Below are 57,671 nucleotides of genomic sequence, written 5' to 3' on the forward strand. Positions count from 1 at the left end.
AAAACTAAAAGGATTGTCCCCTGTGCAATACAGAGTTCAATCCTTAGTAGCTGCTTAATATATTTGTCTAATTTTTTGGGTTCAGTTCAGTGTGAGTAGGCTTTTTTTAGGTTGTTGTAATGTGCACAGTATAACTTATTTATTTTCATTTTCATTTTCAATTACGATGCGAAAGGAACTGAATGCTTGTTGACTGATATAATCTTCTTCGCTAACTTTAAAAGGAAATGGAAAAGCGACGAGTTGAAAATTACTTTCCTGATCCACTAAAGGCAATGTGAAATTAAAGATTTGTCTCGTTTCAGGTGCAAGCTTAGTATAAACAACTTTTCTATTGTTAAATATTTCAACTTGTTTCCAATCTTTAAAAGCCACGATTGCGTAAGTCATTTCATCATTTGTTTCATTACCGTTTGATAGAATTAATTGCTTGCCTTCCTTTTCAAAGAAGACAGTTTGTAAATTCTCTTCACGGTTCGTAACAAATAATGGTTCGTAAAGACCATCTTTTAAAATAGCATCTGGATCTATAAGGGAGAGTTTTATTTTTTCGCTTTCTTTCTGAAGAGGATGCATTGAATATCGCATACTTAGAATATCTTCTAAAATAGCTGCTTTATTTAAGTTATTATCTTTTAATTTGTATTCAGGTTTTTTTATTATTAAAAAGGTTAATTCACTTGCATTAGGAGAAGTGTGTAAAGAGATTTTCGTAGTAATTGAACTGTTTGGTTTCATATCAAAAAAATAGTGTAATATTTCATTAGTAGTATCTTCTATTTTAAAAGGTTTTTGTTCGTAATCTTCTAGAACAATTAATCCATATTTTCGGTTTTCATTAATAGTATGTACGAATGATAATGTTACATTAATTTTATTATCCTCACTAGTAATTGTACTACCATTGTTAATATGTTGGCCTTGATTATCCTTCAATCCGTAAGAAATAGTATTGGTTTGTTGCTCTCGTTTATTTTCTATGGAAGGTGGATGAGGTTGTATGATTGAAGTATTGAACAAAATATAAATTGTAAGTAATGAAATAAGTAAAACACCGCTAATAATATATATTTGTTTCATAAATAGCACCTCAATATATGTAAAATATTAGAGAAAAAAGATACGCAAGATGCATATCTTTTTTCTCTTTCTTACCAGAAAGCTTTTGTTTCGTGATTCACATCATTATAACCACTTAATTTATAGGTATGGTTACCGATAGCGTAATCATCTCCATAATAAATGCTTGTGTTGGCCGCTGTAGCACTTACAAAGGATGATTTTTTTGCACTATTACTTTTCGTATTTACTAATGAGCCATCGCCATTGAAAGTTCTTGCTTTTGCATAAACATAGTCTTCGGTCGTAGTTGATTTCGATTTAGCAACTGCATATGGGTTACCAAAAAAGGGAGTATATACGCTAATGTTAGAGTCATTCTTAGGTGCAGCTGCAACAGTCAAACTAGGAACACTAGATGTTTTTGTTGATTGAATTGTATCAAAGTCAACTAAAACGGGCTGCTTGTCTACAGCATCGACCTCTGAAGCACTTGCGTTATTAGTAAAACCAAAACCTAAAACCGCTAACCCTAAAGTTGTCACCGATAAAGATTTTTTCATATTCACTAATTTTCCCACCTTTTTAAATTTTTGAGTTCGAACTCAATTCATACAATATATGAAAATTTCGAAACTCTCAATGGTTTATCCCATACTTAACTTTTCTTTTACTTTCGATTCAACATGTCTTCATTTGCAAAAAAGCGAATATATCTTCTAATGCTTAGCCAGCAAGGGATACAGGTTTAACTTTATGAAATTCGTGTAAATTTAAATCTATTCATGTCAGAATCTCTGTTATTTTTAAGTTCATATGGGAACCTTATTAAGAAAAGGATGGTAACAAAAATGACAATCGATCGAATTTGTACAATTGGACCCGCAAGTAATAATAAAGAAACGTTAGCGCAGTTAATAAAGAATGGTATGAAAATTGTTCGACTGAATTTATCGCATGGCACGCATGAAAGTCATAAAGACATCATTCGTTTAGTGAAATCATTAGATGACTCTATTAAATTTTTGGGTGATGTACAAGGACCTAAAATAAGATTAGGTGAAGTGAAGGGAGGGCAAATTACACTTCAGGCAGGAGATTCTTTTATTTTACATACAGAACCAGTTACAGGGAGTAATACAGAAGCGAGTGTTGATTATGAAGGAATACCGAATGATGTGAAAGTAGGCAGTAGAATTTTAATTAATGATGGAGAAGTTGAATTAATTGTTGAAAAGATAAGTACGGACAAAATAGAAACGAAGGTAAAAACAGGTGGCAATATCTCATCTCATAAAGGAGTTAATTTACCAGATGCGGCTGTTCGTTTACCAGCTATTACAGAGAAAGATAAAAAAGATATTCAGTTTCTTTTAGAGGAGAATGTTGATTTTATCGCGTGTTCTTTCGTAAGAAAACCTAGTCATATAAAAGAAATACGAGAATTTATACAACAGTATAAAGAAACGTCACCTAATGTAATTGCAAAAATAGAAACGATGGAAGCAATCGAGAATTTTCAAGATATATGTAAAGAAGCAGATGGAATTATGATTGCAAGGGGCGATTTAGGAGTAGAGTTACCGTATCAATGCATTCCGCTTTTACAGAAAATGATGATTCAGGAATGTAATCGAACGAATACATATGTCATTACAGCAACACAAATGCTTCAATCTATGGTAGATCATTCTATTCCAACAAGGGCAGAGGTGACTGATGTGTTTCAAGCTGTACTGGACGGGACGAATGCAGTTATGCTTTCAGCTGAAAGTGCATCAGGAGAACATCCAATCGAAAGTGTGAGAACATTACGTCTCGTTTCAGAATTTGCGGAGCATGTTAAAAAAGATGGACCTTTTGCGATGAAAGATGTACTGGAGTTACTGCATAAATCACTGAATGAGTGATGAATAAAAACACGAGGGCGGATATGCATCCGCCCTCATGTTTTTCATTCATACTATTCTTGCTCTTGCTCATCCAAAATCTTTTCAAACGCAGCAGATACTTTATCAAACTCTTCATCATTTTCAATGTATGAAAACTCATTATCTTCTTCTACTTTTAAAAAGAAAATATCAATGTCTTCCTCAGTTTCTGTTTGGATATCTTCAACAAAGGCAACTGCAATATATTCTGCACCTTCGACATCCATCGCTCCAAGTACTTCTACTTCTTGCTCTTCGTTATTCTCATCACTAAGAGTAAACACTTCGCCAACTTCAATATCAGACATATTCATTCTCCTCCTGTTCGACTCTAAAAATAGAGCACTCAAACTGTATACATACTAACATATCTTTCCATGAAAAACCAAATTCATACATAAGAAAAACGACTAATAGTTCTTTAGTATAAGTATCCAGCTATTAGGAGCATTATTTGTGTGTGCTATATTACTTAATCCATTCAACAATTGTATCCATAGTCTGTCTTGTTTTATCACGTTTTGGATCTTCTTTACGGTAACCAAAGGCAACCATAACTGATACTTCAAGATTATCGCCTTGTATAATGCCTTCTTGACGAAGTAAGGAGTCTACTTTCTCTTTATCGAATCCTTCTATCGGACAAGAATCAATGCCGATTTGAGCTGCGCTCGTCATCATATTACCTAAAGCAATATAAGTTTGTTTAGATGCCCAATCAAATACAGTACGATCGGATTGTAATAAGTTAAAATCTGTTTCCTGGAACTTTTTGAAGAATTCATATCTAATTTTTTGAGTGTCTTCAGGCAATCCAATAATATCGTTCATCATATATTTAATATACTCTGCATCATAATGCATATCTTTAATGTTTCTTGAAAGAACAATGACGAAATGGCTTGCTGTTGCAAGTTGCCCACCAGCGCCCCATGAATACGGTTGTAGTTTTTCTCTTAATTCTTTATTTTGTACGACAATAAATTTCCAAGGTTCATATCCAAAAGAAGAAGGAGATAATCTGCCTGTTTCTAAAATGAATTTAAAATCCTCTTCTGAAATTTTGTGCATAGGATCGAACTCTTTACATGCATGTCTGAAATGAAAAGCCTCCATAATTTTCTCTTTTGTAATTTCGTTTGTATTTGTCATAAAAGTTCCTCTTTTCGTTAATTTATTTTGTAAGTAAATTATATTTTTAAAGTAACATAGATACAAGTACGCACATTTATGTGGTATAGTATCAAAAAAGATACTAATGTTAAGGGAAGGGATTTATTATGGATTGTCCAAACGAAAATAATATAAATTACCCATTTTTAAATAAATATTCTTGTCCAGTTGAAGCGATGGTAGAGGTGATTGGTGGAAAATGGAAAGGTGTTATTTTGTATCATTTATTAGATGGGAAAAAGAGGTTTAATGAATTAAAAAGATTAAAACCTAATATCACACAAAGAATGTTAACACTTCAGCTGAGAGAACTTGAAGCTGATGGCATTATACATCGTGAAGTATACCGTGAAGTGCCACCTAAAGTTGAATATTCGTTAACTGAGCTTGGTGAATCACTACGTCCAGTGATTCTATTAATGATGGAATGGGCAACTCATAATATGGAGAAAGTTTTGGAGAGTAGGAACACGAAAAATAATAGTTAAGAGTTGAAATTGTTATAGAAGAAATAATTGTAGAAATAAAAGGTGTTTTCATACGTGAAAACACCTTTTATTTTTAAATTTTTTTACTTTTTAACTTCAACTGCTGAAGTTGGAAAATTATTTAAGTTTGCAATTTGACCATACCAATCAGCGTGTTTAAAAACAACACCTTTTCCATATCCGTCCGTTGAAGTACGTTCCCATAGCGTTGTTGAATAGCTAGCAGTGGGGGATGCTGTACGTACAGAAACAATTTGATTTTGCCAACTAGCAGACAAGTTTTTATAACCGCTACTTAGAGAAAAATACTCGCTACCTTGATTTGTGTGTTTATAGAAGTCTGTACTACCAGGTCCGCTTCCACCAACACCAAGGGGAGTGATTGAATTATTCAACCTTTGTTTATCTTTTTCAATAAAAGACTCTAAACTTTCTTTGCTCGAAAATCCATAAGATAACCAGTCTCCATTTTGATTTTGTTTCGGTAGAACTAATGTTATTTTTATGTCTTCCTTTGATGGAGCACTCAATTTGTTAAACGAATCAACAGTCTTTTCATCTACAGTTACATATTCGAAAGAGGAAATCGAATAATCCTTTTCGGTACTAGCTGATACTAATCCCACTCCTCCAGTTAACGACGAAACAGTTAATAATGCACCTGCTATCAACTTTTTAAGCATGGATTCATCTCCTTAAAACTTAGATTTTTTACATAACTAAAATGTATGTTAATTTGAATGTTTTATAAATATTTAGAAATTTATAAAAATTAAACAGAATATTCTTTTATTATTCTGGAGTAAGGAAAGTAATTAAAAATGAAAAAAGGTTTACTTAAAAAGTAAATCCTTTTTGCTGACCTATTTCAAAACTCTATGGATTAAAGTTTCATTTCATCCATCTATGAATCATAAAATTCTTTTGCATTCATAGAAGCAGCATCTAATAAAAGGAAAATGGCTGCTATAATATGTAGAAGAATTTCTATATAAGGAAAGAAGGCAACTAGAGTAATGATAATACCTATATAATTAGCGTACGTATTCATGGCTCCCTTTTTAGCTAATAAAAAAGTAGTGATATGTAAAGCAATCAATAGTAGTAAAGGTATCTCATATAGGTTAACAAGTCCCCGAAATAAATAATAACAAGGAAGTAATAAAAGGTGAGAGGCCCCTGTGGGCCACTTTAGTTCTTGTATGTAGACTTTCAAAATAAATCCTCTTAAAATAATTAATATCTATATATCACCAAAAATAATAGGTAATTGGATATTATATATTTTTAGTTTTAAGTAGCTTGTAATTATTTTATGTAAACTAATTATTGATTATCTATAAAATAGAAAAACCACCCAAACGAGGGTGGTTCGTATTATAAATAACTACTTAAAGAAGAAAGGGTGACATTCACCTCACTACCTTCCTTCATATTTCTTAGCATAACGGTTTCTGTACTAAGTTCTTCTTCACCAATAATAAGCACATAAGGGATATTCTCTTTATTGGCATAATTAAGGGCGCGTTTTAATTTGCGTCCTGCTAGTTCAAGTTCGACTTTTAAGGAAGTGGTGGAACGTAATTGCTGGGCAATTTGGAAGCATTGTAATTCTGTCCCGAGCGGGATGATAAATAGATCCACTGTAGATGAGATTGTTTCTTTCTGCGATAGTGCTGTATAAATAACGTCTAAACCGAATGAAATACCGACTGTTGGATAGTTCATATTATCACCACGGAATGCTCCGATAATGTTATCGTAACGACCGCCGCTACCGATGCTGGATGTAATCGATCCATCTTTTAAAAAGATTTCATATACGGTGCCAGTATACATTGTGAGTCCTCTTGCTAAAAACGGATTGAATATCGTATTTTCATTTATTCCGAGAGCGATTAAATATTGCTGTAATTGTTGTAATTCGTTTACGCCATCGGCAACGAGTTGGTTATTGAAAGTTTCTTTAAAGTCAGCAATTGTAAGCTTTAGACAAGATAATACAGTATTACATATCGTATCAGCCATTTCTTCAGAAATTCCGCGCTCTAATACATCTTTTCGTACACCATCAATCCCAATCTTTTCAATTTTGTCTAATGATAAAATTACGTCACTTGTTAACTCAGTAGGGATGTTAATGGCCTGAAGAATACCATTTAACAATTTTCGGTTATTATATTGGATCGTTATCTCTAAGTTTAACGTTCGGAACAGCTCAAACGCCATGCTCATGAGTTCCGCTTCAGCCATGACTGATTCTACACCGACAATATCAACGTCGCATTGTATAAATTCACGAAATCTTCCTTGTTTAATTGGCCCATCTCGAAATACTTTCCCAATTTCATAACGTTTAAAAGGGAGGCGGATGTTCTGGTTCATTGCCACGACTTTTGCGAATGGAATAGTTAAATCGTATCGTAAGGCGAGCTCACGTTTTCCTTGATCCTCAAGTGTATATATTTCTTTTAATATTTCATCACCACCGCCGTACTTGTAAGACATAACCTCATACATATTTAACGTCGGCGTTTCTAAAGATTTGCATCCGTATCGTTCAAACGTATCTTCACAAGCTCTTTTAATTTTATTTCGCAGCACTTGCTCCTCTGGTAAATAGTCTTTCGTTCCTTTTACATTTCTCATTTCCATCATAATCACTCCTTTTTCAAATTAAAAAAAGCTATGCAGGTATAAAAATACCCACATAGCTTTATGAACGCTTCGTGGGTCAACAGGAAAAGCCCTGTACCCACGAAGAAAAATTTTTCTTCGGATACACGGCGTTACGTATGATGATGAAGTTGGAAAGAAGTATTAAAATTTCGCATTACAAATCTCTCCTTAACATAAGTTTTTCCAAATTATATCAGATGATTTTTGAATTATCAATATTTTTAGTTTTGAAAAATACGTGAAGTTATGTAGGAGAAATGGAAAAGGGTGTATAATAAAGGAAAACTTAATGATATGAAATAAAGTTTTAAGGAGAACGTTATGAAAAAAGATAAAACAAATGCGATGCGAATATTAGATAAAGAAAAAATTGAATATTCGATGATGTCATATGATCCAGACGATGGGAAAATTGATGGCGTATCAGTAGCCGAGAAAATTGGACGAGAAGTGAGAGAAGTATATAAAACGTTAATCGCTCAAGGGAATAGTAAAAATTATCATGTGTTTATTATTCCGGTAGATGAGGAACTAAATTTAAAAGCTGCCGCAAAAGCAGTAAGTGAAAAGAAAATTGAAATGATTCCCGTTAAAGATATTACGAAAGTGTCAGGATATATTCGCGGTGGGTGTTCGCCAGTCGGAATGAAAAAGCTATTTTCTACATGTATTGATGAAAGTGCTCAATCACTTAATACGATTATTGTAAGTGGAGGGAAAATCGGTATACAAATTGAGCTTAAAGTAGATGACTTGGCGAAAGTGACGAGAGCGCAGTTTGGTGAAATTACGAAATAATGATACATAGGAAAAGAAGTTCTAGTTTTATCCCGCTATTTGCCGGGCAGTAAGACCCTCACCTCAAAATTCAGCGGAAGCAAAGAAATTAGGTGGGGATCAACTGCCCGTAAAAGCCCGATTGGTGAGGGCTGATTAAAGTTTCACTTTATTGAATTTAGATAATAATTTATAGGATAGTTAGTCCATTATGGGGCTGATTGTCCTTTTTTATTTACAAACTGGATAAAGATTGAATGTTTAGTTTGATATAGGCATGTAATCTGAATTGTTTGTTTGGCTTTGGGAGAAGGTAAATCCTCGATGTAAGAACTTGAAATAAACAAGCAGAGTTTATTTCTTAAAGATAGACAAAAAAACGGAGAGTGTTTTAATAAGGGGTCAAGAAATATCCATAAGAAAGCACAAATTGGGGGATGCCAGTATTTTTGAAAAAACACGCTAATAGTATGCAAGATTTTATACAGTTTTTTGGCTAATCCAGTAACAAACAAGAGCACTAAAACCGCGTTAGGATAGGAATGTATAGATTCATAGAACTAAAAAAGAAGTTTCACTTGTGAAAGCAGGGTTCTCCTTTTTCATTGCTACTGATAATGAGACGTTATGTTAACTAATTTTGAATATCGTATACAGACTAAAAACAGAGAAAACTTCCTGTTGTGTAGGGTATTTTTTCTGTTTTTTTGATGATAGTTGTTAACTAATGTCTCACATTTCAAAAAAACAACTTTTTTGTTTGCTTGTCCACACCATTTCACCTCTTTGTGAATTTTATAGTGTTAAAGGAGGTGAAAAGAATGAATGAAGATATTATTTCAATTGGAGCAAATTGTATAGTGAGAATTAGAAACAGATTCTTTCTTTTAGTAGAAATTGAAGTGGAAGTTGGAAATGTAGCCATAGAGGAATTTGTTTTTATTCGAATATCTGAGCAAGAAGCTAGAACATTGTTAGCAGGGGGTATTCAACGTTGTACTATTTCCAATTGTATTCCTAGGTCTAATGATGATTTAGAAGTAGAATTCATTTGTGTTTTAATCGTAGGTGGGGAAGCATTTGCGGTTTTTGATGTAGAAGACGATGTTGATGAAGCTGTACTTGTTCCAATTTCATTAAGAGAAGCCGAGCGTTTAATCTGTAGAGGAGCAAGACGATGTACAGTTATTAATAGATAAGAGTAAGCCTTTTGGGTACTAAAGAGGTTTCATTTTGTGTGGCTTCTTGTAAGAATATGATTATGGAAATATGTATATCCTCCAGAGTACTTAACTGGAGGATGTTTTTTAGACTTCTAGATGTATTAACTACTGATAATAAGACGTTATATTAATTTGGTTTGGATATTGTATACATCGTCTTTTCTTCAACTAAGAGTGCAGATTCATACAGTAAAAATTACTTTTTTAACTATAAAATAAGAAGAAATGAACCTATATTACTACTGATAGAGCTATGTTATAATGAAAATAAGGGTTTTATCCTTATTTTCATTATATAGGAGAGTGTTTAACATGATTATCAAGTGCATTCGTTTACGTTAATTTTAAACACAATTCGTTATGCCTGACTATTTTTTTCAAAATGTGTGGGTTTATTTGGTTGTGTCTTTTTTTATTAACTAAATACGAATGAAATGAGGAGTTAATCATGACTGAACAGATTATTAAAATTAATAAAATTGATATATGTACAGAGAGCTTTGGTAATTCAGCAGATCCAGCAGTCTTACTAATTATGGGAGCCATGTGTTCAATGGTTTATTGGGATGAAGAATTTTGTCAACAATTAGCTGATACGGGCCGATATGTTATTCGTTATGATAATAGAGATGTCGGACGGTCAACTACTTATGAACCGGGGAGTTCCCACTATACTGTGGTAGATATGGCTGATGATGCGATTGGGGTACTCGATGCATATCATATTGACGAAGCACATATTGTTGGAATGTCATTAGGTGGAATGATTGCTCAAATTGTAGCCTTAAGGAACCCTGAGAGAGTTATAAGTATAACTTTGATTGCATCAGGTATTTTTGGTTCTGAAGATAACGACCGAAATTTGCCTCCGATCGATGAAAAGATACTCGCTTACCATACTAATGCGGCCAAACTAAATTGGTCGGATGAAGAATCTGTTGCAAATTACTTGGTTGCAGGATCAGCATTACTTTGTGGTTCAAAGCATAAATTCGATAAGAAGAGGGCGTATAAGCAGGTAGAAAACGAAATAAAACGGGCAAATAATCTACTCAGTATGTTTAATCATTCCCTTCTTAAAGGTGAGGATTCTTATGAGGGGAGATTAAAAGAAATCAATATACCTACTTTGGTTATCCATGGTACAGAAGATACAGTGCTTTCATACGAGCATGGTCTTGCTCTTGTTAATGAAATTCCGCATGCTGTGTTATTACCCTTAGAAGGATCGGGTCACGAGATTCACTGTGACGATTGGAATCATATAATCAATGCTATTTTGAATCATACTTCAGTCCTGTAATCATTATAGAAATCGTATAAAACAAAAAATATTTGGAAAAAGGGTTACAATCGAATCTGTAACCCTTTTTCTCTATTAAAAATCAATTTTAGAACTGTTACTCATTTAAAGAATAGTAATACGCTTATTTATTGGTGTTTACTTCCAATAACGAAAATTATGTAAATAAGCTGTTCACTGGATTCTCGTAGAAAACTGTGGTGATATAAAATTTTTGATTTTGTAGCACTTCAAAATCTTAGCTAGATGCCTTTTTATTAAGTTTAATATCTATGACCTAAATATAATAGAATTTGAAGCTTCTTTTTATTTTAAATAAATTGAGTAATTAGATTATAACGTTAATACGTATGAATGAATATCATAACAATATAATGGAGGTGATGTTATATGGCTCTTACTACAGGACCAATTGAAAACGTAGGAAATCAACCTGCTAACGCAAATAAAGTTAGGGTGAAGATCCTTAACCGTACTGCGGGCCCACTTACTGGAGTAGCTAGAGTTTTTAGACTTGACGGTTCATTAGTATTAATTGAACAGGTAAACTTCAATGTGAATTCTAATGCTTCTACTTTTGCAACTCTAAGTTTAGTTCATCCTACTTTTGGACAAGCATTTGAATATGAAGTTCAAATTGTTCCTAATCAACCTGGTGGACTATATAGTGTTTATGGACTAACAGCTGAAAATGTTATTATTACTGCACAACGTGTTGTGAACGCAGAATTGACACAGTTTCTTTAATTAAAATAGATTGGTGCCTACATGGTATCCAATCTATTTTTGTGCGTATTATTCAGAGAAAGAAAGGTTTTACACAAAAATAAAGACAGTTATGGAAAAGGGAAAAGTCGAGCTATCATCTTGATTTTTATTATTTCTGTCTTAGATTGTATCTGTTTTGTGGCACGGTTTTCTTTGAATGCATTTTATTCAAACTGTTTTTTAAAGTATTTATCAAATATGCATTATTGCATAAATAAATTTAAATTTATAAGTTAATATTAAACTACTTTTAAATTGTAAAGAATATTTTAATAATCTTTATAGGAGAAGGATATTTCTTGTTAAAAGTGAAATTGTTTGGAATGTGAATAAATAAAAAGTTTAGAAGTGATACAGACTGGATAGAGTCTTGTATTAAATAAACAGAAAAGGGGTATGGGTTTCTAAAAGGTTTCGGGAGTTAGAAAGCATTTTTTAGTGAATAGCTTCAAATTATATTTTAAAGGGGAAATGGGTATATGAAGTTTCGAAATACAAAGATTGCTATGATTACACTGTCTTCATTTTTTATTTTAGGTTCTGCATCTCTATCATTCACAGATACTATACACGGTGAAGTAGCTTCTGCATCAGCACAAGAGATTATTGTGAAAAATTATGACGATACATATTATAATAACGCAATAGGAAAAACGGGGTTAGAATTAAAGAAGGAACTGCATAATATTATTGATAATCATACAAAGTTATCATACAGTGCGGTTTGGGAAGCACTAAGAGATACTGATGAAGATCCAAATAATAAAAATAATGTGATACTCTTATATACTGGTCGTTCGCAAGGGAAACTTACGAATGGATCAGGAGTAAATAACTGGAACCGAGAGCATGTTTGGGCAAAATCTCACGGTGACTTTGGAACGACTGCAGGACCTGGAACAGATCTACATCATTTAAGAGCGACGGATGTATCTGTAAATAGTTCACGTGGAAATCTAGATTTTGATAATGGTGGTGTGAATCATTCTGAAGCGACAGAGTGTAAATATGATAGTGATTCTTGGGAACCTCGTGATAGTGTAAAAGGAGATATTGCTAGAATGCTGTTTTATATGGCTGTTCGTTACGAGGGAGACAACGGCGAAATAGATTTAGAACTGAATGAAAAAGTAAATAACAATAAAGATCCATACATGGGGAAACTATCTGTCTTATTAAAATGGAATGAACAAGACCCGGTCGATGATTTAGAGCGAAAGCGTAATGAAGTGATTTTTACAAAATATCAACATAACCGCAATCCTTTTATTGATCATCCTGAATGGGTAAATAAAATCTGGAACTAAGATCTTTAAAGGTATTATATTTTGATAAAAGGGATTGATCATTATGATCAATCCCTTCTTATATTTTTACTAGAATAAATGATTTTTATAGGACTAGTGAGGGAAATAGAATAGATATTTATATGGAACGATAGTACTTATTTATCAAGTTAAGTATTTAGTAAGGTCCCCACTCAATATTCACCCCAACAATAAGAAAAACAAGTCCTATGATAAACCAAATGAGTGCAAGTGGAGCCATGAAACGAATCCATTTTCCATAAGAAATCCCGCTTGCTGCGAGAACGCCCATTAAAACACCGGAAGTTGGATTAAGGCAGTTTACTACACCCTCGCCGAGCATAACAGCCTGTACTGTAACTTGGCGTGTAATGTGCATGAAATCAGCTAATGGAGCTAATATCGGAATAAAAATAACCGATTCTCCTGTCCCGGATGAAATAAGGAAATGTAATGCAGCACTACTTACGTACATACCGATAACGCCAAATACAGGGCTTTGTCCTTCAAGAGACTGTGCGAGCTGGTTAACGATTGTATCAAGTAATTTTCCTTGTTCTAAAATGACTGAAATACAGCGAGCCATTCCGACGATTAAAGCACCATATATGAGATTTTGGCAGCCCGCTAGAAAAGTAGAAGCGATATCGTTTGCTTTCATGCCACCTATTATTCCGGCTGTAATTGCTATGAAAATAAAAGTAGCGGTCATTTCTGCGTCCGTCCAATGTAGACGAAAAGCGCCTATTAAAAATGCAATTAATGATAAAGCTGAAACGAGTAAAATTAATTTATGACGTATCGTCCAAGGAACTTCTTTTTTCTCTGCTTCTTTTTCGCTTGAAAGAGCGTTACTTGGAAACCAGTTGTCGCCAAGAATGCTTCCTTTATTCGATTTTTTCAAGCGCTTTACATACCAATTAATATAAAGGATAGTGGCAAGTAAAAAAGATATATAGATAGCTGTGCGTAAACCAATTCCCGAAAACATCGGAAGTTCTGCGATCTTTTGTGAAATGCCTAAAGGTGAGGGGGATAAAATAGTAGCGTTAAAACCAGCATAAGTGCCTAAATAAATAATTGCTACACCGACGATAGCGTCCCATTTTAATGTGCGTGCAACGATGATACCAATGGGGATAAAACCGATAACTGAATTAACGATAATGCCAGTCGTTCCAAGAATAGAAAAAAGTGCGGCGACAATACATATGAAAAGTAATTGCTGATTACGAAATTTGTTAATAACATGATAGATTAAACCGTCAAGAGCACCTGTCTTTTCAAGAATTGCAATGGCTCCACCTGTAAATAAAATTAGAAAGATAATAGGAGCAGCAAGTGTCATTCCTTTTTCAATAGCGGTAAAAAAAGAAACAAATCCTACAGGTGATTGTGGAACAGAATGATAGTTTCCCGGTATTGTCGTTGTAACGGTCCCATTTGTAACTCTTTTAAATTCTCCAGCGGGAACGAAATAAATAGCAATGGCGCAAAGTAAGGCAATAAAAAATAGTAGTACGTACGCATCAGGCATTTTAAACTTTTGTTTACTAGGTTGTTTTTTTGCCTCAGTTTGTATTTGCATAAAATTCCTCCTTCTTCACCTCATTAATTTTAATATTCTGAATTTAATCCGTGAAATAGATTATAATAAAGGTAGCTTCTTAAGGCAATAGTTTTTGTATCCTTTTCCCGTACATACAAATTATTGCAATATTAGACAGGGAAACGATAATAAGCCAAGAATATGTTATGTAGAAAGAAAAAGGAAAAGAGGGAACAAGATGTGGAAAACTACAGATCTATGTGATGAATTTGAAAAGGAATTACAAATATGTCGCCAGTCTTTTCGGTCTTTTGGGAAGAAAGAACAATTCCACGGGAAAATTGCAACTGTAAAAGTGAAAGATGATAATGTACTAGTGAAGGAAGGATTGCAAACATTACCAGAAGGAACAGTATTAGTTGTTGATGGCGGGGCGTCTAGGAATTGTGCGTTACTTGGTGATAATTTGGCAGCTATTGCGGAAGAAAGAAAGCTAGCAGGAATTATTGTGAATGGGTATGTTCGTGATTCTAGTGAACTAAAGAATATTAATATTGGTATTTTAGCGTTAGGGACAATGCCAAATAGAAGTGTGAAAGAAGGAAAAGGAGAACGAAATATTTCATTGCATTTTGGACAAGTGGATTGGAATCCAAATGAATATGTTTATGCGGATGAAGATGGCGTCATTATTAGTGAAAAGAGTTTACATAGTTAAGAGTTAATAAGTTATTATTCTTAGAAAATAAATCCGATAAAGCATGGACAAAATTCTTTGTCAATAGTAAAATAATACAGAAATTTAAAATTTACAGAATGTATAGGTTTATCGTTTTACGATAACTTAAATGGAAGTAAGTTGTGCCAAGAAAAGTGAATGTTATCACAATGATACGTTCATAAACAAAATTATTTTTCCTATACAAATATAGCCGCGAATAATGCGGGTAGGAGGTGTTGTACATTTTTGTTCGACACTTACAAAAAGAGAGTGTCAATCGCACGCCCTTGAAGGGCCTTTTTTTGTGTAAATGGTAGTAAGGGAGGAAATTTTGGGATGGCAATGTTGAAAAAGTGGCTGCTTACGTCGTTAATGGCAGTGACACTTGTATTTGTTTCTTTTGCGAATACAGTACATATTACGTTTGCTGAAGAAAATACAGCAAAACTTGCAATTATTGGGGAATCACAAAAAGGCATTATGTTATGCCCGAAAGAAGAGCAAATTAAAGATGGGGAAACAGCTTTAAGTTTGCTGCAAAAGGTCATGGGGGACAAGGTAGAATCTGAAACGATGTCGTTTGGAACATATGTAAAAGGAATTGACGGTTTAATGGCCGGGGCTACAAGTGCTTGGCTGTATGATGTAAATGATAAGTCTGCAGAAGTCGGAGCAGATAGTTATAAATTAAAATCTGGAGATGTTGTTGTCTTTCGCTTTGTTTCAGACTGGAGCAATATAAGCCAGGAAACATTGAAAGAAACGTTAGATAAGTTCGGGACGTGTAAAACAGAAGAACCTAACGGTGGCAAAACAGAAGAACCAGAACCAGAAGGTAAAAATGGTAAACCGACAGTCGATCCAAAACCGGAAGATGAAAATGGTAAACCGACAGTCGATCCAAAACCAGAAGGTGAAAATGGTAAACCGACAGTTGATCCAAAACCGGAAGGTGAAAATGGTAAACCGACAGTTGATCCAAAACCAGAAGGTCAAGATGATAAAAAAACAGAACAACCACAGCAAGAGAACATTCAAGTTCCAAGTGCACAATTAAATGAAGCCATTTCTAAAACATCAGACAAGATGTTACAAGATGGAATTGAAAGTGATTGGGTAGCTGTAGCGCTTTCTCGTTCTGGAAAGAATGTGCCAATTGAGGCAAAATTAAATTATGTTAAGTCAGTAACTGAAAAAGTAGAAAAGCGTATTAACCGTTTTTCAGCGACAGATTTAGCTAGAACAATTATTATGATGAATGCAATGAGTGCAGACCCTAAAAATGTAGGTGGACATAATTTAGTTCAAAAATTGTATGAGTCAGATAAAGTGAATTCTGTTACAGGTTATGCATTTGCTTTACTTGCATTTGATACGAAGAAGTATGAGATTCCAGTTGAATCAAAATGGAACAGAGTTGCTCTAGTGGAAGCACTGTTAAATAATCAGCATACAGACGGTGGATGGACTTATAATAGTTCAGGTAGTAAAGATAGTGCTAGTAGCGTTGATGTAACAGGTATGGTTTTATCAGCATTAGCTCCTTATCAAGAGCGATCAGATGTGAAACCAGCTATACAAAAAGCTGTTGCGTATTTATATAACGAACAGCTGCAAAATGGCGGTTTTTCAGCTGATGGACAAGAAAATTCAAATAGTACTGCGCAAGCAATTATTGGATTATCGCTTGTTAAAGATGTAGATCAAAACCGTCTTCATAAGGCAATGCAAAACCTATTATCATATCAACTTTCAAATGGTGAATTTAAATGGTTACCAAGTGATCAAAATGGTAACGGAATGGCTACAGAACAGGCTCTTTTAGCATTACTTCAATTTAAGGAAATGGGAAAATCTATTTATGATTGGTCTAATGTAGACGCTGGTGATGTAATTAAGCCAAAACCGATTGAAGAGCCAGAAAAGGTCGTTGAACCAGAAAATAATGTAGTAGAAAAAGAAGTTACTGAAGAACCGAAAGAACAAAAACAAGTACAACAAGAAACAAAAGATGAAAATCTAAAAGTAGTTGTAGATAACGAACCGGTTAAGAATAAAAAAATCGGAAACGGTAACAGTCTACCAAAAACAGGAGCATCATCTCATAGTGCAGCAACAGAAGTAGGTATGGGGGTATTATGTATTGCTTCTGCATATGTATTATGGAGACGTAAAGCAGCTTAACAAAAAATTAGGAGCAATTATTTGCTCCTAATTTTCGTATGAAAGGTGAGAGATAGGATGAGTAAGGTGAAATGGTTCATTTCTTTACTGCTTTCGCTCGGGCTACTTGCCGGATGTGAAGAGGCAGCTGTAAAGCCTGAAAAGAAGGTAGAACCGAAGCAAGAAGAGGTAGCGAAACAAGAAGAACAAAAAGATGAAGCGAAGCCAGAAGAAAAAGCAGAAGAAAAGCAAGCTGAATCAGAGCAAAAGCAGCAAGAAGAACAGAAAGAGAAACAAGAACAAAAAGTAGAAGAGAAGCCGAAAGAGGAAAAGCCGCAGGCACAACCAGAGGTAAAGAAAGAAGAGAAACAACAGGAACAACCGAAAGAGCAACCTGCTGTAAATAAGCAACCAGAGCAGCAACAAGTACAAGAAGAGAAACAACAACCGAAAGCACCAGAAGTAAAAGAAGAAGCAAAGGTTGTGAATCAGCCGAAAGAAACACCGAAGCAGGAGCAAAAGAAAAAGCCAGAAGAGAACAATAGTGTACCAGCTCCACCAACACCGGTACCACCACCAAACCCAGTGCCACCACCAGTACCACCAGTACCTAAAGCAAAACAAGTAACAATCTCGGTAAAAGGAAATAACGGATATATAATGGGTGCGAAAAAGATGGATGTACAAGAAGGCGATACAGTGTATAAAGTATTGCAACGTACAGGATTAGATGTTGATGCAAGCGGATCTAGAGATAGTATTTATGTAAAAGGTATTAATGATTTATATGAAAAAGATATTGCGGATACTAGTGGATGGAAATATCGTGTGAACGGTGCTTTTCCAAACCATAGTGCTGGTGTAGCTACGGTAAAACCAGGAGATACAATTGAGTGGGTATACGTATTACAATAAGAAAGGCATTCGGTAAAGGGCTATGAAAATAAGTTTTTCTTCTTTACATCCTTTTGTGAATTTTTTCTATTATATCGGGGTGATGATACTATGTATGATGGGTCTTCATCCTCTTTTTTTAATTGGAGCAATAGTATTAATTATTATGTTAAATGTGATGCAAGGAAATAGCGAAAAGATAAGAAAGATGCTACCGAGCACAATTGTTTTCTTTTTTATGGTAATTTTATTTAATTCGTTATTAACGCATAGAGGTCGAACTACGTTATTTTGGTTAGGTGATGACCGTATTAAGCTTGAGGCGATTATGTTTGGAATAGTAATGGGGTTATTACTAGTTGCAGTTATGTTTACGTTTGCGTCATACAATGATATTATTTCCAGTCATAAATTTTTATATTTGTTTTCAAGAATTTCACCGAAAGTTGCATTGTTAACGATGATTACAGTGAGATTTGTTCCTTTGTTTATAAGGCGATTAAAGAAAATCACACTCGTTCAAAAGACGAAAGGTGTGCAGGTAGATTCAGGTTCGATAATTGAACGCGTCAAAAATGGTATGCAATTGCTGCAAGTATTATTAATTTGTTCATTAGAAGATGCACTGCAAACGGCAGATTCTATGCAAGCTCGTGGATTTGGTGTAACGAAGCGTACGACGTATATTCGCTATAGAATGGAAAGGCGCGATTGGTATACGCTCAGTTATTTAATCATTTTATTTATAGCGGCTATTATATGTAGTAATTATGGCGGGGGGAAATTGATTATTTATCCGAAAGTCGAATCGATTCTATTTCAGCAATACGATGGGATGATGTTTGTCGTATTTACGATGTTTATTAGTTTACCAATCATAATGGAAGGGAGAGAATGGATATGGTGGCGCATGCAGAAATAAACAATTTATCATTTGTATATGCTGATGAAAATGAAAAAGCGTTACAGCATATTTCTCTTTCTGTTCAAAAAGGTGAGTTTATTGCACTTGCTGGAGGATCGGGATCTGGGAAGACGACTTTATTAAAACATTTTAAAAAGGAGTTACTTCCAATTGGTACGCGTTCTGGAGAGATATTTTATGAGGGTGTTTTAATAGAGGAAGTAGCTGATTTGTTATCTGCCCAAGAAATTGGGATGGTATTTCAAAACCCAGAAAATCAGATCGTTATGGATACAGTGATTCAAGAATTAGCATTTTCTTTAGAAAATATCGGATTACCATCACATATTATTCAAAAAAGAATAGCAGAGCTTATTAGCTTTTTAGGATTTCAAGATTTATTGCATCAATCTGTTCACACGTTATCTGGTGGGCAAAAGCAACTTGTTAATTTAGCTGCGGTATTAGTTATGCAGCCGAAATTGCTATTATTAGATGAACCGACAGCGCAGTTAGATCCAATCGCTGCAAAAGAGTTTTTAGGATTATTAAAACGGATTAATGAAGAACTTGGAATTACGATTATTTTAAGTGAACATCGTTTAGATGAAGTTATCCCGCTTGCAACACGCGTTGTTTGTATGGATAATGGCCGTATTATGTATGATGGTAGTCCTAAAATTGTTATTACGGATATGTGGGGAGTAGAAACATTCCGTCCATTTATTCCGCAAATTCCAAGGCTATTTTTAGAGTGGAATGTGAGAGATATTCCGTTTACAGTGCGAGAGGCGCAAATGAAAATGAATGATTTTGCAGCGATATCATATGTAAATGAGCCAATAGCACAAAGTGAAAAGCAAGAGGTAATTTTAAGCGCAGAGCATATTTCGTTCCAATATGAAAAAAATAGTCCGCTTATTTTACGTGATTTATCAGTTTCGATTGAAAAAGGAAAATGGGTAGCACTCGTTGGGAAGAATGGTACAGGTAAGTCTACAATGTTAACGATTTTAGCAGGATTACAAAAAGCGAGAAGAGGGAAAGTAAAGTGGAACGGAAAAGTAATACATAAAATTGATTCGAAAGAACGTTTTAAAAGTATTGGGTATGTATCGCAGCATCCGTATTACCATTTTACATTTGATACAGTATGGGACGAGGTTTATGAACGTGCGCGTGAATTATATGGAGAACAAGGAAGAAAAATTGCAGAAGAGATGTTGAAAAAGTTTTGGTTACATGCGCTTAAAGAACGCCATCCGCATGATTGTAGCGGAGGAGAGCAACAATTACTTGCGCTATGTACAACGTTATTATCAAAGCCAACGCTATTATTACTGGATGAACCGACAAAGGGGTTAGATCCATGGAAGAAAGAAAGAGTAGGAGAGCTATTTAGGAAGCTACAAAAAGAAGGAACAACAATTGTAATGGCGACGCATGACATTGAATTTGCAGCGAAATACGTTGATCAATGTATGATGTTATTTGATGGAACAGTCATTATGAATGATGCACCGAAAGAATTTTTTAGCGGCAACTTCTTTTATACAACATCTATTAATCGATTCATTCGAAAAGAATTGCCATATGCATTAACGTGGGAGGATGTGTACGAAGCGTGTCCAAAAGATATGTTGCATTCATAATATGTATCTTTGCAGTAATAATCGGCACATTACTCTTTACGACACTTGTCATGGACGGTTATTACATGTTAAGTAGTTTGTTTATATTAGCGGTTATTATGTTACCTTTCTATATCCGTTTTGAAAGAAAGGCGTTTGTTTCACGTGAAATTGTTCTCGTTGCTGTATTAGCGGCAATTGCAGCAGTAAGCCGGGTGCCATTTTCTATTTTACCAAGTGTACAACCAACTTCTTTTGTCATTATCGTTTCTGCAATTGTCTTTGGAAGTGAAACTGGTTTTATGATTGGTGCTACAGCAGCAATCGTATCTAATATTTTTTTAGGACAAGGTCCGTGGACACCGTGGCAAATGTTTTCGTGGGGCATGATTGGTTTTATAGCAGGTCTACTTCGTAATACATTTTTTATGAAAAAGCTATGGGGAAGACTTCTTTACGGAGTAATTGTTGGTTTTTTATTTGGCTGGATTATGAATTTCTGGGGCCTTCTCGGTTTTATACGAGAAGCAACGTGGGAAACTGTCATTTCGTATTATATCGCAAGTTTTTACTTTGATTTGAGCCATGCGATTTCGAATGTTATTTTCTTATTACTATTTAGTACTTCATGGATTACGATTCTTACAAGATTTAAAAAGAAATACGGTATATTAGATGAGCATAACGTGACATAGAAAAGCATACTCATATAAGGTAGGGTCGCGACTTACATATTCGTTTGCCTCTTTCATGCTTCTTACATATTGTAAGGAGCATTTTTTTGTCAAAAAATCGATTTAATATACATCCGTTATTATATAAAATTATTTGTATAATGGTAGGTGAGAACTTTTTTCAAAAGGGAGGTGTATAGTTAATGAAGTTAGTTATTCCGAAGCAACATGGTGCATGGGCCATGCTTGTTATTCCTTTTTTATTAAGTGTCATACTTGGGAAACCTACTATTTATCATATTCCATTGTTTTTAGCGTGGTTTTTTATCTATTTAGCCACGTATCCATTTCTTACGTACATAAAGCAAAGACGAAAAAAAGAGTTTTTACAAGCTGCTATTGTTTATTTCAGCATTGCGTTCCTATTTGGGATGATTTCTTTATTATATGAGTGGCGAATTCTTTTATTCGTAATAGTAATGATTCCATTATTTATAGTGAATATGTATTACGCCCGTCAAAAAAATGAAAGAGCATTGCTAAATGATATTTGTGCAATCATTGTGTTTTGTATCGGTGGGTTAATTAGTTATTACTTTTCAATGAAGCAAATCGATCATACAGCTATATTCATTGCACTTATTTCATTTTTATACTTTTTAGGTAGTACGTTCTATGTGAAAACGATGATTCGTGAAAAAAATAACCCGAAGTATCGTCTTATATCTTGGGGATATCATATCGTATTAACGATAATCATATTTGTGATTAATCCGTGGTGTTCTCTTATTTTTATACCAAGTGTCATTCGAGCGATTATGTTGTATGGCAAAAAAATTTCTATTATAAAAGTAGGAATTTTAGAAATTGCTAATTCTGTATATTTTTTAATCATAACGGCAATAATTATGAAGTATGCCATTTGAAAAAACTTCCCATCAATTGATGGGAAGTTTTTAATCTTTTTCTAAAATATGAACGGTGTACTCGCAACGTTGAATAGCTTGTTCAACAGCATAAAGTGATTGTTCAATACGAGCGCGATTAAAATCTTTTTCAACTGTTTCGAGCGCTTCTTCTAAACAATTTTTAGCTTCTTGTAATGATTGAAAAGAATCTTGTACATATCCGCGAGCATTTTGATGCATTTCATAATCCTCCTTGCGTGTTCGTATATGGGTAGTATGAACAGTAAGGAAGAAAATATAATTTGTTATATTTATTTGACAATTAAAGTGGAATTACGTATAGTAAGAATTAAGTGAATATTTTCTTATCCAGAGAGGTGGAGGGACTGGCCCGATGAAACCCAGCAACCGCGATGCAGGTGCTAATTCCAGCAGAACATATTTGTTCTGGGAGATAAGACGAAGATATATACGTAACTTCTTCTTATCGGAGAGGTTTTTTTATTGCAAAAAAACCGATTACGAAAATTTATATTAAGAAGAAAGGGGTTGCGCATTACTGTGACACTCGAAAAATACGTAAAACTGCGTAGTACAGTTTATGAATATATGATAGAGCAAGATAAGCCGATATCATTGTTAGATATTCAAGAACATATCGTTTCGCATCATGAAGGAAAATTCACGAAAAAGATGTTGCATCAATTTTATTTATCAAGATTATTAGACGAACTAAAACTGGATGGGAAAATTACATTAGCTGATGAATATCTCTATGCTGAAAAAGGGGTATTGTATAAGGCGAGAAAAGGGAGCTAAGCTCTCTTTTTTTCTTAAAATAACGGAGTATGTAGAGTAAAAGACTGCTAAAGCAGCCTGATACAGGGAATGGTGTTGAGTGTGTAGTGTCAAAAATTGAATGTGCCTGAAAGAGGCAATTCATATCGGCTGCAAATGAAAAGAGACACCTTCGCCGAATAGGTGTCAGTCGTTTTGTCATATAGACTTGCTATTTGACAGTTATTAGAATAACATACAGGATTTTTGAAGTCAAAAGGGAATTAAAGGAAGGCGTACAATTATGTACGCTTACTTATTAGAAGATATAACGAAATGGATCCCAAAGTACATTGTAGATAAGGGATATGAATATTATGAAGATGGACATGTAGAAGATGTTGAAATACATGATAAAAAAGTGTTTGCTTTCGTTACTGGAAATGCAGGAAATTATGAAGTAGTTATCGATCTCGAAGATTTTTCAGAAAGTAGCTGCGAATGTCCATATGAGAATCTTTGTAAGCATATGGCGGCAGTTGTTTATGATATTCAAGGTGCTGGTGAGAGTGCAAGAGAAACTGAAAGATTTAGAAAAAGAAGAATTACTTATATTATTGAATCGATTATTGCAAAGTTCGAAAAACGTACAAATTTTAGAGAAGTTATTAAAGAAGGGGAAACTTTAACGTATAGAGGGAGTTGTTATGTAGTGAACGTACTAATTGTATACGCTCATCCTAATCCTTCAAGTTTTAACGCGGCGATTTTAAATCATGTGCAAAAAGGACTACCGGAAACAAATCATTCAGTTACGCTGCTTGATTTATACAAAGAACAATTTGATCCAGTCCTCGTATTTAATGAAGAGAAGAAAAGACGTGATTTAGTAAATGAAGAAGAAACAGCTCGGTACAGAACGTTAGTAGAAGAAGCAGATACACTTCTATTCATCTATCCAATATGGTGGTGGGGGATGCCAGCAATTTTAAAAGGATTTATCGATTGTATTTTCGTAGCTGGATTTGCTTATAAATATGAAGGGGCTCTGCCGAAAGGCTTATTGAAAGGTAAGAAGGCGTGGGTGATTAATACGCTAGATTCACCGTTATGGTACGTCGCACTATTATATCGATCAGCAGATTGGATTATGATGAAGAGAGGTGTTTTACGTTTTTGTGGCATTCGCGATATAAAACGTTCAGTGTTTCAATCTGTGAAAACGAGTAAAGTATCAAAGCGTGAAAAATGGTTATTACAAATAGAAGAAAAGGCTCGTACATTATGAATGAAGTCGACCGTATTATAAACTGTGTTCAGTATGACGGCGAACTTTTTCGGAAGTATGTTACGTGTTTACTTCAATTGAAAAAATGTAGTAAAACATTTCAGAGAATTCAAATAGAGTTAAGAAATGACTACTTGATAAGAGGAATTTGTGAAAGAGAAGTTGATGAGGTAGTACAGGGAAGTAAAGAATATGAAATGCATTTTCTTCCTAAAGCGTTACAGTGGAATTTTTTGAGGGAAAATCCACATCTAATTGAAAAAGTGTGTGAAGATTTTTTTGCATTTGAGTCATTACATCTTACGGAGATAGAGTGGGAGAAGGTTATAAATTGCGTGGGAAATAAGTGATTTATTATGTAAAAAAGATAGTATAAAACTAGCTTTTTGTTTAAATAAATAAGAAGCATAGACTAATGATAAAACCCGCATATAGTAAGTTCACAACACAAAATCCCATAATGTCACGAGCACCTAAACCAGCTATCGCTAATGCTGGTAATGCCCAGAAAGGTTGAATTAAATTCGTCCAAGCATCGCCCCATGCAATTGCCATTGCTGTTTTTGCAGCAGGTACACCAAGTTCAGCGCCAGCTGGAATCATAATTGGTGCTTGCACAGCCCATTGACCGCCGCCAGATGGAACGAAAATGTTAACAATGCCAGCACTTAAAAATGTAAAGAGCGGAAAAGTCGTTTCATTTGAAATGCTAATAAAGAAATTAGAAATAGCTCCTCCAAGTGAAAGTCCTTCACTATTTGCTCCAATCATCATGCCCATAATTCCTGCGTAAAACGGAAATTGAAGTAAAATGCCAGAAGCACTTTTCGTAGAGTCTGAAAAAGCGCGAATATACTGAATCGGAGTACGGTGGAAAATAAGACCTGCAATTAATAACATAAAAATCACGATATCGAGAGTAAGGTTAAAACCTTTCGTATAAAAGTAATTGAAAATATAAATGAGACCTAACAATCCAACGCAAAGTGTAATAATAATGCTATTTTCCATCTTTTCAGCGAATGTATTTTTTTCTACTTCTTGAGCAGCGGCTTCTTCATGGAACACGCTAGGATCTACAGTTATCGTATGTTTTTCATCTGGATGCATCGCCTCTTTAATACGTCCAGCAGTCGTTTTAATTAACGTTTCACCGCCTGTTGCTAACGTAAGAGGGATAGAGGCAGAAAGACCCGCATGCCAAATGAGAAATCCAGAGTAAGAAGAGGCGATTGCTAGTCTATAATCTAATCCGTCCAGCTGCCTTGCCACTTCTTTTGCGTATAAAACAGATACAACAATTCCAAAGCCCCAGTTTATGTATGCACCAAGTAAACTTACAATTGAAATGGCAATAATGCCTTGTCCATTCGTTTTTGGTAGTCTGGCAGCTTTCGTTAATCCCTTTTTAATAAGAGGAGCATTTGCTAAAGCAGATCCAGTCACGAGTACAAGTGCCATTTGCATAGAAAAGGCGAGGAGGCCCCAAATTCCATTACCCCAGTGATTAATCATTTCTACAGGGGTTTGGTGAGTCGCAAACATACCAAAGAAGATAACAAAAACAGTTAGTAAACATGATAAAATAAACGGTTCTGGCAAGAAGCGTTGCACTAAGGCGACGCAACCATTTGTAAAGGAACGAAACAAAATAGATCACCCTCCTTATGTATATGTATTACAATTATTCGAGGTTGTTTAGGAGATAACCTCCAACATAAAGAAAATTCAGATATTTGCAGGGTGGTAATTTATTGATAGGTTGATATAGAGCCTTGTATCAGATTCTGCTTTTAATATACTAGAAGAATACGGTTGGAAATGGGGTAGCACTTATAGGGATAGTATAGAGAAAGGTTACTAGCTGGCTTCAAAGCAACTGTTGCAAAGGGAGAGGAGATTCAATACAATAGTGTTGCATTACATGAGAAATATGTTTAAGCACAAACCTAGCTAAAAATGTTTATACAAATACACTTAAAATTGATGGGGGAATTATGATCAAAAGTTTTTATCTTTTAAAGCCTAAAATGTTTACGGCAGATATGTATTATAAAGTTTTTGTTACAGGTGACTGTATATATTTTATAAAGATTGGCGGACAGTTTCATAGTCGACATGCTTATAAAAAACAATTACCTGGTATTTCAGAGCTATTGTTTTTGTTTTGGTTCAAAAAAATTGAGAAAAAACAATTAAACTTAGAAACTGAAATAGATACAAAAATACATACTGGCAATATACATGAACTCTTGCAATTAAAGAATACCTTTTCAATTGAAATAAATACAATTGAAGAGGTACTATTAAATAAACGAGGAACGTTTCATACAGGTTTTAATGATAATGGAACAATTTCCTTTATGTTAAAAAATGGTCAAAAAATAAAGTTCATCATCCCGGAAGAAACTTTATTTTCATCTATAGAAGAAATTTTCGACCAATATGAACAGACAATCTTTGTAAGGGAAGTGTTTTAACGAATTCTCCAAAAGGTGTGGATGTATTAGTTAAACACTTAATTAAACATGTAAACTGCTTATATAAATTTTGATAGGCGTGTTATAAGCAGTTATTCTTTCAGCATTTTCTAAATGATGGGCAATATCAACATACATATTTGAGTAAGTCGAATGTATTTCATTACTTGGCGTTGCGTTAGAAGAGAAATGAACGATTACCATATTTGCTTTCGGATCGATGTAAAGTGTTTGTCCGTAACTACCTAACACTTCAAAAGCACCTTGTTCATTGTGCGGAATCCACCATTGATTATGATAAGAAATGGAAGCTCCAGGGCCAATTGCAAGTTCACCTTCTTGGACATTTTTTACACTTTCTGTAATAGAAGAAGGGAGAATTTGTTTTCTGTTATATTCTCCATTGTTTAATAGTAATTGCCCAAATCTCGCCATATCTCTAGCAGTTGCATTTAATCCAGCACTAGCTTGTTCTACTTTTGTTTCATCTGTAACGTAATACGCGTTTTCTTCCATACCAATTTGAGACCAAATTCGTTCACTTACATTTTCTGCTAGTGATTTACCAGTAATAGTTCTAATAATCCAAGCGAGCGTTTCTGTTGATCCGTTATTGTAAGAAAAGGAAGAACCAGGCGGTGCAGTTTCTTCGGCTTCTCGTAACATATCATAAATTTTCATCGGACCGTCGTAATTTTTGCCGCGGGGTAAAATATTGCTAGCTAAATATAATTGTGCATCTTGATTTTCTAGCCCAGGCTGCTCATATCCGTGGGTCGGGTATTCTGCTGAAACTTGCATGTCCATTAATTGCTGAAGTGTGGCATAACCGAACGGTGTGTTTTTTAATTCTTTTATGTAAGTGTCAGCTGTTTTTTCTAAGTCAATACGATTCTCTTCAGCGAGAGATTGTATAATTGCCCCGGTAAAGACTTTTGCTAATGATGCCATACCATGAGGTTCATTCTGTTTATACCCATTGAAATATCGTTCGTAAACAAGTTGTCCATTATGTACAACGACAAAAACATCTGTTTTGTTATCGTCTAAAAGTTTTTTTAGAGGAGTTGTATTTCCGAATCTACGCTCCACAGCAAAATCGTCTAAGTTTTGCAATGCGGAAGGGAAGTGAGCAATTTGGTCAGGATTGTTTTTTACGTTATTAACTAAAGTGAATTCTTTCATATGGGTATATGACCAACGTAAGTAAGGGTCATTTAACCAGTTTTCTTTTGTCACATTATGTTTTGATGAGGTCGTTTTATTTTGTTTGAAGTAAGTAAACCCAAGCCCTGTAATTACAAATATGAATGTTAGTATAAGTAAGAGTAGGGGAGATTTTTTTAGTTTCATATATGGCCCTCCTTTTTATTTCTACTATAAGTATACGCTCGTCTTGAAAGAAATACAAAATAAGGAAAGTAAACGGGGAAGTTTACTTTCCTTATTAACGTTAAGCGGAAATTTTTCCGTCTGTAGGTTGTTTCTTGAATTTTTGTTTTCGTCCGTGTAATCCATAATATAAAAGTAAAGTGAACGCAACGATAATAGCTGCGATAAAATACATATTATGATAACTGGATTTCGCTGCGACAATACCTAAAATGAAAGAACCAAAGCCAATACCACTATCAAAGAATGAGAAATACGTAGCTGTCGCAGAACCACGTCTATGGTTTGGAGCGGCAGAAATCGCAATCGTTTGGAAACTCGGAATTAATGTTCCGTAACCTAAACCAATTAGCATACCTGCGCCAAGGAACCAAAATGAAGTTTGTGCTTGGCTTAATATGAACATTCCGATTGTGAAAATAATGATAGCAGGGTAAACGAGTACATTTTCACCGAAGCGATCAAAAATCTTTCCTGTAAATGGACGAGAAATGACAACAACAAGTGCGTATAAAATAAAGAAGTAACTTGCAATTTCACTTAAACCGAGTTCTTTCGCATAAATAGGAATAAAGGATAAAATACCACTATAAGAAAAGGCTAAAACAAATCCTGTAAGTGCAATTGGAATAGAAGATGGTTCGATTAAGTCTTTCCATTTCATTTTTTCACGTTTTTGTTTGCTAACAGGTGCTTCGTGTGGAATATCTACAAGTAGTCCTAATAAAAATGCAAGTAATGAAAATACGGAACAAACGATAAATAACACAGTAAACGAAAAATGAGAAATAATTGTTAAACCTAAAAAAGGACCAATTACCATCGGCAGACTCATAAATACGCCGAAATATGCAAGTGCTTCGCCTCGTCGATGAGCTGGCGCAACATCAGTTACGATCGTACCAGTAGCTGTCGTTGCCATCCCGAACCCAATACCGTGTAAGAAGCGAAGGGCAAGTAATAAGAATAAACTTTGCGCACCGAAATACATAACAGTAGCGGCTAAAAATAATGAAAGTGAAATAAATAATATTTTCTTTCTTCCTAAATCATCGAGCCATTTTCCTGTGAATGGTCTACATAAAACAGAAGAAATAAGAAACACAGTTGCAACTAAACCAATTTCCTCAGGTTTTCCTTTTAGGCCGTCTATTACATAGACAGGCAGAGTAGTCATAAGCATGTAAAATGTTAAGAAGAGAAATAGACTACTAAAACAAGTTCCGAGGAAATCCTTCGTCCAAAGTTTCTCACTTTGCATCGTCATCCCTCCAATTTAATCTAAATTTTTAATAATTTGTTGTAACACTTGAAATGCTTGATGTAAATCATCTTCATTAATACCTTCTAGCGTTTTTTCTTCGAAAGTATCAACTTCTTCTTGCCATATTGGAATCATCTTTATCGCTGTTTCGGATAAAGAAATGAGCTTCTCACGGCGATCTTTACCTTCTGTACGAATAATCCATCCCATCGTTTCCATACGTGTTAATGTACGAGTCATCGTTGGTGATTCAACATTTAAATACTGGCACAATTCTGTTTGCGTACAAGAACCAGTTTGATTAATGCGGAAAATAACAGCCCATTGCGCACTAAATAACCCTGTTGGAGATACACGTTCATTAAATTTCTTCGTAAACTTTCGAGAAGTCTGGCTGACGATGTGAAAAAAATGTTGTTTTTCGTCCATGTATTTTGATCCTTTCAAATTAGTTACCTAGCTAACTATATACTTTTTTATAATAATTGTCTAGTAATAGACATGTTGATTTATGTAAAAAATTCTTATAGGTTTTATGTTGCGAACGTACATTCTACGTGCTATTCTTTAATTAAGTAAAGAATTTTCTTTCTATTAAATAGAATGGGGGAACTTGTGATGATTAAGCCTGCAACAATGGAGTTTGTTTCACTATCGAACGGAGAAACGATTGCATATCAGGAAGTTGGAAGGCGAAATACAGATATTCTTGTACTCATTCACGGGAACATGACATCGTCACAACATTGGGATTTAGTTATTGAAAAGTTGCAAGATCAATACCATATTTACGCTCTTGATTTAAGAGGGTTTGGACAATCAACGTATAATCAATCGATAGATTCATTACAAGACTTTGCAGAAGATGTAAAATTATTTATCGACGAGTTAAAGCTAGAGAAATTCTCATTAATGGGCTGGTCAATGGGCGGTGGCGTTGCGATGCAATTTACAGCGAATCACCCAACTTTTGTAGAAAAGTTAATTTTAGTAGAATCAGTAGGAATGAAAGGTTACCCAATCTTTAAAAAAGATACGAATGGGCAGCCGATTGTATCAAGTTTAGTAAAGACGAAAGAAGAAATTGCACAAGATCCAGTACAAATCGCTCCAGTATTAGACGCGATAAAAAATATGAACAAACTATATTACCGTACAGTATGGAATCTATTAATATATACGCATAACCAACCTGAACCGGACCGTTATGAAAAGTATTTAGATGATATGTTAACGCAACGTAATTTCGTAGATGTGAATTATGCGCTCATTACATTTAATATTTCAGATGAACATAATGGGGTTGTAGAGGGAAGTAAGCAAATTCATCGTATTAAAGCGCCAACACTCGTCATACAAGGCGATAGAGATTATGTCGTACCCCAAGTAGTCGGTGAGGAATTAGCGAAACATTTGCCAAATGCAGAGTTGAAGGTATTAGAAGATTGCGGACACTCGCCGTTTATTGATTGTTTAGATGTATTTATAAAACATGTAGAGAATTGGTTAGAACAGAAATAATCCTCGAAATGAAAGGTATTGCATATACTATAACATTGTAGGTAAAAGGGGAGATTATCAATGCATCAACCATTTTTCATCGCTTATTCGCCATATAATCATTACGCATATACAAAAATGATGATAAACCCGCTGTATATGCAAGTTTCGCCAGCTGTAGTTCCTTTACAAATGCAATATCCGCAGCCACCAATCGCTAACGCACAGCAATACTTATATGAAACTGCTTTTTATAAACATCCATACTTTAAGCAATTTCATAACAATGTGAAAGCGCAAGTTTGGGAAGGATAAGATAACAAGCTAAAAGGTTCATTCTTTTAGCTTGTTTTTTATTGTGAATATCCGTACACGCATTTGCAGAAACAGTTTATAATGAAAAGTGGAAGCGTGAGAAGGAGAGGGAAAGGGATGTCAATGCGTTTTACTTTTTGGATTATGGTTGGGATTGTAGCAATCTCAGGTTTATCACAAGGAATGCTCTTACCTGCCATTGCAATGATTTTTGAACAAGAAGGGGTTAGTTCAAGTATTAATGGTATTCATGCGACGGCATTGTACATTGGGATATTAGTCATTTCGCCGTTTCTTGAAAAACCGATGCAAAGGTTTGGAATGAAGCCGATTATTGTTATAGGTGGGTTTCTCGTTATTATTTCATTATTCTTTTTTACACAAACATTTTCGTTTTGGGTATGGTTTATCCTTAGATTTCTAGTTGGAGTCGGAGATCATATGCTTCATGTCGGAACACAAACGTGGATCACGACAACATCAGACCCAAGTAAAATAGGGAGACAAGTATCGATATACGGTGTATTCTTTGGAATTGGTTTTGCCGTTGGCCCGTATTTAGCAAGCACTGTGCAGTACGGTCTTGCAACGCCATTTATTATATCTACTGTACTTTGTTTAATAGGTTGGCTTTTACTACTTCCAACAAAAAATGCATTCCCAGCGCAAGATGAAAGAGAAGCGAAGAGTGAATCATCATTTTCTCGTTATAAACAAGTTGTTGGATTAGGATGGATTGCACTGCTAGGACCACTTGCATATGGCGTACTTGAAGCAATGCTAAACAGTAACTTACCAGTATATGCACTTCGTAAAGGGTGGTCTGTTTCAGATGTATCCTTCTTATTACCAGCATTTGCAGTTGGGGGTATTATTACACAAATTCCGCTCGGTATATTGAGTGATAAATACGGAAGGGACCGTATATTAACGTGGACGTTTAGCATAAGTACGGGCATTTTTCTACTTGCCGCCGTATTTGATCAATATTACTGGATCGTCTTTGCCTGCATGCTTTTAGCGGGTATGGTTATTGGATCGTGCTTCTCTTTAGGGCTTGGATTTATGACTGATTTATTACCGAGACATTTACTACCGGCAGGTAATATATTATCCGGAATCGCTTTTAGTTTAGGAAGTATTATGGGACCTGTATTAGGCGGCGTATTTATAGAAAAAATACAGTATACAAGCTTTTTTATTGCGGTTATGATTATAATGGGAATTCTCGCAATGTTATATATGGTCTACATGAAAAATCAATTTGCATCAAGAAAAATAGAAAGTAGGTTAGGGCATGACAAAACAACCTAATAAAAAGAAATTTGAAGTACTTGAAAATGAAACAATTACAGACTGCTTAGCACGTATGGAACAAGAAGGCTACGCTCCGTCTCGTCGTATGGAAGAGCCAATCTTTCATGAAGTAAAGAAAGACGGCAAAACAGTAGTTGAGCCGTGCGGTAGGAAGATTGTTTTTGAAGGGAAATTGAAGTAATCCAATAACAAATTTTCTTTATAGTATAGAGCCATCCAATAGTTGGATGGCTTGTTTTTTTATTAATCAATGAAGGAATTGAATAGAATGAATCTCTCGTTCATTTCTCCTAATGGGCTTCTTTATATGGGACAAAAGATTGCTACTTTTTTCGTATATTGGTAAAATAAGTTCTTGGGTCTTACTTATTGTTATCGGTATAATGTTTGTCGCTTGAATGAAAGAAATTAGTTGCAAAAATTTCGCACTATGTAAAGGGGTACAGCAACGATCCCTTTTTTGGAGGCACCTTAAACATAAAGCGAGAGAAGAGGCTATATGAACGATTCTCCTATCTTGTTTAAATATTAAACGAGTTATTGCAATTGGAATAGGTATATCAAACTAGTCGACATCCTGATGGATTATGTTTTTCTAGTAATCTATTACTTCTGATGGAATCGATAGATTGCTAGAAAGCGGAAAACAATTATTAGTATATTCCGAAGCAGGTGTAACAGAGTGTCCTTCCATAATTAAGGGTAAAACCAAAATACGTTTTTTTAAAGAATGATTTGTTAGAACAGGTTATAAGGAATAAAACAGAAAAGAGGATCACATGTTAGATACTTTACAGAGAAGTAAAAAGTTTTTTTTAGTATGTCTTATTTTTTTAGTGCTTTTAACCGCTTGTAGTAATACAGATGTTAAGACATCTAAAGCTTCATTACCACCGGCTGAATCCAATATAGATACATCATTAAAAGCACCGAATTGGGTAGATAAAAGTCCTATCCAACAGTCTCCTAATTTTACGGAAGATAAAAAAGTACAATCGGTTGTGAATTTAATAGCAACGGGTGATAATTTATATCATGACGCAGTAATTAAAGATGGCAAACAAAAAGACGGTTCATATGATTATAATTATATTTATGAAAATATCAAAAAAGCTGTTAAATCAAGTGATCTTGCTATAGTGAACCAGGAGACTCCGATTGCCGGAAATAATTTAAAAGTACAAGGATATCCGACTTTCAATACACCTGAAGAAGTAGGCCAATCTTTAGTGGACACTGGATTCAATATAGTGACGCAAGCGACAAATCACGCTATGGATATGGGTATTAAAGGTGTTGCGAATACAAGAGAATACTGGAAGAAATATCCGGATGTTATCCCAGTAGGTATTAATGAGAGTAAAAACGAGCGTAATGAAATAAAAACGATTACAAAAAATGGTATTCGTTTTGCGTTACTAAATTATACATATGGTACGAATGGAATTAAAATTCCAGCTGATAAGTCTCGGGCTTTAAATTTAATTGATAAAAAAGCGATACAAAATGATGTGGAAAAGGCAAAGAGTAGCTCTGATATGGTGATTGTTATGGTGCATTGGGGAGTAGAATATACCTCAACACCTTCAAAGCAACAAAAAGAAGTTGCTCAATATTTAACAGATTTAGGTGTAGATGTAGTAATTGGAAATCATCCACATGTAATTCAACCAATTGAGTGGAAACAAAATAAAGATGGACATGAAACGCTAATCTATTATTCTCTTGGAAATCTTATTTCTGCGCAAGAAAAATTAGAAACATTGGTTGGAGGATTATCTTATGTACAATTTGTTAAGTATGAAGATAAAACTTTTGGTATACGACAAGCGGCAATCGTACCGACAGTAACCGACTATGCTGATGGTAAGAAACAATTTAAAATTCAATTTTTAAAAGATTATTCGGATGAAAATTCTAAAAAACATGGAATTAAAAAATTTGTCGGCCCGGTTTCTTTGAAGGATTTCAAGGAGATTCCTAGAGACGTGTTGGGAAATTGGTATAAAGACTAATAAACAAAAAGGGAATGAGATACAATTAAAAAATTTATAATTTTAGCATTGGTATTAGCAATGGGATGGAGTCTTGCTGCTTGTAGTGGAAAGCAAACATCTCAGGAAACTACTAATAATAACGATAAAAATAAAAATGAAATACATGCGAAGAAAAAAGATGTTTTACCTATCTCTGATGTTAATGATTGGAGAATTATCCTTGTAAATAGAGAGCATATGTTATCAAAGGAACTAGGAATTGAATTAACAAGTATCACTCAAAATGCGAAGCCAAATATGAAAATAGATAGTAGAATTGCAACTTCCTATCAGGATATGGTAGCAGCTGCAAAAAAAGAGGGAATCAATCTTTATTTAAGATCAGGTTATCGAGCTATAAAATTACAACAAACTTATTATGATGCTTCAGTTAAAAGCTATAAATCTCAAGGTTTGTCGGATAAAGAGGCTAGTGCTAAGGCATTGGAATATCTTCAGTATCCTGGTGCAAGTGAACATCATACTGGATTAGCGTTAGACATTATTTCAGTTGAATGGCAAAATACTGTAGAAGATTTAAATGCAAAATTTGAAACTACCGATGCATTCAAATGGTTAGATAAGAATGCTGCAGAATATGGGTTTACTCTCCGCTATCCAAAAGATAAAGAGAATATTACTGGCATTAAGTATGAGCCATGGCACTATCGTTATGTAGGAAAAGAAGTTGCCGTTTATCTAAAAGAAAAAGGGTTAACTTTAGAAGAATATAACGAAAAAATTAAGTCTGGTAAGTAAAAATATGCTTTAATTTTATTAAACATTATGCACTGCTACAAGAAAAGGTGAATCTAAGGATGTGTTAACCTTCCACCTAGTATTGTAAAAACTGAGTATGATAATTTGAGCACGTACGAACCAGTTATCGTGTAAAAAGATGTATGTATTAAGAAATTAAAGTTAAGGATCTGATATTCATATCAGATCCTTTTTCTATCGTTCTTTTAAGAGCGACTGAGCCAAAATATTGGAATGAATATAGAAACAAAACAGCCCAAGGAATAGTAAAACGAGTCCGGGAGCCTACTCGTACGCTTCATTGGGATTATCCAGAAATAGTTGTTTATGAAATAAGAAAGAACTGGTCTTACTCTCAAGCAAGGATTTAATACGAATGAATTGGATAAAAGGTAATAATAAATACATAGTCATATTGATTAAAGTTTCACTTTATTGAAGAAAAATGCGAAAGCCATTCATAAAATATGGAAATGTTAAAATCCCTTTGATAAAATAGCAATATGTAAAAATAATTATTTGTTAATTCTTAATGTAATGAATATTCATGTTTAAATATACGAATTTAACTACATAGTTATTGCGCTAAAGGGGGAGAAAGATGTTAGATGAATTGTACAATGCTTTTTTAAATGCGTCTGGTTTTACAGAAAGTGCGAGGAAACGAGATCGGTATGATGATTTACATGATTATTTAAAAGATAAAGAAAGAGAGTTAAAGCAATTCATTCAAGATGCTGAATCAGCGAAGAGAGATTATGAGAGTAAAAGTAATGGTTTAGAAGCTAATAAAATTCCGGCAGTTGAATTTGAACAAAAACGTCATGAAAAGGATGAAGAATTACATACATTAGTATCCTATTTTAAAAGTGCATTAAGCGATGTTGGATCTGCAAAAAGTACAGCTTATGCAAAGTATTTGGAATATAAAGCGAAAGCAGAATCAGAGAAAGCGTCAGCATACGCTGCAGCGACCAAGGCTTTTGAAGAAAAGAAAAAGGAATTTGAAAAACTTATCCATTAAGCATACAAAGAATGGAGGGAACGAACATGAGTGGTAAAGAGGTTGAAATTATAGGAAGTAACACTGCAAGTGCCATTTCTTACGCACAAAACATTGAAAATGGTATGAAGGATTCTTTAAACCAAGCGAAAGACTTAAAAGCATATGTCACAGGTGCGAAATGGAATGGAAAAACGAGAGATGCATTTTTAAGTTATCTTGATTTGATCATTCAATATAATTCAGAAATGGTAGAGGCATTTGAAGGACATACGAAAGCTTTGAAAGAGTTAGATAAAAGCATTCAAACGTACGGAGATAAATCGGAAGTAAGGGCGATAAAACAACTGTGATGGAGAAACGAGGGATAAAAGAATGGGGAAAGAAATGAGTTTTGCACCTGCTGAATTATATGTTCTCGCAGGTGCAGCTGGGGTTACCGATATATTTGGATTGCCAAACCGTGACGCAATTATTTTACTTGATGCAGAATGTGTCACGAAAGCAACTACGAGTTTAAAAGAAAAAGGCCTACTTACAAGTGAAAATGGAATTACCCCTGCAGCTTTTCAAATAATTGAACTATTAAAGGAATATGAAAATTGTCATGAATACACGAGAATGAATAATGTATTAATTGGCTTTTTAAAAGAGGATAAAGACCGAGTGGCTGTATTAACAGAAATAGAACCAAATAAAAAATACGAGATCGACTACATACCAAAGCCGGACGTATATTTTTCATTATTAACACGCATTCCTTTCTTATTGAGAGAACCGAGGGAAATAGAAGATACATTTTTCTCAAAGAGAATGACAGAGGCAGAACAAAAAACATTTGAGGAAAAAGATTTATCAAATAAAGACGTTATAGCGATAGAAACGTATACGAGGCCTCGAAGTAATAGAGGAGGAAAATGGGAATGTTTCTTATATTTTACTGAAGGAGAAGATTTCGTTCAAATCGATGTAGATCGTAATCAATATGACTGGGTGAGCCTCTATGCGATTAATAAGAAATTGTATGACGTGTTAAAAATGCCATATAAAAAGTTAATTGACCCGAGACAATTCTCGTTAGGAGGTATTCAATAATGCAAGTATCAATGGGAGATAGTGGTTCTGGTGGTGGAGAAGAAGTATTAGTTAATTTTCAAGAACTACTTGATATAGTAATGAAGTTAGAAAATATATATAAAATCCATGTAGACGTCATTGGAACGAATATTGAGAGTTTATTAAGCTGTGATTTTTATCAAAAAGGTGAAGCGATGAGAGTAATTGAAAAATATCCTGATATATTACACAAAACACTAGAATTGGCTGAACACTATTCTAGGTCAGCGACAGTTGTAGGAAATGTATGTGTAGAAATGCTTGAAAAGGACGAACAATTACGTGAAATATTAAGTAAGTTGTAGAAATCACCATACGGCTGGGGGGATGAAAACGAGATGGATGTGAAATATGGACCTGAACCATGGCAAAACATGGGGGATGGTATGAATCGAATTACAAAAGATGCACTCATGAAATTACGGGAAGCAAATGAATCATTAAAAAGAATTGATGGAAGAATACGAGATTTAGACTCGGATGGTAGTACCCATTTTAATCCTAAAGATCAATCGCAAAAAATCGGGGAATTACTTGATAGCTATTCGACATTACAAAAATATTGCGGAGAAGCAGGGCGATTAGTCTCTGAACATATAGATAAACCTGTTTTAATAGAAATGGATAAATTCGCTCAAAAAATGAGAGATACATCTATTCTCAGTTTTGAAACAAATAACCGAATTGGCTCTACAACAACGACAGTATTACCAGGTGCGCATGCAGGCTACGGAAGTGTACCACAAACAATACAGAAGAAGAAAGATAAAAGAAGATATTTTTAGAGATTCACCTGCATTTGATAACGTACTGAGAGGGGAATACAAAGAACTAAAAAAACAAAATCCAGATGCAAAACTAAATTATGAAGAATATAAGAAAGTAGTCCCATCCACACGAGGATTTGAATACAAATCGATAGAAGATGAACAGAAAAAACTAGAAATGGTGCGAGACATAGGAATAGGCCTAGGAATCATCATCACAACAATCCTTTGCCCACCACTCGGGGCCGCTGCCGCAGTAGTATACGGAGGTGTACAAATAAAAAGCGGTATCGACGGAGAAGACTGGGGAACACACCGGAAATTGAGCCAAGAAGAACGCACAGCAAACATCATTTTTGGCGGATTAGATGCAATCCCAGTTGTTGGAGCAGTAGGAAAAGGAGTAAAAGCATTCAAAGGCACGAGTGAATTAGCTGATTTAGCCAAAATATTAAAATTCAAAGACGGAATGCCTGGTTTTAATCCAAATTTGGGTGGAAATGTGGTACAATCGCTTAAGGAAAATAATCTATTAAAAAATTTAAAAATACAAGGTTGGAAAACCGTAGATAAGATTAATGATGCGGACTACTTCATTAAAGGTCTAGTGGCAAAAGGTGTGGACTCCGTAACCCCATTCGCTAAAGGTGTAGAAATCATGCCAGATGGAAGTGTCGTTAGATCTGGAACGAACTATAGCGGGAAATTCCAAGAAGCCCATGATGCCTCAAAGGCGAGTATTCAGAGTAGGATCTCGAATTTGGAGAGTGGTGGGGTTAAGGGTACGGGTGAAACGGTTAAGAAGATAGGTGATATTAATGATCCTATTAGAACATATCGTGGTGCTGATTTAGGTAAGCTAGAGGCTAAATATACTGCGGATCCTCGCTTAACTGTTGAGATGCCCTATGTTGGTAAAGGGCAAAAAAACACCAATGCAGAGGGTTGGTTACGCGATAAAGATTTTTATTGGAAAGAGATGTTAGAGAAGTACCCAGAAGCGTTTAATAGGTCAAATAGACAAAAAATAGAATTAGGATTCGCACCTATAAACAATCCAACGTTTAGAAAACATTTTCCCCAATATGATTTAAAAGAATTATATAATGACACTTTAATACATCATCACATTGGTGGTGGTGGTCAAGCTGTGGCTGTACCCTCAAAGCTACATCCAGGTTTAGGAGGGATTCATAATGCTGAGAAAAGCGCAGGAGTTTGGGGAAATGACCAAAAATATGCTGAACTATTAGAAAAATTCTTAGAAAAGTAAGGGTGATTATTTTGGTAATGAAGGATGCTATGAGCAAATATTTTAATTTAAGAAAAGAATATTTTGATAAAGGGTTAGATTTTTTATTTAAAACGCCATATAACGAAGAAGTTGATTCATTTATATATCAGGGTGAAATGGATGATGAAGAAGAAATTTCATGGAAACCTATTGAAAAAAATAATAAGAATGATTTAACGAAGATTGAGGAAAGATTTGAAATTAAACTGCACACTTCAATTGATGATTATTTTAATTCTTATTGGTTTGCTGATTTAGATGGATTTATTGGTAATCATTATATTAGGCTAGAACCTGTATTACCAAATATTGAATTGGATTCCTTCGAAAGTAATTTAGAAGGGTATAAAAACAATCATAATAAGGTTGATAAGACTCCAATAGGTGTAGAGGGGAACGGTTTGATAGTTGTTTTAGATAATGTAAGTGGTAAGGTTGAATTGGAGGATTTTGAACGAGGTTCATTTGAAGAGATTTCGGATAGTTTAGATGAGTTAATTGCTAGTTTAAAGTTACAAAAATAATATACTAAGAACATTTATATGAAAAAATGTCTGATATGAAGTGTAGCCCAAGTGTTAGATATAATTGGACTGCAGTTTTTTATAGAAAGATGTAATATAAAATCAAGCGAAGACCTACAAAATTTATGCTACTAAAAAAACATATGAACTGAAAGCACTTGATTGTCAATTAAAGGCAACAAGTGCTTTTTTGAGTTTTAGCGTAGAAATAATGTGGTAGGATGACGCTTATCAACTTGCTAAGGGTAGTGGAGGTTCAGGAGTTAGTAAGGAAGGTAGTGTGGCTAAGGGTACGGGTGAAGCTACACCTAAAAAGAAAAGTGTACCGGATTGGCTTAAAGAGCGATGGGAAGCAGGGAATAATTTTAATAAGGAAAATCGTCCTCGTTACCCTTATAATGAGGTAGAGTTGGAAGCAAAAGAAGTAGGGGGTAAAAAATACGTAGTTGACTCATATGCGCACAATAAGGAAATAGTATCTAGAAAATTCACTCAACTTAGTGAAGTGCAAGAAAAGACAGCTAAGAGTTATTTAAATGAAATTACAAAAAAATATCCTTCAGGTTCTAAAATATCAAATGGTCCTTTTAATCCTAACGCTCTCAAAGGGGGGCGGCTTAAAGGTGAGTTAATATTAGAAGTACCAGTTCAAAATAAACCAATTCCGCAAACGATTCTTGATGAAGCAACAAAAAATAGGATTATTATTAGGGATATTAAAGGGAAGGTGTATAATTGACTATGAAAATTTATTATTGTGACGAATGGTCGGACATTAAAAAGAAGCCTTGGAATATTTTAGATGACCGTGATGCATACACATACCATCAAAAACATGAACCATATACGGCGGTATTAACTGAAGATGAAAACCTTAAGTATATTGTAAATGTTACAAATGAATGGGTTTTGGTGGGATTTTATGATGACTTGATTCGTAAGTATTTAAATTATGATTTTGAAGTTGTGAGTGACAGTAAGATATTTTTAAGAACAGCTACGTATTGGGAATATGATGATGAAACTGATACAGAAGTAAGTAGCTTGATTTTTGGATTCCGAGAAAATGGCTATATAGCAATGGAAAAAAGGGATTTAAAGACCGGCTTAGTCGAGGAGCGTGAGATTAGCGATACCCTTGAAAGAAACTGGGATGTATTTCCTGAATTTGGTCATTATATTCATTTGTGTAGAGAGGAAAGATAATGTTTTTAGGAGCACTCTATAGTGCCAAAGCTATCTATAAGAAAGGTGTTATATATCACTAACACATAAGGCAAGCGAACTAAAGATAATTAAAGTATTGAATTAGAAAAAAGAAAAACGATATATTTGAAAATAGAGACTCCATGAAGGTAATACCATCATGGAGTGCTGTGTGCAATGATAGAATAGAAAACGAAGTACGAGCTTAGGCGAGATGACATTTTACATGGCGATGAATATAAACACATGGAATGTACATTAAACTAACGAACTCGTAAAAACTCGTAAGTTTTAACGTAGTAGTTGTCATGGCATGTAAAAGGTGTCGTACTGTTAATACAAAACTTACAGATCTTATAAATCTTACAAATTTATGCTACTTAAAAACATATGAACTTAAAGCACTTGATTGTCTATTTGAGGCAACAAGTGCTTTTTTGTGTTTTAGAGTAGAAATAATGTGGTACAATCGCCTAGGGAAAATAAGACTTTAAAGAATGCACTAGATGCTATGAAAAATACTCCTATTCCAGTAGCGGTTAGGATGGTGGATACTGGAATAGGAGTGAAGCTTCCTTCAACTGTTGGAGAAGTAACTGGAAAGTTTTCAAAGGCAAGTACGGTAACTAAGGATGACGTTTATCAACTTGCTCATGGGCATAGTAAATTAGAAGGAAGTAATAAAACTAGCGGAGTGGGTAATAATAGCTCGCGTACTGACGAAATTGGAATCAAATTTAAACGTAATCGGAAACATAATGAAGATGAGTTTATATGACAATTAAAAAACCAAGAAGATGGACTGGGAAAATTGACAGTTTATGAGTTTATTTAGAATCGGAACTAATTTTTAAAATATGGGAGATCAAAACAAGCAAATTCAGCTCAAAGATTAACACGAAAACAAGCTGTGCAAGATAAAATTGATGAATTTATGGAAGAAGGTTTTTCATTTAGGGAAGCAGAAGAGCAAGCTTTAAAGTGGATAAAGGATAAAGCTACATTACATGACCCAGATCAAATTGCGGGTGGAAATCCATTAAAAATAACTGGCATGGGTGATTCTAGAATTAATTCATCAATAGGTTCGCAGTGGAAAAGCAGGATTGGTAATGTGGATAAGGAAATTAGACGAGTTGCTGACACCTTATCAGAGGAAGAAAAAAATTTGACATATCTTAATGTTAGATTGAAATCGGAGTAGGGGGATACTATGGAAAATATAAATGATTTTATATCTTTCGAAAAACCATCAACAGAGGTTATTGAAAAGTATACAGGGAAAGTTCCAGATCAAATAATAGATTTATGGAAATGCTATGGGTTTGGGAGTATGTTAAATGGATACTTAAGAGCAATAAACCCAGAAAAATATTTAGATATATTAAAGGAAAGTTATATCCGTTATGAAGAAGCTATCCCAATTTTTACAACAGGTATGGGAGATATTCTTGTGTGGGAAAATAACTATTTATTATTACTTAAGTATCGAAAAGGTACGGTAGATGTAGTAGCTGGAAAATTTAAGTTTTTCTTTAAAAATACGAAAGATGATTATTTTTTAGAGAAAGCATTGGATTGGAAGCATTATCAGGAGGCATTAAATAAATACGGAAAGCTTGAAATTGATGAATGTTTTGGTTACACACCTTTACTTGCACTAGGTGGACCAGAAAAAGTAGAAAACTTACAAAAAGTCAAACTTATCGAGCATGTTTATTTAATTACTCAATTTATGGGGCCGATAGAATAATGAAAGAAGAAACTGGAAGGTGGATTAATCCTCTTTCAGTTTTTTTATTTAAAAGGCTATTAATGTAAATGAAGCTTTAAAAGATACGATTGAGTTAATGTTATAATATAGAAATGTGGTAACGAGAAACTTGGGTTAAATTTATAAAAAGTAATTTTTTATGAATTAAGGCTAACATAAATTCCTAGTATTATATAATTGAAAATACATTAGCAAAAGGTGCGGACTCCATATCCCCAATCTTTAAAGATGTAGAAATACTGCCAGATGGAAGTGTCGTTAGAACTGGAACGAACTATAGCGGGAAATTCCAAGAAGCCCATGATGCCTCAAAGGCGAGTATTCAGAATAGGATCTCGAATTTGGAGAGTGGAGGGGTTAAGGGTACGGGTGAGACTCCTAAGATAACTGAGATAAAAGAGAAAGATCTTGGGAAGCACATTATTAAAGGGAAAAATGGAAGGAAAGAACTTGCGCCAAACGTGCGTTATATTACTGAGAATGGTTATAAATATACAACAGATGAGCTTGGTAGAATAGTAGATGTTGAGGCAGGAGAATTAATACTTCAAAAAGGAAAACGAAACACAGGAATGCAAGTGGCTGCAGGAAGAGAAGATAGATTGCCGGATGATGATGGTGGGCATTTGATAGGGACGCAATTCCATGGATCCGGTGACATTGATAATTTAGTCGCTCAAAATAAACAGATTAATCGTTCGGGTGGAGAATGGTATAATATGGAGAAAGAATGGGTTAATGCATTAGGTGGGAAGCCTCCTAAAAAAGTATCAGTAAAAATTGAACCAGTATACTTAGGTTCATCACTAAGACCAAACTCATTTAAAATAAATACCAAATTGAAGGCCAACGTAAGGTAATACGTGAAATACTTAATAAAACAGGAGGTTGATGTAAAAGTGTTCGAATTAGAATTAAATAAAATCTATCAAAATATAGCGCAAAAAATAAATGATACAATTCCCGTAGAATGGGATATCTTTTATTTTAATGCAGAGATTTATAACCAAGAGGGTGGGGTATTATTCTTTTTCAATACCCCAGATAGATCGGATGAATATATATATTCCCATGATATACCAGATGTATTTAATGTGAGTGAAAAAGAATATGATAAGACATATGATGAATTATTTCATTTAAGTGTAGAGTTACAGGAAATATTTATAAAAAATAATCAGGAACCTTGGTATTCTTTTGATATGATTGTGACATCTGAGGGGAAAGTAAAAATTTATTATGGGTATACTAAATGGTATCAATCTACTTTTGGATCGAATGACCGAGTGGATTATTTTGAATATAAATATTTAGGGAAGAAACCTAGTAATGAAAATGAGCGAAGAAAATTCGAAGAGATGAAAGAATATGAAGAGAAAAATAAATCTTAAAATATTTTTTTGTTAAATTAAGGAATGTATTATTAGCGAGTAAATATGTAAAATATCCAAATTAACTAGCTTTAGTTGGACTATTGAAAAAAGAATAGTGACGGATTAATGTTACTTATAGAACATATGAAGTTAAAGCACTTGATTGTCTACTTGAGGCAACAAGTGCTTTTTTGCGTAGAAATTTAACAGATCACTATAATTTTATTATGTAAACTTTTTACATCGTTTTCTATACAACTAAAGAGAAGAAAAATGTTCACTATTACTTTCATTTCTGTTATAAAAATTCTACAATAGAAGACAGAACGTATATTTGGTATAATCAAAATATACTATATGAAATGATGTACATGAGTTTGAAATTCATGTAACGAGGTAAGCGCTACATAACAATGACTAATATTTAAAGTTTTCGTACCTATAGAATTCAATTCATGTTATATAAATCAATTGTTAGAAAGGAACAGGTGTAATGAATCAAATTTCATTTGAAGATTTATTTGAAGAAGAAAAAGAAAAGGTGGAGGTAGCTGAGGTATGTAAGGTACCAGCCTCTTTATCACCATTACAAAAAGATATTTTAGAATTAATTGATTCTGAAGAAATAAGTGCGCTTGAGCTATGTGAACGATTAATACGATCTGGTAAAATACCCGATGAAAGATTCACTACGAATAAGCCTAAAGCATATGGACAAGTATGTTTACTATTAGAAGGTTTTGTTACAGAAGGAAAACTTATTTTTATCAAAGATGATGAGAAAAGAGATAGGGTATATAAATTGAAAGAAGAAGTTTGAGATGTATAGTGGGAGATGAATGATTGGTTCCCTTTAACTTGCAGCTCCGTTAGTCTAGTAATGTCCACAAAAAAGGTGTCAATCTCTCCTACATTGACACCTTCATACTTTTAACACCTTCATACTTTTAACACCTTACATACTTACGCTTAAAACCAAGTCTTCCTCTATCAAGTTCTTTCTGAATACTTTCAGAAGCATTTAACAAACTGCTTTTTTTATTATCACGTTTGACTTCAACTATACCAACTTCTTTTGCAATCTCGACTGCTTTTTCATGTAGTGGTACATATGAAATTGCCGCGGTGTTTAGGAAATTATTCATAGCGGATTTTGTTCGTTCTGGAGAATGATGAATTGTATCTTTCACCATTTCAAGCATATCGGAAATTTTACTTTCGGAAAACTCATTGTCTTTGCGATTTCCTAAAAGCCAACAGTAGCAACTCCAGCCGGCAGACATTTTAAGCTCGTCCCCACTTGCAATCCATTTATCAGCAACATCTTGTGCGATATTTGACTCCGATAAAGTTACTGCCACTACATAATCAGATAGCATATAAAAATATGCCCCGTCTATCCAGCGATCAAAATCAGACTCACTCATAGCTTTTGGATCGGCAATAATGCCTGCAAAGTACATAGCATCGTAGTTACCTGTGGCATAAAGCTCTTCAGCTAACTCTTGATTTAATTTTATTTTTTTAGCGATTGGTTTCATAGCACCTGTAGCTACTCCGAATACTGGCTCATGCGCACCGTTAGATATGTATATTTTTTTCATTCGTTCCTTACCTAGAGCTTCAAGTTCTTGCATAACTGTTTTAAAATCCATAGTTGTGCAACTTCCTTTCATCATGTAAAAGCCTTTTTAAGCTTTTCATATTTCATATGTTAATACTAATTGTATTCAAGAGGTATGTCTACTTTCTAAAAGTATCGAAACCGGTTAGTAATTTTGAAGCTTTTGATTTTGTGACTGCTACAAGCTATCTATAGTTAGAAGCAAAGTATAGTAGAATAAAAAATACATTTGTATAGTTTTTCCAGTGAATATTTGGTATGATGGTGAGTGGGAAAAATATACAAGTTGTTAGTGGTTCATAAAAGGGGGATTGAATTGAAAAGAACACCTGAATTCGTATTAGGTTTAATTGGTGGCATTTTGGGAATTATTATTTCCATAATATTAATAGTTGTAGCGTTTAATATTATGGAAGGTGTTGATTACGAACTTTTAGCTTATTACTCTATTATTTTAACGGTTCAAATAGGATTGTTCATTTTATCGTGTTTAGTAAACAAGGTTAATAATAAAGTTTATGGGGTTTGTATGATTGTGATTCCTATAGTTATGTTGTTTATGTCATTATTCTTTTTACTTATTCCGACAATTTTACAAATTATATCTGGTTCATTTGCATTTAGGACATTAAAGTTAGAATCGAATGTAAGCTAAATATAATTATTAACGTCTGAATATTCGGTTTTTTAAACATTTTCGTTTGCAGTTCAAATTAACATAAAGTACAAAGTTGTACGCTTTAGGAGGAGAAATAGATGATTATTTGGTCTGGTTGGGGTTTTTTAGTCGCAATTATTGTAATTATTAATACTCTTTTGGGTAAGGCTATCTTTGGATCTATAACGGGGGATGCTACATATTTTCAAGACCATAGTTGGCCAATGGCGGTAATGTTTATTATATCAGGGGTTATGTCTTGGTATTTAGGTAAATATATTAATAAGCCAGATGGGAAAGTTTATATAGATACCGAAACTGGTGAAAAAGTTATGTTTAACAAAAAGCACTCATTATTTTTTATAAAAATGGAATATTGGGGACCGATTCTAGGAGTTATTGCGATTGTAACTTTAATTACAAGATAAAAAAAGAGGATGGGTATAGCAAGAGTAATCTATTCAAGTAGAAGGAGAAATCAGTCATGAATGCAAAGAAACTACTAGGGGTAGCAGTTCCGGTCATGTTGTTATTTGGTTGTGGAGTTTCTGAGAAAACGAACACTTCTAAACAGGAGAAAACGGAAGAGTCTAAAGTAAAAGAATCGAAGTCTAATAGTAAGAAAGAAAAAGTTTCAAAGGAAGACTATCCTAATAAAGTGTATAAATTAGGAGTAGAGTTTGATAAGTTGTTTGCGGAGCATAACAATATTACAAGAGAGGTTTTTGACGGTAAGAAAAAGAAATCAGATATAGTAGATAGTGTGAAAGAATTAAATAAAGTGTTAGATAAATTTGAGTCGATAGATCCCCCTGCAGAGTATGTAAACCAACAAAAAGATTTTGAAAAAGCAATTAGTTATTTTAGAGAGTCTTTTTCTTTAATAAATGAAGTATTTACCAGAAAAGAAAAAAGAGAAAAAGGTGATAAGACTGATAAAGAGTTAATAGAGAAATCTGAAAAGCTAGTGAAAGAAGGAGATATTTACTGGCTTAAGGCATTCAAAGATCTTGAAGGAGATATTAAAATCGGTGACGGTACAGTATCAATGAAAGATTTGAAAGAGTTAGATAAGAAAGCTGGAATTAATACAGATAACGTTATGAAGAATGTGAAAGATGGTACGGAATTAATCGGTAATTGGGGATTCCAAGGAACAGACGGTTTCAATATGTCACTCATTTTAAAAGGTGATAAGACATTTGAAACGTATGGTAAAGGTGAGTATCCAAATAAAAAGAATTATATTGAAGGAACTTGGGAATATGATAAGGAAGCTTTTACAATCTATTTACATCTCAATAAACGTTTAGTAGACGGTGTAGAAGATACAATTCAAAAAAAGAAAATAGCATATAAAGTTCAAGATTATGATGGGGAAAACTTGCGATTATTTAATGAGACGTCATTTAATACAATTAAGTATGTGAAGCAAAGTTAAAGTTATGTAGGACTAGGTTTAAATGGCCTGGTCCTTCATTAAATTGCGAGTATGTAAATAATATGTTATCTTTCGTTCTGTTTACTTAGTATCATGTTATTCTTTAATAGAGTAATAAATGGAGTTTTGCATTAAATATATGAGGTTGGTTACAAATGATAAAGAAATTTACTAGATTAGTATTAATAGTGGTTATCCCAATCAGTCTTATTACAGGTTGTGGGGCTGCTGAAAAAACTGAAGCACAAAAGCCGAAAGCGGTACAAACGGGGAAAAAGGACTATATGGATTACTCATATGGTAGCAAAGGTATATTAGTAAGTGGCAAAGCGAAAGAACGGCAACAATACGAGATTGGATATATGGATGATAATAAGTTAATTGGGATTGACGAAAATATTGAAGACTGCATTATTTTAGATAATAAAGATGAAGCAGGTCTCATTTGGAAGCAAATAGAGCGAGGATCTATTATTGAAGTGCAATACGGTAAGGATCGCAATGATATCGTAGGCGTGCAATTCGTAGGAGATCGTGAGTCATATGAAATTAGTGATAAGTTTGATCGGAATACGATAAATGAGATTGTTGAAAACGTTAAAGGGAATTTGTAATAGATGTATTTCGATAGTATAGGATCTCTTATTATGAAATTGTATACCAGTTATTTGTCTAAGTTTAAATTGATTATTTTGACGGTATTTGTAATTAGTTGTAAAATAATGTTTGTTGACGAATTTTATAAAAAGTATGTTAGATGAAATTCATCTGTAGGGATGACATATAAATATTTTCTTAATGAGTATAAAATGAAATAATTAAAATATGTAAATAAAAAGAAAATATAATAGAAGTACATAGTAGATTCATATTTTTAAAAATTAATGTGACAATAAAGGGAGGTTGAGATACATACACGGTGGGAGTGTGTATGTATTTATTATAATAATGAATAAGACAATCAAACAACAAGTAATCGCACTATCAACAAGTCTAGTGATTTTAGGGAGTGTACCTTTATCAGCATCAGCAGAAGAGATAAACAAATCTCAAACTGATCAACTTAATATTGCCCAGGGAGAACATGGAACGAGCGGATTAAATTATTCTAATTTCAAGTTGGAAGTTCCTGATCATGTACAAATTAACGAAGCAGAAGTATCTGAAAATGAAAAAATGCTTTTAGAAGAATATAAGCATAAACATGATGAAACAGAAGAATTAAACAAAATGCAAGATGCTAAGAAGGGACAAGTAGCAGAAAAGGAAGCTATTTCAAACATTGAAAAGGCATTTGAATCTATAGATGGTCGAAATGATGGGTCTGATCGTCAAATGAAACCTGTTGCAAAGCCAAGAGGTATTCAATATAGTGCACAGAGTACGAAGAAATATGGAACACTTGCAGGAGTTCCATTTGTGGAATGGATTGTTCCAGCAGGAAATCCTGATATTCGTCCTGCAAATCCGATGAAAGCACGTTACATTACAATTCATGAGACCGCAAATACAGCCGCTGGTGCTAATGCTGAAAATCATGCGAAATATTTATACAAGCAAGCAACTGAAGGCACTTTCCGAACAGCTTCATGGCATTTTACTGTAGATGATAAACAAATTTATCAACACTTACCAACAAACGAAAATGGTTGGCATGCAGGAGATGGAGATGGTTCAGGAAACAGGGAGTCTATCGGTATCGAGATTGCGGTTAACCAAGACGGTGATTACAATAAAGCGTTAGAAAATGCAAAACGACTTGCAGGTTATTTAATGAACAAAGAAGGAATTGGTGCAGATCATATTTACAAGCATCAACAATGGAGCGGGAAAAAATGTCCTGACATTTTAATTTCACGTGGTAATTGGGCTGGTTTCGTACAAGGAATTCAGTGGTATGCAAATATAAATGCGCAGATTGATACGCCTTTACAAGATAAAAATGACTCATTTAATCCAAATGAAAATAATCCAGCTGAACCTAGCATGGAACTAGTGGTAAATGGTAAAGGTAGTTAATGGTATTGGAAATAATGAGTTTGATCCTCGAGGCACAGCAACTCGTGGTCAGGCAGCTGCCTTTATTGTGAAGATGTTAGATTCAATGCAAAAATAAAATGAAACTTTAATCAGTGAGGGTCACTCGCATTGCAATCGAGCAGTTTATTCACCGAATTTTGAAATGAGAGTGTTACTGCCCGCAAATAGCAGAAGAAATTGTATGTAGAAGCTGACATTGGTAGAAGTAAAAAATAAGAAGAGTTTGAAAGGAGCTATCCAAAATAATAATTTGGAATAGCTCCTATTTAGTAGGAAGAACAAATTGTATTTGATAGATTGTAATGTAGAATGCCCTTCCAAGCCCCTCATAAGCCCCTACCAAGTAATAAATCACTAAGAAAAAACAAAAACAAAAACAACTACAAGAACAAAACAAGCACGAAAAAATGAAACCGGCGTTGTAGTAGTAAAAAAATTGTAATTCGAATGCCAAAACCATTCCCGTATGCCTATCTTTATAATGAAGGATTAAAATTTTCCTATTTACTAGCAAAGAGTGGAGGGAAACATATGGCGGTATACCGTAATGTGCAGGTGAACTTTTGGCAAGATGAATTCATATTAGATTTAACGCCAGAGGAGCGTTATTTTTACATATATTTGTTAACTGGTACGAAAACAAAGCAATGTGGTATTTACATATTACCGAAGCGTGTGGCAGAGCTTGAAACAGGTTATAGTATGGAGACTGTTGAGAAGTTGCTAAACAGGTTTGTTGAGTATGGAAAGATTTTATATGATACGGAAACGAAAGAGGTATTCATAATAAATTGGTTACAATATAACCCTATTTCAAATACGAATGTGGAGAAGTGCGTATTACGTGAGTTAAAGACTATAAAAAGTAATGAGTTCATACATATATTTTTACGTAAATGCCTTGAAGAAGAATACAAGATTCCATTATTATTGCAGCATTTTGGTATGCCAAAAGAAGAGGATAATAGTAGTTCACAAGTAGTTATTGAAGAGAAAGAAGAAGCGGAAGAGATAGAGGTGGAAACCATAGAAGAGGACGTTCCAAATAGTGAAGTTTATAAGTTTTATGAACAAAATATTAGTAGTTTATCCCCATATATTGTGAAGGAATTGAAGAATTGGATACAAAGACTTTTTGGAGAGAAAGTGTTAGAGGTACTTAAAATTGCGTTTGAAAATAATAAGAAAACGTTAGCTTATGTGAAGGGGATTTTGAGGAATTGGTGTAGTGAAAAATTAAAGGATTTTAGTGGGGAGAAGTGCGTAATGGGAAGTTTAGAGAGAAGGAAATGTATTTTGAGTAGTGTATTTTAATTTACATTAACTTAACATAGAATGTATGTTCGTTTTTGTGAGATTTATGCTATACTACCATTAAATAAGGGTATTTTTATAATAGATAAAAAGATGCGGGGGGTACAAAGTTTGACTACTAGTACATCTGAGTTGTTTCAATATATTAATATGACAGAAGAACAGAAACAATTATCACAACGATATTTACAGACAAAAGAAGAAGAGATTTTAAAAGATATTCAACTAACGACAATTCGTGATCAAAAAAGAAGCGATTTTGCGGAGCGATTTATAAACGATTTTAGGAAAGTGCATAAACAAGATCCGGATTTTTTTCGATTATTTTACCATATACTCGAGGAGCAATTATTAAATGTTCTTGTAGTCCGTTTTGCGCATGTCAGTTTTTCTAAAATGAAGATTTATTTAGAAAAAAGTGCACTTCCTTTGGACAAACTTGTAGCAATCGCATGCAAATATTTATCCAGTATTTCAAGTTATGTGAATGAAGCAGATGTTTTTCTTAGAGAGTTAACAAGAGAGAATCCGAACTATATAGAGGGACAATTACATACTTTACCAACTAATCAGCAAGTAACATTACTTCTTGTAATGTTTGATGTAGATTATGAAAAGTTTCGTACATATAGTTCTTTATTGAATGAGAGGTTAGAAGAACATACAGAATTTATATTGAAACTGCTAGGGGAAGAGGAAAAGGTTGAAGCAGTTAAACGGTATTTAAAAGGTAAAGATGATAGTGAAGTATTTATAGGTGGGAATTTACCGGAACATATTTGGCGGCTATTATTTTGTGTTCATAAATATTCGAATGTTGCGAGGCGATATATTGAAATATTGGCGAAGAAAAATGTTTGGGGTTTTATAAACTATGCAACACGTTATATGTGTCACACTCTCGGTCAGTCTCAAAACTACAAAAAAACTGGTAGTGTAAATAGAGAAACATATGAAGAAATTCAAAGTTTTTGTACACAGTTTTGGATTTCTAAGGAACGATTTTTTGCGCATCGTCTAAGGCAACATGATTTGAATAGTGAGGATTTTTGTAAGACGTATGAATATGAATTGCTATGCTTTATGTTGGAGGAAGATCCTGAATTTATTCAATGTACTTTGCAATATGTAAGTAAAATGAATTATCTCATCATCGCACGCACGTTAGCTGAAAAAGGATATGAGCTAAATATAGGGAAAATGCGAGAAGAATTTTTTGTTGCTGCTTTGCAAATAAAATTGTCTACAGTGCGGGATACATATCGTGATTATTTACTAGGGAAATTGTCACTTGAGGATATGGAGCAAATACTTAAAAATCCGAAATATAGAAGTATGTATTGGGGTATGCCGGTGTTAGAGGTTGCGCTTCTTTGGGATATAGAGGATGTAGCGAAGAGGGAAGCTGTACTTACACTACAGTTTGGAGATGAAGATAGTGTTAATTTATACGAACTTCTTTACGAATGTTCTATCAGGGGAGTAGAACCGAAACAAGTATTAGAAGATCTGCTTTCGTATGGATTAAGTAAGGAAAAGCTTATCGCTTATGCAGTTGAAGAAGCTGCATGCTACAGTGAAGAGCGAAATAAGGCGAAGGAAGCGCTTGTTTGTGTAATTGTAAAAGAACAAGCGTACATCATTGAACGATTTGATGAGTATTCTGCTGTGGCCAAAGCATATATTTTAGAAGAGTTAGCAAAGGATAACATGATTAAAATGCGTCCAATTTTAATTAAAAGCTTAGGAGATTCATCTAAAAAAATGCGTGAGTCTGTAGTTAAACTGCTTTCAAAAGATGTAGAAGCTGCAGCAGATGTAGCAGTTGAACTTCATAATAAAAAGAAAATTGTTCGTGAAAATGTGATGAAAATACTTATAGAGTATAAGCTTGAAAAATATACGAAACTTGTACAGGAAGCTTTGCAAGAAAGTAAAAATGAATCTTTCGCAGGAAAATTCTCGTTTTTATTTCAAACGGAGGAAAAAAAGATAGAAGAACTATGTGCACGTATTTTAACTGAACAAACAAGAAATTCACTTCTGCAATTGATTGGGGATGAGCCACAAATCCGTTTACGTGACTCTGATGAAATTGCTGATGCTGCAATTCCGTTAGCCTATTTACAACAGTATATTTCAGATGCTGTTATTGAGAAGAAAGAAACAGCAGAAGTAATTGGTAGAGCTTTAAATGAAGAGGACTTAAAAGAATATGTGCAAACAATATATCAAATATGGATTTCTCAAGACGCAGATGTGAAGAAACGTGGAATTCTTTCGTTATACGGAATGTATAGTGACGACAAAATGGTCGACATACTTATAAAGCAAATTGATGAATGGGTGCTTCAAATGAGAGGAAAGATAGCAGCGGATGCCGTTCGTGCTTTAGGTTTGTCTTCATCTAAGCTTGCACTTATGTCTATTCATGCAATAGCATTTAAATATAAACATAAGCAAGTACGTAATGCAGCAAAAGAAGCGCTAAGTCTTGCTGCGAAAACACGTGGTATAACAGAGGAAGAGCTGGAAGATCAATTGGTGCCGGACCTTGGCTTTACTATACATGGTGAAAAAATAATTGATTTCGGGAATCGAAGTTTTACTGCTATCTTAACTACAGAGTTAAAAATTGAATTAGAGACAGAAGAAGGAAAACGTATGAAGTCACTTCCAAAGCCGAATGCAAAAGATGATGTAGAAAAGGCTGAAGAGGCTAAAAAAGAATTAGCCTCTTTAAAGAAGGAACTCCGAAATACTCTTTCCATGCAAAAACAACGATTGGAAACGGCACTTTCATTAAAGCGTTATTGGTCACATAATGCATGGAAGTCTGTATTTATGGATAATCCAATTATGAAGCAATTTTCTATTTCACTCATTTGGGGTGAGTATAAGAAAGGGAAGTTGCTAAAGGCATTCCGTTATGCAGAAGGTGGCGTGTTCTGTACAATTGACGGGAAGAGTTATGAACTTTCATCTGGCACTGTTATTGGTTTCGTTCATCCATTAGAATTGCCTGAGGCGGAGAAGGAATTATGGAAAGAGCAATTAGAAAGTGCGGGAATTGTTCAGCCGTTCCTACAAATTGAGCGTCCAGTGTTTGTAGTGGAAGAGAATGATGGGAGTGCTATTGAGAGATTTGGCGGTATTTTACTAAATGGTCGTTCGTTATTCGGTAAGATGACGAAGCTTGGATGGATCCGTGGGTCTGTTCAAGATGGCGGTGTATATTATACATTTTACAAAGAAGATACTCGTACCGGATTAGGCGTGCAATTGTCATTTAGCGGAGCGCCGATTGGTTATGAAGATGAAGAAGATGTATGTGTATTTGACATTCAATTTTATAAAGCAGGTACAGTGAATCGTGGTTCATATGAATACGATGAGATTGATGATGAAAGACGCATTGTACCAAAAGAAGTAGATAAACGCTTCTTTAGTGAAATGTTATATGATGTGCAAGTAGCGACAGATTCAAATCTTGGGCATAATGAAAGTTGGCGTAGCGAACGATAAGAAAACCCCCTTCATTGGTAGGAAAATGAAGGGGGTTTTTCAATGTTTCAAAAGGTTCTTTCATAATAAAAGCGAATTAGGGGGAAGAGGATTTTTATCCTTTTAGAAGGGATTGGTATTATGATCAAATAGATGATTGGGTAAATGGAGAGTATCATACGACTACATTGAATACAGTGGGAATAGAAGGGAAAATGTTAACGTTACAGCCACGGTAATGATAGAAAAGACTTTTACTATATGTAAGAGTCTCTTTTTTTGTAAACGCGACAAAATTTGACAAAAAAATTTGCAGGAACTTGTTATAATTTCTGTTGGAATATTTTGTTTAACGAGAAATGGGTGTATAGCGTAAAAGATTTCGATGTCATACAAATACATTTTTTGTTTTACATTCAAGGATTTCATAAGAGAAGAATTACAAAAATGAATGACATGGAGAAGTCATAGGGGGAGAGGAGATTTAGCATGAGTATTAAAGTAATAAGAGCAACAGGGGTAATGGGAGGAGCAGCAAGAGTTGCTGTAAAGGTAGATAACGAAGTAGTAATGAAACTTGAGAATAACGAAGAATATACGCTTCCTTTTGAATTAGATGAAGCGAATATTAAAGTAAAACAATTCTTTTTTGGAAGTAAAGAAAAGAAAGTAAAGGATGGCGATGTAGTAGAAATTAAGATAAATAGTATTGCTATGCTATTACTGATGGTGTCAATGATGGCTGTTTTATTTGGTTCGTCAATTGGTATAAATATTGTTGTTTTTGGTGTGATAGGAGCTTTAGTTACATTAGTATACGGATTGAATAACTGGTTTCGTTTAGAGGTTAAATAATTATTGTATATATATTTATTTCAGTTGATTTACTATACATGGGATGAAAATATTTTTAAGTGGGAAATGGGGAGAATCAGTATGAAGAAAATGGTTGTAATATCTAGTTTGGCGCTAATAGTAGGTTTAACAACTGGTTGTAGCAGTGAAAAAACAAGTGGACCTAAAACAGTATCTGTAAAAAAAGAAAAAGAGTTAGTAGCGAAAGATATTTTTAAAAAAGCAGCTGACGGATTAAAACAAGAGGAATATCTTACATTGACATCTCTTATGTCAATGAAGGGGAGCGGCCAATCAGAAGAAATTAAAATGAAAATACAAATGGAGCCGAAACTGAAGAATTCTAGAGCTGAAATGAAAATAAGTGGTACAGATATTGTAACGTATGAAGTAGATGGAAAGGTCGCTGCTCAAGTGAAAAACCCTGATACAGGAGAGTTAGTTACGATACCTAATGATCAATTTAATGTAAATGATGTAATGGTCAGTAAAAATTTACTTAATGAGTTAGATTTACCGGAAGCTTTGGCTAAGAAAATGAAAGCAAAGAAAGATGGAGACACATATAAACTTACACTTGAATTAAAGGGAAAAGAAGCGGTAGATACGTTACAAAAAATTAATGGAGATATGAAAAAATTAACGGAAGGATTTAATATGGATGCGTTTAACATTGAATATATAATAACAAAAGATTATAAATTTGAAGAGATGCGAACAACTATAAAAGTGAGTGAAAGTAACTCAGATAAAAAAGCTAGTACAGATAAGGAAAAATTGGATGCAGTTGTGAGTATAAAGATTGATTCATATGAAAAGTTTGATTCAATTAAGTTACCAGAAGGGATTCAATAATTTCAATCGTAAAAGGATAAAAAGGAGCGGAAATCTGCTCCTTTTTTATTTTTCCTACTATTTTTAGAAGATTTATATGAATATAGTTGAATGGCACTTCATTTTTTTCTGGAATAAATGTGAAACGTTGTATAAAATAATCAAGAAAGCCAAAAATTATAGGGGGAAAGTTGTGAAGAAAAATAAGAGTTTAATAAGTTTTTTAGGAGTGTTTATTATGTTGTTTTCTTTTTGTTTTCAAGGAAATGTACAGGCAGATGTAAATACTGTTCAATCTGGAAAAATCAAATCAGGAAACGTAACAGTATGGGAAGTTGGAAATGTAGCGAAAGTATTAGCGGATGTGGAGCGCTTAAATTTAAATACAGTAAATGTACCGATTCAAGTAGATATCCCAAATGTGACTTCTACTAACATGGTAATTAATCAAGCGCAAAAGCAACAAGCTATTATTTTAATTCAAGAATTATTAAAGCGTAATATTCAAGTTATAGTGGAACCGTTCCCATATATTCAGCAGGGGAATGTTGGAGAGACAGAATGGAACCCAAGTAACATTAATGATTTCTTCTGGAATTGGAAGACGGTTATTCTGCAAGATATTTTTAATTCCATTACAAGTAAATACAATGTGTATGGACTAAAGATTGCTTCTAATTTCGTGAATATGGAGTATGCAGAAGGATACTGGAGCGATACAATTGATTTTGTTCGTAATCAGTATAAAGGAAATATTTTGTATCAAATGAACTGGTGGTTAACAGCAAGCTGGGACTCTTCTTATGAAGAGAAGTTTATAGAGAAAATAAACCGTCCGTATTTAAAGAAGGTAGATATTGTTAGCATAGACAGTTGGTTTGAAGTTTCTGGAAAAAGAAATCCGTCATATGAAGAAGTGAAGCAAAGTTTATTTGCGACGACAGTATATAATCGTGGGCAAAATGTTGTTCAGCAATTGGAACAATTACATAATGCAACAGGAAAGCCAGTTTATTTCGGTGGATTTAACGTTCCAGCACGTGAACTTGGATTACAAAATCCAT

Annotated in this window: 59 protein-coding genes, 5 pseudogenes and 1 riboswitch (1 of these 65 running past the window's edge); of the genes and pseudogenes, 50 read left to right on the top strand and 14 right to left on the bottom strand. The window is 34.1% G+C overall.

What is annotated here, in order from left to right; all coding sequences use genetic code 11:
* Window positions 1-135: 135 nt before the first annotated feature.
* Together MR169_RS14235 and MR169_RS14240 are read right to left on the bottom strand one after the other, a co-directional pair.
* Window positions 136-1,080, bottom strand: coding sequence for a hypothetical protein (locus tag MR169_RS14235; RefSeq protein WP_061663339.1), 945 nt, complete (start codon window positions 1,078-1,080; stop codon window positions 136-138).
* Window positions 1,081-1,151: 71 nt separating this feature from the next.
* A complete protein-coding gene (locus tag MR169_RS14240) occupies window positions 1,152-1,628 on the bottom strand; it encodes a hypothetical protein (protein ID WP_061663342.1) in 477 nt (158 codons plus the stop codon).
* A gap of 282 nt (window positions 1,629-1,910) precedes the next feature.
* On the opposite strand from MR169_RS14240, the gene MR169_RS14245 reads away from it, so the two are divergent.
* Window positions 1,911-2,969 carry a pyruvate kinase gene (locus MR169_RS14245; protein WP_061663344.1) on the top strand — a complete coding sequence of 353 codons (1,059 nt, stop codon included), beginning with the start codon at window positions 1,911-1,913 and terminating at the stop codon, window positions 2,967-2,969.
* Between the two features lie 53 nt (window positions 2,970-3,022).
* On the opposite strand, the gene MR169_RS14250 is transcribed toward MR169_RS14245, so the two are convergent.
* Window positions 3,023-3,304 (bottom strand): DUF1292 domain-containing protein, encoded by a 282-nt coding sequence (locus MR169_RS14250; protein ID WP_002005464.1) that lies wholly within the window; start codon window positions 3,302-3,304, stop codon window positions 3,023-3,025.
* 154 nt (window positions 3,305-3,458) lie between these two features.
* The gene (locus tag MR169_RS14255) at window positions 3,459-4,142 is read right to left on the bottom strand and encodes an NAD(P)H-dependent oxidoreductase (protein WP_000185718.1); all 684 of its coding nucleotides are present in this window, start codon (window positions 4,140-4,142) and stop codon (window positions 3,459-3,461) included.
* A gap of 128 nt (window positions 4,143-4,270) precedes the next feature.
* Between MR169_RS14255 and MR169_RS14260 the strand changes: the two genes are divergently transcribed.
* Complete coding sequence (locus MR169_RS14260; RefSeq protein WP_000340574.1) at window positions 4,271-4,651, top strand: winged helix-turn-helix transcriptional regulator; 381 nt, start codon at window positions 4,271-4,273, stop codon at window positions 4,649-4,651.
* 83 nt (window positions 4,652-4,734) lie between these two features.
* Here MR169_RS14260 and MR169_RS14265 read toward each other — a convergent pair whose 3' ends face one another.
* The 3 genes from MR169_RS14265 to MR169_RS14275 form a co-directional block, all read right to left on the bottom strand.
* Window positions 4,735-5,334 carry a hypothetical protein gene (locus MR169_RS14265; RefSeq protein ID WP_000914243.1) on the bottom strand — a complete coding sequence of 200 codons (600 nt, stop codon included), beginning with the start codon at window positions 5,332-5,334 and terminating at the stop codon, window positions 4,735-4,737.
* 221 nt (window positions 5,335-5,555) lie between these two features.
* Entirely contained in the window at window positions 5,556-5,867 is a 312-nt protein-coding gene (locus tag MR169_RS14270; protein WP_242319579.1) for a hypothetical protein, read from the bottom strand.
* Between the two features lie 161 nt (window positions 5,868-6,028).
* Window positions 6,029-7,306: a histidine--tRNA ligase gene (locus MR169_RS14275; RefSeq protein WP_242319580.1), complete on the bottom strand. Its 1,278-nt coding sequence runs from the start codon at window positions 7,304-7,306 to the stop codon at window positions 6,029-6,031.
* A 345-nt stretch (window positions 7,307-7,651) separates the two neighbouring features.
* Here MR169_RS14275 and ybaK point away from each other — a divergent pair, with 345 nt between their 5' ends.
* The 5 genes from ybaK to MR169_RS14300 all read left to right on the top strand — a co-directional run bounded on the left by ybaK (window position 7,652) and on the right by MR169_RS14300 (window position 12,708).
* Window positions 7,652-8,128, top strand: coding sequence for a Cys-tRNA(Pro) deacylase (gene ybaK / locus MR169_RS14280; protein WP_000710862.1), 477 nt, complete (start codon window positions 7,652-7,654; stop codon window positions 8,126-8,128).
* 800 nt (window positions 8,129-8,928) lie between these two features.
* Window positions 8,929-9,306, top strand: coding sequence for a hypothetical protein (locus MR169_RS14285; protein ID WP_016118312.1), 378 nt, complete (start codon window positions 8,929-8,931; stop codon window positions 9,304-9,306).
* Between the two features lie 472 nt (window positions 9,307-9,778).
* The gene (gene mle, locus MR169_RS14290) at window positions 9,779-10,633 is read left to right on the top strand and encodes an alpha/beta fold macrolide esterase (protein WP_016118311.1); all 855 of its coding nucleotides are present in this window, start codon (window positions 9,779-9,781) and stop codon (window positions 10,631-10,633) included.
* A gap of 390 nt (window positions 10,634-11,023) precedes the next feature.
* On the top strand, window positions 11,024-11,380 hold the full coding sequence (locus MR169_RS14295; RefSeq protein ID WP_001229417.1) for a hypothetical protein: 357 nt from the start codon (window positions 11,024-11,026) through the stop codon (window positions 11,378-11,380).
* Between the two features lie 500 nt (window positions 11,381-11,880).
* A complete protein-coding gene (locus tag MR169_RS14300; RefSeq protein ID WP_000672182.1) occupies window positions 11,881-12,708 on the top strand; it encodes an endonuclease I family protein in 828 nt (275 codons plus the stop codon).
* Window positions 12,709-12,865: 157 nt separating this feature from the next.
* Here MR169_RS14300 and MR169_RS14305 read toward each other — a convergent pair whose 3' ends face one another.
* Window positions 12,866-14,296, bottom strand: a complete 1,431-nt coding sequence (locus tag MR169_RS14305) for a YfcC family protein (protein ID WP_242319581.1) — start codon at window positions 14,294-14,296, stop codon at window positions 12,866-12,868.
* Window positions 14,297-14,495: 199 nt separating this feature from the next.
* Between MR169_RS14305 and rraA the strand changes: the two genes are divergently transcribed.
* The 7 genes from rraA to MR169_RS14340 all read left to right on the top strand — a co-directional run bounded on the left by rraA (window position 14,496) and on the right by MR169_RS14340 (window position 22,170).
* The gene (gene rraA / locus MR169_RS14310; RefSeq protein WP_000266033.1) at window positions 14,496-14,975 is read left to right on the top strand and encodes a ribonuclease E activity regulator RraA; all 480 of its coding nucleotides are present in this window, start codon (window positions 14,496-14,498) and stop codon (window positions 14,973-14,975) included.
* A gap of 339 nt (window positions 14,976-15,314) precedes the next feature.
* The gene (locus MR169_RS14315; RefSeq protein ID WP_001241058.1) at window positions 15,315-17,162 is read left to right on the top strand and encodes a DUF4430 domain-containing protein; all 1,848 of its coding nucleotides are present in this window, start codon (window positions 15,315-15,317) and stop codon (window positions 17,160-17,162) included.
* A 57-nt stretch (window positions 17,163-17,219) separates the two neighbouring features.
* Window positions 17,220-18,056 carry a DUF4430 domain-containing protein gene (locus MR169_RS14320; protein WP_086391526.1) on the top strand — a complete coding sequence of 279 codons (837 nt, stop codon included), beginning with the start codon at window positions 17,220-17,222 and terminating at the stop codon, window positions 18,054-18,056.
* A 22-nt stretch (window positions 18,057-18,078) separates the two neighbouring features.
* Window positions 18,079-18,957, top strand: coding sequence for an energy-coupling factor transporter transmembrane component T (locus MR169_RS14325; RefSeq protein ID WP_242319582.1), 879 nt, complete (start codon window positions 18,079-18,081; stop codon window positions 18,955-18,957).
* Window positions 18,930-20,591 (top strand): ABC transporter ATP-binding protein, encoded by a 1,662-nt coding sequence (locus MR169_RS14330; protein ID WP_242319583.1) that lies wholly within the window; start codon window positions 18,930-18,932, stop codon window positions 20,589-20,591. Before MR169_RS14325 ends, MR169_RS14330 begins: the two co-directional genes overlap by 28 nt.
* Entirely contained in the window at window positions 20,564-21,265 is a 702-nt protein-coding gene (locus MR169_RS14335; protein ID WP_000044901.1) for an ECF transporter S component, read from the top strand. The genes MR169_RS14330 and MR169_RS14335 overlap by 28 nt, the downstream gene beginning before the upstream one ends.
* Before the next feature lie 182 nt (window positions 21,266-21,447).
* Window positions 21,448-22,170: a YwiC-like family protein gene (locus MR169_RS14340; RefSeq protein WP_098616826.1), complete on the top strand. Its 723-nt coding sequence runs from the start codon at window positions 21,448-21,450 to the stop codon at window positions 22,168-22,170.
* Between the two features lie 30 nt (window positions 22,171-22,200).
* On the opposite strand, the gene MR169_RS14345 is transcribed toward MR169_RS14340, so the two are convergent.
* The gene (locus MR169_RS14345; RefSeq protein ID WP_000554032.1) at window positions 22,201-22,392 is read right to left on the bottom strand and encodes a hypothetical protein; all 192 of its coding nucleotides are present in this window, start codon (window positions 22,390-22,392) and stop codon (window positions 22,201-22,203) included.
* Between the two features lie 122 nt (window positions 22,393-22,514).
* Window positions 22,515-22,613, top strand: a riboswitch (SAM riboswitch).
* A gap of 100 nt (window positions 22,614-22,713) precedes the next feature.
* On the opposite strand from MR169_RS14345, the gene MR169_RS14350 reads away from it, so the two are divergent.
* From MR169_RS14350 to MR169_RS14365, 4 genes and pseudogenes are all read left to right on the top strand, one after another.
* Window positions 22,714-22,971, top strand: a complete 258-nt coding sequence (locus MR169_RS14350; RefSeq protein ID WP_000171476.1) for a hypothetical protein — start codon at window positions 22,714-22,716, stop codon at window positions 22,969-22,971.
* 262 nt (window positions 22,972-23,233) lie between these two features.
* A pseudogene (locus tag MR169_RS14355) lies at window positions 23,234-23,618 on the top strand (SWIM zinc finger family protein).
* A 23-nt stretch (window positions 23,619-23,641) separates the two neighbouring features.
* Window positions 23,642-24,217 carry an NAD(P)H-dependent oxidoreductase gene (locus MR169_RS14360; RefSeq protein ID WP_137074337.1) on the top strand — a complete coding sequence of 192 codons (576 nt, stop codon included), beginning with the start codon at window positions 23,642-23,644 and terminating at the stop codon, window positions 24,215-24,217.
* Window positions 24,214-24,567, top strand: a complete 354-nt coding sequence (locus MR169_RS14365) for a hypothetical protein (protein WP_025966666.1) — start codon at window positions 24,214-24,216, stop codon at window positions 24,565-24,567. The genes MR169_RS14360 and MR169_RS14365 overlap by 4 nt, the downstream gene beginning before the upstream one ends.
* Window positions 24,568-24,607: 40 nt before the next feature.
* On the opposite strand, the gene MR169_RS14370 is transcribed toward MR169_RS14365, so the two are convergent.
* On the bottom strand, window positions 24,608-25,867 hold the full coding sequence (locus MR169_RS14370; RefSeq protein ID WP_242319584.1) for a short-chain fatty acid transporter: 1,260 nt from the start codon (window positions 25,865-25,867) through the stop codon (window positions 24,608-24,610).
* 347 nt (window positions 25,868-26,214) lie between these two features.
* Between MR169_RS14370 and MR169_RS14375 the strand changes: the two genes are divergently transcribed.
* Window positions 26,215-26,697 carry a hypothetical protein gene (locus MR169_RS14375; protein WP_061663351.1) on the top strand — a complete coding sequence of 161 codons (483 nt, stop codon included), beginning with the start codon at window positions 26,215-26,217 and terminating at the stop codon, window positions 26,695-26,697.
* Window positions 26,698-26,739: 42 nt separating this feature from the next.
* On the opposite strand, the gene MR169_RS14380 is transcribed toward MR169_RS14375, so the two are convergent.
* From MR169_RS14380 to MR169_RS14390, 3 genes are all read right to left on the bottom strand, one after another.
* Window positions 26,740-28,050, bottom strand: a complete 1,311-nt coding sequence (locus MR169_RS14380) for a serine hydrolase domain-containing protein (RefSeq protein WP_242319585.1) — start codon at window positions 28,048-28,050, stop codon at window positions 26,740-26,742.
* 100 nt (window positions 28,051-28,150) lie between these two features.
* On the bottom strand, window positions 28,151-29,350 hold the full coding sequence (locus MR169_RS14385) for an MFS transporter (protein ID WP_001190318.1): 1,200 nt from the start codon (window positions 29,348-29,350) through the stop codon (window positions 28,151-28,153).
* 15 nt (window positions 29,351-29,365) lie between these two features.
* Window positions 29,366-29,782, bottom strand: coding sequence for a MarR family winged helix-turn-helix transcriptional regulator (locus MR169_RS14390; protein ID WP_000343675.1), 417 nt, complete (start codon window positions 29,780-29,782; stop codon window positions 29,366-29,368).
* A gap of 189 nt (window positions 29,783-29,971) precedes the next feature.
* Here MR169_RS14390 and phaZ point away from each other — a divergent pair, with 189 nt between their 5' ends.
* The 20 genes and pseudogenes from phaZ to MR169_RS14490 all read left to right on the top strand — a co-directional run bounded on the left by phaZ (window position 29,972) and on the right by MR169_RS14490 (window position 45,157).
* Window positions 29,972-30,874 carry an intracellular short-chain-length polyhydroxyalkanoate depolymerase gene (gene phaZ / locus MR169_RS14395; RefSeq protein ID WP_000594881.1) on the top strand — a complete coding sequence of 301 codons (903 nt, stop codon included), beginning with the start codon at window positions 29,972-29,974 and terminating at the stop codon, window positions 30,872-30,874.
* Between the two features lie 60 nt (window positions 30,875-30,934).
* Entirely contained in the window at window positions 30,935-31,168 is a 234-nt protein-coding gene (locus MR169_RS14400) for a hypothetical protein (protein ID WP_000554161.1), read from the top strand.
* Between the two features lie 117 nt (window positions 31,169-31,285).
* Entirely contained in the window at window positions 31,286-32,482 is a 1,197-nt protein-coding gene (locus tag MR169_RS14405) for an MFS transporter (protein WP_000062803.1), read from the top strand.
* Window positions 32,466-32,666, top strand: a complete 201-nt coding sequence (locus MR169_RS14410; protein ID WP_000166303.1) for an NETI motif-containing protein — start codon at window positions 32,466-32,468, stop codon at window positions 32,664-32,666. The genes MR169_RS14405 and MR169_RS14410 overlap by 17 nt, the downstream gene beginning before the upstream one ends.
* A gap of 598 nt (window positions 32,667-33,264) precedes the next feature.
* Window positions 33,265-34,500, top strand: a complete 1,236-nt coding sequence (locus MR169_RS14415; protein ID WP_242319586.1) for a CapA family protein — start codon at window positions 33,265-33,267, stop codon at window positions 34,498-34,500.
* 48 nt (window positions 34,501-34,548) lie between these two features.
* Window positions 34,549-35,280: a M15 family metallopeptidase gene (locus tag MR169_RS14420; RefSeq protein WP_000241995.1), complete on the top strand. Its 732-nt coding sequence runs from the start codon at window positions 34,549-34,551 to the stop codon at window positions 35,278-35,280.
* A gap of 601 nt (window positions 35,281-35,881) precedes the next feature.
* Window positions 35,882-36,304, top strand: a complete 423-nt coding sequence (locus MR169_RS14425; protein ID WP_000883455.1) for a hypothetical protein — start codon at window positions 35,882-35,884, stop codon at window positions 36,302-36,304.
* Between the two features lie 26 nt (window positions 36,305-36,330).
* Window positions 36,331-36,636, top strand: a complete 306-nt coding sequence (locus tag MR169_RS14430) for a WXG100 family type VII secretion target (RefSeq protein WP_000014535.1) — start codon at window positions 36,331-36,333, stop codon at window positions 36,634-36,636.
* A gap of 22 nt (window positions 36,637-36,658) precedes the next feature.
* Entirely contained in the window at window positions 36,659-37,378 is a 720-nt protein-coding gene (locus MR169_RS14435; protein WP_000514119.1) for a DUF5081 family protein, read from the top strand.
* Window positions 37,378-37,704 (top strand): hypothetical protein, encoded by a 327-nt coding sequence (locus MR169_RS14440; RefSeq protein ID WP_001198201.1) that lies wholly within the window; start codon window positions 37,378-37,380, stop codon window positions 37,702-37,704. Before MR169_RS14435 ends, MR169_RS14440 begins: the two co-directional genes overlap by 1 nt.
* A gap of 33 nt (window positions 37,705-37,737) precedes the next feature.
* A pseudogene (locus MR169_RS14445) lies at window positions 37,738-39,439 on the top strand (hypothetical protein).
* A 29-nt stretch (window positions 39,440-39,468) separates the two neighbouring features.
* A complete protein-coding gene (locus tag MR169_RS14450) occupies window positions 39,469-39,984 on the top strand; it encodes a SecY-interacting protein Syd (protein WP_002101116.1) in 516 nt (171 codons plus the stop codon).
* Between the two features lie 280 nt (window positions 39,985-40,264).
* Window positions 40,265-40,723, top strand: coding sequence for a hypothetical protein (locus tag MR169_RS14455; RefSeq protein WP_001051895.1), 459 nt, complete (start codon window positions 40,265-40,267; stop codon window positions 40,721-40,723).
* Window positions 40,724-40,725: 2 nt separating this feature from the next.
* Window positions 40,726-41,190 (top strand): hypothetical protein, encoded by a 465-nt coding sequence (locus tag MR169_RS14460; RefSeq protein WP_242319597.1) that lies wholly within the window; start codon window positions 40,726-40,728, stop codon window positions 41,188-41,190.
* A 460-nt stretch (window positions 41,191-41,650) separates the two neighbouring features.
* Complete coding sequence (locus MR169_RS14465) at window positions 41,651-41,968, top strand: hypothetical protein (RefSeq protein ID WP_000250842.1); 318 nt, start codon at window positions 41,651-41,653, stop codon at window positions 41,966-41,968.
* A 93-nt stretch (window positions 41,969-42,061) separates the two neighbouring features.
* Window positions 42,062-42,394, top strand: a pseudogene (locus MR169_RS14470) (polymorphic toxin type 15 domain-containing protein); the annotation flags it as partial.
* A 9-nt stretch (window positions 42,395-42,403) separates the two neighbouring features.
* Window positions 42,404-42,943, top strand: a complete 540-nt coding sequence (locus MR169_RS14475) for a T6SS immunity protein Tdi1 domain-containing protein (protein ID WP_000427863.1) — start codon at window positions 42,404-42,406, stop codon at window positions 42,941-42,943.
* A 260-nt stretch (window positions 42,944-43,203) separates the two neighbouring features.
* Window positions 43,204-43,856, top strand: a pseudogene (locus tag MR169_RS14480) (DNA/RNA non-specific endonuclease).
* Between the two features lie 7 nt (window positions 43,857-43,863).
* Window positions 43,864-44,355 carry an immunity protein YezG family protein gene (locus tag MR169_RS14485; protein ID WP_000462361.1) on the top strand — a complete coding sequence of 164 codons (492 nt, stop codon included), beginning with the start codon at window positions 43,864-43,866 and terminating at the stop codon, window positions 44,353-44,355.
* Between the two features lie 475 nt (window positions 44,356-44,830).
* Complete coding sequence (locus MR169_RS14490) at window positions 44,831-45,157, top strand: DUF3895 domain-containing protein (protein WP_001071910.1); 327 nt, start codon at window positions 44,831-44,833, stop codon at window positions 45,155-45,157.
* Window positions 45,158-45,284: 127 nt separating this feature from the next.
* Here the strand turns inward: MR169_RS14490 and MR169_RS14495 are convergent, their stop codons facing one another.
* Window positions 45,285-45,992 (bottom strand): DNA alkylation repair protein, encoded by a 708-nt coding sequence (locus tag MR169_RS14495; RefSeq protein ID WP_242319598.1) that lies wholly within the window; start codon window positions 45,990-45,992, stop codon window positions 45,285-45,287.
* A gap of 285 nt (window positions 45,993-46,277) precedes the next feature.
* Between MR169_RS14495 and MR169_RS14500 the strand changes: the two genes are divergently transcribed.
* From MR169_RS14500 to MR169_RS14545, 11 genes and pseudogenes are all read left to right on the top strand, one after another.
* Window positions 46,278-46,616 (top strand): DUF4064 domain-containing protein, encoded by a 339-nt coding sequence (locus MR169_RS14500; protein ID WP_000831724.1) that lies wholly within the window; start codon window positions 46,278-46,280, stop codon window positions 46,614-46,616.
* A 101-nt stretch (window positions 46,617-46,717) separates the two neighbouring features.
* On the top strand, window positions 46,718-47,047 hold the full coding sequence (locus tag MR169_RS14505; protein ID WP_000587855.1) for a hypothetical protein: 330 nt from the start codon (window positions 46,718-46,720) through the stop codon (window positions 47,045-47,047).
* Window positions 47,048-47,103: 56 nt separating this feature from the next.
* Complete coding sequence (locus tag MR169_RS14510; protein ID WP_016118256.1) at window positions 47,104-48,060, top strand: DUF3994 domain-containing protein; 957 nt, start codon at window positions 47,104-47,106, stop codon at window positions 48,058-48,060.
* A 155-nt stretch (window positions 48,061-48,215) separates the two neighbouring features.
* The gene (locus MR169_RS14515) at window positions 48,216-48,674 is read left to right on the top strand and encodes a hypothetical protein (RefSeq protein ID WP_242319587.1); all 459 of its coding nucleotides are present in this window, start codon (window positions 48,216-48,218) and stop codon (window positions 48,672-48,674) included.
* A 334-nt stretch (window positions 48,675-49,008) separates the two neighbouring features.
* Window positions 49,009-50,073: pseudogene (locus MR169_RS14520) on the top strand (peptidoglycan recognition protein family protein); the annotation flags it as partial.
* Window positions 50,063-50,176, top strand: a complete 114-nt coding sequence (locus tag MR169_RS28335; RefSeq protein ID WP_347408022.1) for an S-layer homology domain-containing protein — start codon at window positions 50,063-50,065, stop codon at window positions 50,174-50,176. The pseudogene MR169_RS14520 and the gene MR169_RS28335, both read left to right, overlap by 11 nt.
* Window positions 50,177-50,631: 455 nt before the next feature.
* Window positions 50,632-51,414 carry a DnaD domain-containing protein gene (locus MR169_RS14525; RefSeq protein ID WP_000312101.1) on the top strand — a complete coding sequence of 261 codons (783 nt, stop codon included), beginning with the start codon at window positions 50,632-50,634 and terminating at the stop codon, window positions 51,412-51,414.
* Window positions 51,415-51,525: 111 nt separating this feature from the next.
* Window positions 51,526-54,939 (top strand): DUF4132 domain-containing protein, encoded by a 3,414-nt coding sequence (locus MR169_RS14530; RefSeq protein WP_242319588.1) that lies wholly within the window; start codon window positions 51,526-51,528, stop codon window positions 54,937-54,939.
* A gap of 468 nt (window positions 54,940-55,407) precedes the next feature.
* Window positions 55,408-55,773: a hypothetical protein gene (locus MR169_RS14535; RefSeq protein ID WP_000025026.1), complete on the top strand. Its 366-nt coding sequence runs from the start codon at window positions 55,408-55,410 to the stop codon at window positions 55,771-55,773.
* A gap of 81 nt (window positions 55,774-55,854) precedes the next feature.
* Complete coding sequence (locus MR169_RS14540; protein WP_000738991.1) at window positions 55,855-56,628, top strand: DUF6612 family protein; 774 nt, start codon at window positions 55,855-55,857, stop codon at window positions 56,626-56,628.
* Window positions 56,629-56,800: 172 nt separating this feature from the next.
* A protein-coding gene (locus MR169_RS14545; RefSeq protein ID WP_025966673.1) for a glycoside hydrolase family 113 crosses the window boundary here: on the top strand, window positions 56,801-57,671 show its 5' portion. The gene runs 197 nt beyond the window's last position; the window shows 871 of its 1,068 coding nt (coding positions 1-871); the start codon lies at window positions 56,801-56,803; its stop codon lies off the right edge, out of view.

It is taken from the genome of Bacillus cereus group sp. BfR-BA-01349, from assembly GCF_022663795.1.
GTDB lineage: Bacteria > Bacillota > Bacilli > Bacillales > Bacillaceae_G > Bacillus_A > Bacillus_A cereus.

What these genes read in the sequence shown, in the direction of transcription:
- MR169_RS14235 (WP_061663339.1), bottom strand. Translation starts at nt 1,080, where the DNA reads ATGAAACAAATATATATTATTAGCGGTGTTTTACTTATTTCATTACTT.
- MR169_RS14245 (WP_061663344.1), top strand. Translation starts at nt 1,911, where the DNA reads ATGACAATCGATCGAATTTGTACAATTGGACCCGCAAGTAATAATAAA.
- MR169_RS14250 (WP_002005464.1), bottom strand. Translation starts at nt 3,304, where the DNA reads ATGAATATGTCTGATATTGAAGTTGGCGAAGTGTTTACTCTTAGTGAT.
- MR169_RS14255 (WP_000185718.1), bottom strand. Translation starts at nt 4,142, where the DNA reads ATGACAAATACAAACGAAATTACAAAAGAGAAAATTATGGAGGCTTTT.
- MR169_RS14260 (WP_000340574.1), top strand. Translation starts at nt 4,271, where the DNA reads ATGGATTGTCCAAACGAAAATAATATAAATTACCCATTTTTAAATAAA.
- MR169_RS14265 (WP_000914243.1), bottom strand. Translation starts at nt 5,334, where the DNA reads ATGCTTAAAAAGTTGATAGCAGGTGCATTATTAACTGTTTCGTCGTTA.
- MR169_RS14275 (WP_242319580.1), bottom strand. Translation starts at nt 7,306, where the DNA reads ATGGAAATGAGAAATGTAAAAGGAACGAAAGACTATTTACCAGAGGAG.
- ybaK (WP_000710862.1), top strand. Translation starts at nt 7,652, where the DNA reads ATGAAAAAAGATAAAACAAATGCGATGCGAATATTAGATAAAGAAAAA.
- MR169_RS14285 (WP_016118312.1), top strand. Translation starts at nt 8,929, where the DNA reads ATGAATGAAGATATTATTTCAATTGGAGCAAATTGTATAGTGAGAATT.
- mle (WP_016118311.1), top strand. Translation starts at nt 9,779, where the DNA reads ATGACTGAACAGATTATTAAAATTAATAAAATTGATATATGTACAGAG.
- MR169_RS14295 (WP_001229417.1), top strand. Translation starts at nt 11,024, where the DNA reads ATGGCTCTTACTACAGGACCAATTGAAAACGTAGGAAATCAACCTGCT.
- MR169_RS14300 (WP_000672182.1), top strand. Translation starts at nt 11,881, where the DNA reads ATGAAGTTTCGAAATACAAAGATTGCTATGATTACACTGTCTTCATTT.
- MR169_RS14305 (WP_242319581.1), bottom strand. Translation starts at nt 14,296, where the DNA reads ATGCAAATACAAACTGAGGCAAAAAAACAACCTAGTAAACAAAAGTTT.
- rraA (WP_000266033.1), top strand. Translation starts at nt 14,496, where the DNA reads ATGTGGAAAACTACAGATCTATGTGATGAATTTGAAAAGGAATTACAA.
- MR169_RS14315 (WP_001241058.1), top strand. Translation starts at nt 15,315, where the DNA reads ATGGCAATGTTGAAAAAGTGGCTGCTTACGTCGTTAATGGCAGTGACA.
- MR169_RS14320 (WP_086391526.1), top strand. Translation starts at nt 17,220, where the DNA reads ATGAGTAAGGTGAAATGGTTCATTTCTTTACTGCTTTCGCTCGGGCTA.
- MR169_RS14325 (WP_242319582.1), top strand. Translation starts at nt 18,079, where the DNA reads ATGAAAATAAGTTTTTCTTCTTTACATCCTTTTGTGAATTTTTTCTAT.
- MR169_RS14330 (WP_242319583.1), top strand. Translation starts at nt 18,930, where the DNA reads ATGGATATGGTGGCGCATGCAGAAATAAACAATTTATCATTTGTATAT.
- MR169_RS14340 (WP_098616826.1), top strand. Translation starts at nt 21,448, where the DNA reads ATGAAGTTAGTTATTCCGAAGCAACATGGTGCATGGGCCATGCTTGTT.
- MR169_RS14345 (WP_000554032.1), bottom strand. Translation starts at nt 22,392, where the DNA reads ATGCATCAAAATGCTCGCGGATATGTACAAGATTCTTTTCAATCATTA.
- MR169_RS14365 (WP_025966666.1), top strand. Translation starts at nt 24,214, where the DNA reads ATGAATGAAGTCGACCGTATTATAAACTGTGTTCAGTATGACGGCGAA.
- MR169_RS14375 (WP_061663351.1), top strand. Translation starts at nt 26,215, where the DNA reads ATGATCAAAAGTTTTTATCTTTTAAAGCCTAAAATGTTTACGGCAGAT.
- MR169_RS14380 (WP_242319585.1), bottom strand. Translation starts at nt 28,050, where the DNA reads ATGAAACTAAAAAAATCTCCCCTACTCTTACTTATACTAACATTCATA.
- MR169_RS14385 (WP_001190318.1), bottom strand. Translation starts at nt 29,350, where the DNA reads ATGCAAAGTGAGAAACTTTGGACGAAGGATTTCCTCGGAACTTGTTTT.
- MR169_RS14390 (WP_000343675.1), bottom strand. Translation starts at nt 29,782, where the DNA reads ATGGACGAAAAACAACATTTTTTTCACATCGTCAGCCAGACTTCTCGA.
- phaZ (WP_000594881.1), top strand. Translation starts at nt 29,972, where the DNA reads ATGATTAAGCCTGCAACAATGGAGTTTGTTTCACTATCGAACGGAGAA.
- MR169_RS14400 (WP_000554161.1), top strand. Translation starts at nt 30,935, where the DNA reads ATGCATCAACCATTTTTCATCGCTTATTCGCCATATAATCATTACGCA.
- MR169_RS14405 (WP_000062803.1), top strand. Translation starts at nt 31,286, where the DNA reads ATGTCAATGCGTTTTACTTTTTGGATTATGGTTGGGATTGTAGCAATC.
- MR169_RS14410 (WP_000166303.1), top strand. Translation starts at nt 32,466, where the DNA reads ATGACAAAACAACCTAATAAAAAGAAATTTGAAGTACTTGAAAATGAA.
- MR169_RS14415 (WP_242319586.1), top strand. Translation starts at nt 33,265, where the DNA reads ATGTTAGATACTTTACAGAGAAGTAAAAAGTTTTTTTTAGTATGTCTT.
- MR169_RS14425 (WP_000883455.1), top strand. Translation starts at nt 35,882, where the DNA reads ATGTTAGATGAATTGTACAATGCTTTTTTAAATGCGTCTGGTTTTACA.
- MR169_RS14430 (WP_000014535.1), top strand. Translation starts at nt 36,331, where the DNA reads ATGAGTGGTAAAGAGGTTGAAATTATAGGAAGTAACACTGCAAGTGCC.
- MR169_RS14435 (WP_000514119.1), top strand. Translation starts at nt 36,659, where the DNA reads ATGGGGAAAGAAATGAGTTTTGCACCTGCTGAATTATATGTTCTCGCA.
- MR169_RS14440 (WP_001198201.1), top strand. Translation starts at nt 37,378, where the DNA reads ATGCAAGTATCAATGGGAGATAGTGGTTCTGGTGGTGGAGAAGAAGTA.
- MR169_RS14450 (WP_002101116.1), top strand. Translation starts at nt 39,469, where the DNA reads ATGAGCAAATATTTTAATTTAAGAAAAGAATATTTTGATAAAGGGTTA.
- MR169_RS14460 (WP_242319597.1), top strand. Translation starts at nt 40,726, where the DNA reads ATGAAAATTTATTATTGTGACGAATGGTCGGACATTAAAAAGAAGCCT.
- MR169_RS14475 (WP_000427863.1), top strand. Translation starts at nt 42,404, where the DNA reads ATGGAAAATATAAATGATTTTATATCTTTCGAAAAACCATCAACAGAG.
- MR169_RS14490 (WP_001071910.1), top strand. Translation starts at nt 44,831, where the DNA reads ATGAATCAAATTTCATTTGAAGATTTATTTGAAGAAGAAAAAGAAAAG.
- MR169_RS14495 (WP_242319598.1), bottom strand. Translation starts at nt 45,992, where the DNA reads ATGGATTTTAAAACAGTTATGCAAGAACTTGAAGCTCTAGGTAAGGAA.
- MR169_RS14505 (WP_000587855.1), top strand. Translation starts at nt 46,718, where the DNA reads ATGATTATTTGGTCTGGTTGGGGTTTTTTAGTCGCAATTATTGTAATT.
- MR169_RS14510 (WP_016118256.1), top strand. Translation starts at nt 47,104, where the DNA reads ATGAATGCAAAGAAACTACTAGGGGTAGCAGTTCCGGTCATGTTGTTA.
- MR169_RS14515 (WP_242319587.1), top strand. Translation starts at nt 48,216, where the DNA reads ATGATAAAGAAATTTACTAGATTAGTATTAATAGTGGTTATCCCAATC.
- MR169_RS28335 (WP_347408022.1), top strand. Translation starts at nt 50,063, where the DNA reads ATGGTAAAGGTAGTTAATGGTATTGGAAATAATGAGTTTGATCCTCGA.
- MR169_RS14525 (WP_000312101.1), top strand. Translation starts at nt 50,632, where the DNA reads ATGGCGGTATACCGTAATGTGCAGGTGAACTTTTGGCAAGATGAATTC.
- MR169_RS14535 (WP_000025026.1), top strand. Translation starts at nt 55,408, where the DNA reads ATGAGTATTAAAGTAATAAGAGCAACAGGGGTAATGGGAGGAGCAGCA.
- MR169_RS14540 (WP_000738991.1), top strand. Translation starts at nt 55,855, where the DNA reads ATGAAGAAAATGGTTGTAATATCTAGTTTGGCGCTAATAGTAGGTTTA.